Genomic DNA, 57,671 nt, shown 5'->3' on the forward strand with positions numbered 1-57,671 from the left:
TACGCCCAGAACATCGAGCGAGACGCGCGCCTGGTCCCGGGCGCCGAGGTGATCCTGCACTGGAACCCGGAGCACACCTTCGGTCTCGACGCGGCCCAGGACATCGACGCGGGCATCGAGACGGTGGAGGAGGGCGCGTGACCGGCCCCGCTGCGCAGACGGTGCCGCCCCAGGCGCCCGCCCCCGCCGAACCCCCGGTGCACAAGCCGTCGACGCGCAAGCGACTGGTCCCGTACTGGCTGCTGCTCCCCGGCATACTGTGGCTGCTGGTCTTCTTCGTGCTGCCGATGGTCTACCAGGCCTCCACCTCGGTCCAGACCGGCTCCCTCGAAGAGGGCTTCAAGGTCACCTGGCACTTCCAGACCTACTGGGACGCCCTCACCGAGTACATGCCGCAGTTCCTGCGCTCCCTGCTCTACGCGGGCACCGCGACCGCGCTGTGCCTGCTGCTCGGATACCCGCTGGCCTACCTGATCGCCTTCAAGGCGGGCCGCTGGCGCAATCTGCTGCTCGTGCTGGTCATCGCCCCGTTCTTCACCAGCTTCCTGATCCGCACGCTGGCCTGGAAGACGATCCTGGCCGACGGCGGCCCGGTGGTCGCCGTCCTCAACAACATCGGCTTCCTCGACGTCACCAGCTGGCTCGGCATGACCGAGGGGGACCGGGTGCTGGCCACCCCGCTCGCGGTCGTCTGCGGTCTGACCTACAACTTCCTCCCCTTCATGATCCTGCCGCTGTACTCCTCGCTGGAGCGCATCGACACCCGCCTCCACGAGGCGGCCGGGGACCTGTACGCCAAGCCCGCCACGGTCTTCCGGAAGGTGACCTTCCCGCTCTCCATGCCGGGCGTGGTCTCCGGGACCCTGCTCACCTTCATCCCGGCGAGCGGCGACTACGTGAACGCCGAACTGCTCGGCTCCACGGACACCAGGATGATCGGCAACGTCATCCAGTCGCAGTACCTGCGGATCCTCGACTACCCGACGGCGGCCGCGCTGTCCTTCATCCTCATGGCCATCGTGCTGATCATGGTCACCATCTACATCCGCCGAGCGGGGACGGAGGACCTGGTCTGATGCGCACACCCCTCACCTGGCTCCGGCGCAATCTGGTCGTGATCGCGGGCCTCGGGACGCTCGCGTACATGATCCTGCCGAACGTCGTGGTCACCGTCTTCTCCTTCAACAACCCCACCGGGCGGTTCAACTACGCCTGGCAGGAGTTCTCGCTCGACGCGTGGAAGGACCCCTGCGGGGTCGCCGACCTGTGCGGCTCCCTCTCGCTCTCGCTCCAGATCGCCCTCTGGGCCACGCTGGGCGCGACCGCGCTGGGCACCGCCATCGCCTTCGCGCTGGTCCGCTACCGCTTCAGGGCGCGCGGCGCGGTCAACTCGCTGATCTTCCTGCCCATGGCCATGCCCGAGATCGTGATGGCGGCCTCGCTGCTCGCGCTCTTCCTCAACATGGGCATCCAACTGGGCTTCTGGACGATCCTGATCGCCCACGTCATGTTCTGCCTCAGCTTCGTCGTCGCCGCCGTCAAGGCGCGTGTCCTGTCCATGGACCCGCGGCTGGAGGAGGCCGCCCGCGACCTCTACGCGGGCCCGGTGCAGACCTTCGTACGGGTCACCCTGCCGATCGCGGCGCCGGGTATCGCGGCGGGCGCGCTGCTCTCCTTCGCGCTCTCCTTCGACGACTTCATCATCACCAACTTCAACTCGGGCAACACCGTCACCTTCCCCATGTTCGTCTGGGGATCGGCCCAGCGCGGTACGCCCGTGCAGATCAACGTCATCGGCACGGCGATGTTCGTCATCGCGGTGCTGGTGGTCCTCGTCGGCCAGATGGTCGGCAACCGCCGCAGGAAAGCACAACCGAAGTAGTTCCAAGGCACGTCATCAGTTCCGTAGGGAGTTGGAAGACATGGCCCCAGTCGCCATGCGTAGTGTTGCGAAATCCCTTTCCGAAGCGAAGCCGGTCTCGTACTGGCTGGACGACCCCGGCAAGCCGGCCCCACAGCCGGCGCTGACCACCGACGAGCGCTGCGACCTGCTGGTCATCGGCGCCGGCTACAGCGGGCTGTGGACCGCGCTGCTCGCCAAGGAGCGGGACCCGCAGCGGGACGTCGTCGTGATCGAGAGCAAGGAGGCGGGCTGGGCCGCCTCCGGCCGCAACGGCGGCTTCTGCGCCGCCTCCCTCACCCACGGGCTCGGCAACGGGCTGGCCCGCTGGCCCGGCGAGCTGGCGAAGCTGGAGGAGCTCGGCGCCCGCAACCTCGACGCCATCGAGGAGGCCGTCGCCCGCTACGGCATCGACTGCGACTTCGAGCGCACCGGCGAGATCGACGTCGCCACCGAACCGCACCAGGTCGAGGAACTGCGCGAACTCCACGAGGAGGCGCAGCGCCTCGGCCTGGGCGGCGGCTCCGAGTGGCTGGACCGCGACGCGGTGCGCGCCGAGGTCGACTCCCCGACCTTCCTCGCGGGCCTGTGGGACCGCGACGGCGTCGCGATGCTCAACCCCGCGAAGCTGGCCTGGGGCCTCAAGCAGGCCTGCCTCGACCTGGGCGTACGGATCTACGAGAACACCCGCGGCCTGAAGATGGCCTCGGCCGGGGCCGGGATGACCGTGCAGACGCCGTACGGCACGATCCTCGCGCGCCGGGTCGCGCTGGGCACCAACATCTTCCCGTCGCTGGTCAAGCGGATCCGCCCCTTCACCGTCCCGGTCTACGACTACGCGCTCATGACCGAGCCGCTGAGCGAGGAGCAGCTCGCCGCCATCGGCTGGAAGAAGCGGCAGGGGCTGGGCGACAGCGCCAACCAGTTCCACTACTTCCGGATCACCCAGGACAACCGGATCCTGTGGGGCGGCTACGACGCGATCTACCCCTACCGGGGGAAGCTCGACTCCGAATACGACCACCGCCCCGAGACCTACCTGAAACTCGCGGAGCACTTCTTCACCGCCTTCCCGCAACTGGAGGGCGTGAAGTTCAGCCACGCCTGGGGCGGCGCGATCGACACCTGCTCGCGCTTCTCCGCCTTCTTCGGCACCGCGCACTCCGGGAAGGTGGCCTACGCGGCCGGCTACACCGGGCTCGGAGTGGGCGCCACCCGCTTCGGCGCGGACGTGATGCTGGACCTCCTCGACGGGGCCGACACCGAGCGCACCCGGCTGGAGATGGTGCGGTCCAAGCCGATGCCGTTCCCGCCCGAGCCCTTCGCCTGGACCGGGATCACCCTCACCAAGTGGTCACTGGCCCGCGCGGACGCCCGCGGCGGCCACCGGAACCTGTGGCTCAGGACCCTGGACCGGTTCGGTCTCGGCTTCGACAGCTGACCCGCACGCCCCCGACGTACACCGCCGGTCACCGCGCGACCCGATTCACTGCCTTGGAGTAACGAAACCCGCGTCATAACCGCGCCCGGCCCCGCTCTCTCCAGGTGAGAACCCTCACCTACAGGGAACGGAGGCCGGGCGATGACGATCCCGGGGGCCAAGACGGCAGTGGAATGGCTGGTATCGGTGGCGCCGGACCCCGATGCCTGCCGGTGGGAGTGGGAGCGCAACCCCCTCGGGGTCGTCCTCCTGCCCGCCGGCCGGCGCTGGGACGTGCTGATCCTGCCCGGGGAGCTGGGGCAGGCCACCCTCGACGTACTGCGCCTGCTCCTCGACCGGCCCGGCCCGGTGCTCGCCGACTTCGGTGCCACGCGGCGGAGCCGCACATTGATGCCGCCGGTGGGCTTCTTCGTGCCCGCGGGCACCGCGTCCCGCTGGATCGGAACGGGCGTACGGGGAGCCGGGCGCGGCACCTGGATCGTGGTCCCGTACCCCGGCCGGGCGACGGGCGGAGTGCGCTGGCTGGTGCTCCCGGACGGGGAGGGGACCCTCACCGACCCGGCCGTGCTGGAGCTCGCGATGCACGAGGCGGCGGCGACGGTCGCGGCGTCGGTCGCGTCGTCGGTCGTGGCCTCGGCCGAGGTGCGGGAGGGCCGGAAACCTTGACAACCGCATTGGTCTGGACCATGTTGGGCGCCGCTGACCCCCTCCATCCCCCCACGTACCGGAGGCAGTTGTGCGCAGAGCCATGTCCTTCCTCGGCGTCGCCGCCCTCGCGGTGGCCGGCTTCCTCGCCGCGGGCCCGCCCGCCGCGGCGGCCGACGCCGACCTGATCCGCAACGGCGGCTTCGAGAGCGGCCTCGACGGCTGGAGCTGTTCCGCGGGCAGCGGAGCCGTCGTCACCACACCCGTGCACGGCGGCAGTTCCGCCCTCAAGGCCACCCCGGCCGGCCAGGACAACGCCCGCTGCGTCCAGAACGTCACCGTCAAGCCCGACTCCACGTACACCCTCGGCGCCTGGGTGCAGGGCGCGTACGTCTACCTCGGCGCGAGCGGGACCGGGACCACCGACGTGTCCACCTGGACGCAGACCCCGGGCGCGTGGAAGCAGCTGACGACCACCTTCCGCACCGGCCCGTCGACCACCTCCGTGACGGTCCACACCCACGGCTGGTACGGCCAGCCCGCCCACTTCACCGACGACCTCACCCTGGTCGGCCCCGACCCCGGCGGCCCCGGCCAGCCCCAACCCCGGCCTCCGGCCACCCCCGCAGGCCTGACGGCCTCCGGCGCCACCGCGAGCAGCGTGAACCTCTCCTGGGCGGCCGCCCAGGACGCCACCTCCTACAAGGTCCACCGGGACGGCGCCGCGCCGCTGACCGTCACCTCCGCCTCGGCGACGGTGACCGGCCTCGCCGCGTCCACCACGTACACCTTCCAGGTCAGTGCGGTGAACACGGCGGGCGAGTCCCCGAAGAGCGCGCCCGTCTCCGTGACCACGACGAGCGGCGGCGGGCCCGGCAACCCCGGTCTACCCGCGCACGCGCTCGTCGGCTACCTGCACGCGAGCTTCGCCAACGGCTCCGGCTACGTCCGGATGGCCGACGTGCCCGCCTCCTGGGACGTCATCAACCTCGCCTTCGGCGAACCGACCTCGGTGACCTCGGGCGACATCCGCTTCGGGCTCTGCCCCGTCGCGCAGTGCCCCGGCGTCGAATCCCCCGAGGAGTTCAAGGCGGCCATCAAGGCCAAGCAGGCCGCCGGCAAGAAGGTGCTGATATCGATAGGCGGCCAGAACGGCCAGGTCCAGCTCGCCACCACGGCCGCCCGCGACACCTTCGTCGCCTCCGTCGGCAAGATCATCGACGAGTACGGCCTCGACGGCCTGGACATCGACTTCGAGGGCCACTCCCTCTCCCTGGCCACCGGGGACACCGACTTCCGGGCCCCCACCACCGCGGGAATCGTCAACCTGATCTCGGCCGTGAAGACCCTCAAGGCCAGGTACGGCCCGGACTTCGTCCTGACCATGGCCCCGGAGACCTTCTTCGTCCAACTGGGCTACCAGTTCTACGGCTCCGGCCCCTGGGGCGGCCAGGACCCGCGGGCCGGCGCGTACCTCCCGGTCATCCACGCCCTGCGCGACGACCTCACGCTGCTCCACGTCCAGGACTACAACTCGGCCCCGATCATGGGCCTCGACGACCAGTACCACTCCATGGGCGGCGCGGACTTCCACATCGCCATGACCGACATGCTGCTCACCGGCTTCCCGGTCGCCGGCAACGCCGCCCGGGTCTTCCTGCCCCTGCGCCCGGAACAGGTCGCCATCGGCCTGCCGGCCACGACGAACGCGGGCAACGGGCACACCGCGCCCGCGGAGGTGAACAAGGCCCTGAACTGCCTGACGAAGAAGACCGACTGCGGGACCTACCGGACCCACGGCACCTGGCCCGGTCTGCGCGGCCTGATGACCTGGTCGATCAACTGGGACGGCTTCGGCGGCCGGGAGTTCAGCCGGAACTTCGACGCGTACTACGGCAGGACCGGCTGACCGCCAGCAGCAAGGGCGTACAGATCAGGAGGCTGGCCAGCACGTCCAGCGGCCAGTGGTAGCCCCGCAGGACGAGCCCGGTGGCCGTCGCCCCCGTGAGGACCAGGGCGGCGGCCATCGGCCACCACCGGCCGGCGTACGGCCGCAGGAGCAGGGCCGCTCCCACGTACGCCACGAAGGCCGTCGCGGTGTGGCCCGAGGGGTAGTAGCCGGCCGCCCAGGGTTCCAGTGGGCCCGGGCGGGCGGTCCACTCCTTCAGCGGCACGATCAGGGCCGGGATCAGGGCCATGGCCCCGGCCGCGGCCAGGGCGCCGCGACGGTTGCCGCGCCGGGCGGCGTACGCCGCGGCGAGGAGCAGGACGGGCAGGGCGACCGGGACGTTCCCGAGGTCCGAGAGGCGCTGGGTGACCCGGTCGGGAACGGTGCGGACCAGGGCGCGGCTCAGCTCGTGATCCGGCGTCAGCAGCGGTCCGGAGACCAGGACCTGCCAGGTGATCAGGGCGAAGGCCGTCAGACAGAGCGCGGCGAGGAGGATGGCCGGCCGTCCCGGAACAGGGGGGATGGTTCCGGGACGGCCGCCCGGATCGGGTTGCCGTGCGCCCCGGGGGGTTTGGGGCGAACGGCTGTCCGATCGGTGAGGAGTGTGCGCGAACGCATGCCCAATACGGCGCTGGGGAAGCCCGGTACTGGTATCGCCCCCGGTTTCCCGTGGGCGGGCTGTCTCACTCATCTGCAGAAACCGTACGGCAGCGGAAGGGGGACCGACAGCAGGAACGCGCTCCCGCCATCGGCCCCCCACAGCTTCTTCACAGCGCCCGACCGTTACCGGTGGTTAACGACCGGGCACTGCGTGCGGACGTTCTAGCCGTCCGCTCAGATGTCCGTGCCGATGGCGGCGAACGCGGCCTCGATGAGGTCCAGGCCCTCGTTCAGCAGGTCCTCGCCGATGACGATCGGCGGGAGGAAGCGGAGCACGTTGCCGTACGTGCCACAGGTGAGGACGAGCAGGCCCTCGGCGTGGCAGGCCTTGGCGAGCGCGCCGGCCGCCTCCGGGAACGGAGTCTTGGACACCGGGTCCTTGACCAGCTCGATCGCGATCATGGCGCCGCGGCCGCGGATGTCGCCAATGATGTCGTACTTCTCCTGCATGGCCGTCAGGCGGGCCTTCATGACGGACTCGATCTTCTTCGCCGCGGCGTTGAGGTCGAGCTTCTTCATGGTCTCGATGGAGCCGAGCGCGCCGGCGCAGGCCACCGGGTTGCCGCCGTAGGTGCCACCCAGGCCACCCGCGTGCGCGGAGTCCATGATCTCGGCACGGCCCGTCACGGCGGCGAGCGGCAGACCGCCCGCGATGCCCTTGGCGGTGGTGATCAGGTCGGGGACGATGCCCTCGTCCTCGCACGCGAACCACTGGCCGGTGCGGCAGAAGCCGGACTGGATCTCGTCGGCGACGAAGACGATGCCGTTCTCGTTGGCGAACTTCACGATCGCCGGCAGGAAGCCCTTGGCCGGCTCGATGAAGCCGCCCTCGCCGAGGACCGGCTCGATGATGATCGCGGCGACGTTGTCGGCGCCGATCTGCTTCGTGATCTGGTCGATCGCCTGGGCGGCGGCCTCGGGGCCGCAGTTCTCGGCGCCGGTGGGCCAGCGGTAGCCGTAGGCGACCGGGACGCGGTAGACCTCGGGGGCGAACGGGCCGAAGCCGTTCTTGTACGGCATGTTCTTCGAGGTGAGCGCCATCGTGAGGTTCGTACGGCCGTGGTAGCCGTGGTCGAAGACGACGACGGCCTGGCGCTTGGTGTACGAACGGGCGATCTTGACGGCGTTCTCGACGGCCTCGGCGCCGGAGTTGAACAGAGCCGACTTCTTGGCGTGGCCACCCGGGGTCAGCTCGGCGAGGGCCTCGCAGACCTCGACGTAGCCCTCGTACGGGGTGACCATGAAACAGGTGTGGGTGAAGTCGGCGAGCTGCGCGGAGGCGCGGCGCACGACGGCCTCGGCGGAGGCGCCGACGGAGGTCACGGCGATGCCGGAACCGAAGTCGATCAGACGGTTGCCGTCGACGTCCTCGATGATGCCGCCGCCCGCGCGGGCCGTGAAGACGGGAAGCACGGAGCCCACGCCACCGGCCACCACGCCGAGGCGGCGGGCCTGCAGCTCCTGCGACTTGGGGCCGGGGATCGCGGTGACGATCTTGCGCTCCTGCGGGACAGCGGTCATAGAGGGCTCCTGGGGGGTGTTTTCGGGCGCACTTGTGTCTTTGTCCGCAGGCTAGGCCCGGGGGAGGGGGTCCTGCATGCTCCGTTCGGTAGTGATCTCCGCGTGTCCTTGTCCGCGACGGCCATAGGAAGGACATGACGCGCATCTCGTGGATCATGACCGGGTACGGCCCCAAGGCCCGGGCCGGGCACTAGATTGAGCGCCGGAGCGCAGGCACGGGCAGGGGGCAGGGGTTTCATGGACACCGACGGCACGCAGGACGGACAGGTGACCCGTGCGGGTCACGTACCGAGACCGGCGGCCCCCCCTGCGCAGCCTCCGAAGCCCCGCCATGCCCCCGGTCAGGGGCCGACGCTCAGCGACTGGCTGCGCATCGCCCGCCCGGCGGCCGAGCCGGGTGTCTGGAGGTACGGCTACACCCCGCGCGCCGCCGTGGAAGACGCGCAGACCCCCGACCGGTCCCTGGCCAGCGGTGCATTCATCTCCTTCCTGGCCTGCGTCCTCGTCTGGTCCCTCATGCGCAACACCTACATCCCGTTCTGGGACGCTCCGCTGAACCTCTTCACACCCGACAGCTGGTACTCCGCGAACGGAGAGCCCGTCATGGGGACCGGCGGGATGAAGGCCAAGCCGATCTACGAGCTGCTCTTCGTCTCGGCGCTCCTCTACGGATTCGGCCGGCTCGGGAGCTGGCACACCGCCTGGACCCGCCTGGTCGTCGCGCGCGGCCCCTGGGTCCAGGCCCTCGCGGTCGTACCCCTCGCCTACATCACCCTCCTGCTCGTCGACAACCACCAGCTGCCGATCCGCCAACTCGTCTTCGCGTTCCTGCCGTACACCGCCGACCCGGCGGCCAACCTCGAACTCGACAACACGGCGAAGACCACGATCGACGTGGCCGTCGTCCTCTCCTTCGCCTGCCTCGGCGGCGGGGTCCGGCTGCTGCGGCGCCTGCGGCCTGCCGGGGCGACGGCCCGAGCGGCCTCGGACCGCACGGGCGCGGCCGCGACCGAGGAACCGGCCGAGGATCCCGCGCGGTGGCCGCAGTTGCGGGGCGCCGGGTTGGGGGAGGTGGCCGATCGGCTGGAGGGGGAGGCCGGGGGCGGGCGGATGAACGACGTCGACTACGCGCGGATCCGGCGCGCCTGGGATTCCGTGCGCGTCGACCCCTCGCGGCTGCGGGCCTTCGCCGACGCCGTGCGGGACAAGGGCGCCGGGGCCTGCGCGCACCCGTCCGGGGCGCGGGACCTGCCCGTGCGGGCCGCCCGGCACGATCTGCTGGCCCGGCAGGTGCTGCTCGGCACCGTCGACGACGGCGCGCGCAACCCGTACGCCCGCCGCGGCACCTCCCTCGCGCTCGACCCCGAGGTCCTCGGGACCTCGCTGCTCGCCGTCGGGCCGTCGGGATCCGGCAAGACGGGCCGCCTGGTGCGGCCCGTCGTCGAGTCTCTCGCGCTCCAGGCGCTCGCCGGCCAGGCCGCCGTCGTCGCCGTCGGCGCGGCCGGGGCGCAGCTCGGCCCGGACGCCGCCTACGACGTCGTGGTCCGCGTCGGCGACCCCGCCTCCGTCTACGACCTTGACCTCTACGGCGGCGCCACGGACCCCGACGAGGCCGCCGGCCTGCTCGCCGAGGCCTTCGTCGGAGACCTCCCGGGGATCGAGGTGCGCCGGGCCGCGACCGCCCTCGCGCAGCTCCTCGGGCCGTTCCGGGCGGCGTACGGCCGCTTCCCCGCCGTGCCCGAGCTGCGCGAACTGCTCGACCAGGTGCCGGCCGCCCTCGACGGGCTGCGGCGGGCGCTGGAGGACGGCGGGGCGCACACGATGCTCCGCGAGCTCGACGCGCGGCAACGGCAGTACGGGGCCCACGGCGACCCCGGCCCGGCCCTCGCCGACCGGGTGGCGCTGCTGGACCGGCCCGCCTTCGCCGGCTTCTTCGACACCACCGGGCAGGGACGGCCCTTCTCGCTGCGGGCCCTGGAACACCCGATCCGCGTCCGCGTGGACCTCCCCGAGCGCGGGCACGCCGACGCCTCCCGGATGCTGGCCCGGCTGCTGCTCGCCCAGTTCAGCGCCGCCGCGGCAGCCCGCACCGACCGTTCCCTCTTCGCCTTCCTCGCCCTCGACGACGCCTCGCACACCCTGACCCCGCAGACCGTGCGCGGCGTACAGCGGCTGCGCTCCGCGAACGCGGGCGTACTGCTCACGCTGCGCACGCTGGACGACGTACCGGAGGCGCTGCGCACCCCGCTGCTCGGCGCGGTCGGCTGCCGGATGGCCTTCTCCGGGGTCACCACCTGGGACGGCAAGCGCTTCGCGGAGGCCTGGGGCACCGAGTGGGTGGAGACGCGGGACGTCACCCACCGCACGGTCTTCGCCGACCAGCCGCTGACCCGGGCGATGCACGCCTTCCGCAAGCTCGTCACCGGCAAGGCGGTCACCACCGACGCGGTGACCGTGCGCCAGGTGGAGCGGGAGCGGTGGTCCGCCTCGGACCTGGCCCATGCCGTGCCGCCGGGGCACGCGGTGCTGTCGCTGACCTCGGTCCGCGGGGAACGGGCGGCTCCGCTGCTGGTCCGGCTGGCCGGAACGGCCTGACCCGCACCTGAACCCGTACGGGGTGGCAGAATCGAGGGGAGCCGTTCATACGACACGGCGAAAAGCGTCCGTGGCGGCTCTGGTGCGCTGTCCGTCACACCGTGCTCGCGTCCCGCTCCTGCGCTCTTCCGCCGCCCCCTCCCGCTAAGGCCCCTGGTAACGATGCCGCTCACCCTCGCCTCGCTCGTCCAGCACTCGGCGCTCAAGCTCAGCGTGCGGGCGGGGGAGAACCGCCTCGACACCCCGGTGCGCTGGGCCCACGTCAGTGAGCTCGCCGACCCCGTCCCCTACATGGAGGGCGGGGAGCTGCTCCTGATCACCGCGATGAAGCTGGACGCGGAGGACCCCGAGGAGATGCGCCGCTACGTACGCCGCCTCGCCGCGGCCGGGGTCGTCGGCATCGGCTTCGCGATCGGCGTCAACTACGAGGAGATCCCCGACGCGCTGGTCGAGGCCGCGCGGACCGAGGACATGCCGCTGCTGGAGGTCCCGCGCCGGACCCCGTTCCTGGCCATCAGCAAGGCCGTCTCCGCGGCCCTCGCCGCCGACCAGTACCGGGCCGTGACCGCCGGTTTCGAGGCGCAGCGGGAACTGACGCGCGCCGCGCTCTCCGCCGACGGGCCCGCCGAGCTGCTGGCGAAGCTGGCCGCGCACGTGCACGGCTGGGCCGCGCTGTACGACACCTCGGGCTCCGTGGTCGCCGCGGCACCGGACTGGGCCGCCCGGCGCGCCGCCCGGCTGACCCCCGACGTGGAGCGGCTGCGGGAGCGGCCCGCGCCCGCGAGCGCCGTGGTCGGCGGCTCCGAGGACCGCGTCGAGCTCCAGTCCCTCGGTACGGGCCGACGGGCCCGGGGCGCGCTCGCCGTCGGCACCGGGGCCCCGCTGGGCACCGCCGAGCGGTACGCCGTCCACTCCGCGGTCGCGCTGCTGACCCTCACCACCGAGCGCTCCCGCTCGCTGCACGACGCCGAGTCCCGGCTGGGGGCGGCGGTCCTGCGGATGCTGCTGGCGGGCGAGGCGGACCACGCGCGGTCCGTGGCCGGGGACCTGTACGGGGGCCTGCTGGAGGCGCCCTTCCGGCTGATCGTGGCCGAGCCGGCGCTGCCGGGGACGGCGCAGCCGGAGGGCCTGGCGCTGCTGGCCGACGCGGTGGAGTCGGCGGCGGCCCGTACGGGAGAGACGCTGCTGGTGGTCCCGGAAGCGGGGCGGCTCGTGGTCCTGGCCGCCGACGCGGGCTCGGCCGTACAGGCGTGCGCGGACCACGCGGAGGTACTGGAGGCACGGCGCGGCCTGGACACGGCCGGGCCGGAGCCGGACGAACTGGTGGTCGGCCTGTCCGCCCCCGCCACCGCCGGCACCGTGGCGGCGGCCCTGAAACAGGCCGACCAGGCACTCGCCGTGGCCCGGCGGCGCGGCCGGCCGATGGTGGAGCACGAGGACATGGCGGCGGGCTCGGTCCTGCCCCTGCTGGCCGACGACGCGGTACGGGCCTTCGCGGACGGCACCCTGCGCGCGCTGCGGGACCACGACGCGACCGGGCGCGGCGACCTGGTGGCCTCGCTCCAGGCGTGGCTCTCCCGCCACGGCCAGTGGGACGCGGCGGCCGCCGACCTCGGCGTGCACCGGCACACGCTGCGCTACCGGATGAAGCGGGTCGAGGAGATCCTCGGCCGCTCCCTCGAGGACCCGGACGTCCGCATGGAGCTGTGGCTCGCCCTCAAGGCGTCGTCGACTCCGTCGTAGCCGAGCCGAGCCGAGCCGATCCGATCCGAGCCGAGCCGAGCCGAGCCGGTCCGATCCGAGCCGAGCCGGTCCGATCCGAGCCGAGCCGGTCCGGGACGCAGCCCCGGCAACGGAGCCGCGGGCGCGACAGTGACAAACCGGCGCGACCCCGATCGCAGGTACTACACCCCGGATAAACGCCGAAACGCCGACGGAGTCCTACGGTGGAGGAGACAAGACCACCGCACACTCCGAAGGGCCGGGATTCGCATGACTTCCACCCACGCCTTCTGGCTCGCCGGCCGCCAGGCCACCGGCGAGGACAGCTTCGACGTCCACTCCCCGTGGGACGGACGCCTCGTCGGCACCGTCAGCGTGCCCACCGACGAGCAGGTCGAAGAGGCCGTGGCCGCGGCGTACGCCGTGACGGCGGAATTCTCCGCGACCCCCGCCCACGTACGGGCGGCCGCCCTGGACCACGTGTCCAAGCGGCTCGTGGAGCGCACCGAGGAGATCGCCCAGCTGATCTCCGCCGAGAACGGCAAGCCCATCAAGTGGGCCCGCGGCGAGGTCGGCCGTGCGGTGTCGGTGTTCCGCTTCGCCGCCGAAGAGGCCCGCCGCTTCAACGGCGGAGACGCCCAGCGCCTCGACACCGACGCCGGTGGCGTCGGCCGTCTCGCGCTGACCCGCCGCTTCGTCAAGGGTCCGGTCCTCGGCATCGCGCCGTTCAACTTCCCGCTGAACCTGTGCGCCCACAAGGTGGCCCCGGCCATCGCCGTCGGCGCGCCGATCATCCTCAAGCCCGCCCCGGCCACGCCCCTCTCCGGGCTGATCCTGGGTGAGCTGCTCGCCGAGACCGACCTTCCGGCCGGCTCCTGGTCGGTCCTGCCGGTCGCGAACGACAAGATGCCCGCCCTGGTCAAGGACGAGCGCCTCCCCGTCATCTCCTTCACCGGTTCCGACACCGTCGGCTACGCCATCCAGCAGTCGGTGCCCCACAAGCACTGCACCCTGGAGCTCGGCGGCAACGCCGCGGCCGTCGTCCTGGACGACTGGTCCTCCGAGGCCGACCTCGACTGGGCCGCGACCCGTATCGCGACCTTCTCGAACTACCAGGCCGGCCAGTCCTGCATCTCCGTGCAGCGCGTGATCGCCGACGCCTCCGTCTACGACCGCCTCGTCGAGAAGGTCGTCGCGAAGGTCCAGGCCCAGGTCACCGGCGACCCGTCCGACTCCGCCACCGACGTCGGCCCCCTCGTCTCCGAGGCCGCCGCCCAGCGTGTCGAGTCCTGGGTCGACGAAGCCGTGTCCGCCGGCGCCAAGCTGCTCACCGGTGGCAAGCGCACGGGTGCCTCGTACGAGCCCACCGTCATCGCGCACGTCCCGGACGGCGTCAAGCTCGCCACCGAGGAGGTCTTCGGCCCGGTCCTGACCCTGCTGAAGGTCGAGAACACCGACGAGGCCTTCGCCGCGGTCAACGACTCGAAGTTCGGCCTGCAGACCGGTGTCTTCACGCGGAACATCCAGACCGCGTTCCGCGCCCACCGCGAGCTCGAGGTCGGCGGTGTGATCGTCGGCGACGCGCCGTCCTACCGCGCCGACCAGATGCCGTACGGCGGCGTCAAGCAGTCCGGCGTGGGCCGCGAGGGCGTCCGCTACGCGATGGACGACTACACGTACGAGCGAGTCCTGGTCCTGACCGGCCTCGACATCTGATCTCGTACGGCCAAAAAGCCGACGGCCGGAGCCTACTGTGCGGGGGCTCCGGCCGTCCCCCTTTTCCCGGAGGCATGAACGGGGTACGACTCACTGGTAGCACCGGCTGGTAATCCGGTGTACCCGACTCCGGCGGCGAGGTGAGTCCCCTCATGTCCGCAACACAGCCCGCACAGCCCAAGGTGACCGAGCGCGAGGCACGGCAGGTCGCGGAAGCGGCCAGGGAACAGGACTGGCGCAAACCGAGCTTCGCCAAGGAGCTCTTCCTCGGACGGTTCCGGCTCGACCTGATCCACCCCCACCCGCTCCCCGCCGACGAGGACGTGCGGCGCGGCGAGGCCTTCCTGGCCCGGCTGCGGGAGTTCTGCGAGAGCTCCATCGACGGCGCCCGCATCGAGCGCGAGGCGAAGATCCCCGACGAGACCGTGCGCGGGCTGAAAGAGCTCGGCGCCCTCGGGATGAAGATCGACCCCAAGTACGGGGGCCTCGGCCTCACCCAGGTCTACTACAACAAGGCGCTCGCACTGGTCGGCTCGGTGAGCCCGGCCATCGGCGCCCTGCTCTCGGCCCACCAGTCGATCGGCGTCCCCCAGCCGCTGAAGATGTTCGGCACGCAGGAGCAGAAGGACGCCTACCTGCCGCGCTGCGCCACCACCGCCATCAGCGCCTTCCTGCTCACCGAGCCCGACGTGGGCTCGGACCCGGCGCGGCTGGCCACCACGGCGGTCCCGGACGGGGAGGACGCGTACGTCCTCGACGGCGTGAAGCTGTGGACCACCAACGGAGTGGTCGCGGACCTGCTCGTCGTGATGGCCCGCGTGCCCAAGAGCGAGAACCACCGCGGCGGGATCACCGCCTTCGTCGTCGAGGCCGACTCGCCGGGGATCACCGTCGAGCACCGCAACGCCTTCATGGGCCTGCGCGGCCTGGAGAACGGCGTCACCCGCTTCCACCGGGTACGGGTCCCGGCCGCCCAGCGCATCGGCGCCGAGGGAGCCGGGCTCAAGATCGCGCTGACCACCCTCAACACCGGCCGGCTGTCGCTGCCCGCCATGTGCGTCGGCGCCGGGAAATGGTGCCTGAAGATCGCCCGCGAGTGGTCCGGCGTACGCGAGCAGTGGGGGCGGCCGGTCGCCAGGCACGAGGCGGTCGGCGCCAAGATCTCCTTCATCGCCGCCACCACCTTCGCGCTCGAAGCGGTGGTCGACCTCGCCTCCCAGATGGCCGACGAGGACCGCAACGACATCCGCATCGAGGCCGCCCTCGCCAAGCTCTACGGCTCCGAGATGGCCTGCCTGATGGCCGACGAGCTGGTCCAGATCCGAGGCGGCCGCGGCTTCGAGACCGCCGAGTCCCTCGCCGCCCGCGGCGAACGCGCCGTCCCCGCCGAGCAGATGCTCCGCGACCTGCGCATCAACCGGATCTTCGAGGGCTCGACGGAGATCATGCACCTGCTGATCGCCCGCGAGGCCGTCGACGCCCACCTCTCGGTGGCGGGCGACCTCATCGACCCGGAGAAGGCGCTCGGCGACAAGGCCAGGGCGGGCGCCCGCGCCGCCGGGTTCTACGCCCGCTGGCTGCCGAAGCTGGCCACCGGCCCCGGCCAGGTCCCCGGCACCTACCGGGCCTTCCATCCCAGCGGCCACCCCGACCTCGCCACCCACCTGCGCTATGTCGAGCGCAGCGCCCGCAAACTCGCCCGCTCCACCTTCTATGCCATGTCCCGCTGGCAGGGCCGCATGGAGACCAAGCAGGGCTTCCTCGGCCGGATCGTCGACATCGGCGCCGAGCTGTTCGCGATGAGCGCGGCCTGCGTCCGCGCCGAGCACCTGCGCGCCGCCGGCGAGCACGGACGCGAGGCGTACCAGCTGGCCGACGCCTTCTGCGAGCAGTCCCGGCTCCGCGTCGAGGAGCTCTTCGGCCGGCTCTGGTCCAATACCGACGACCTCGACCGCAAGGTCGTCGCGGGCGTCCTCTCCGGCACCTACACCTGGCTGGAGGACGGGGTCCTGGACCCCTCCGGAGACGGCCCCTGGATCGCGGACGCATCCCCCGGACCCTCCACCGAGAAAAACGTCCACCGCCCCATCCGCTGACCTGCGATCATCGCCGGACGTCGGACAGGCGTACGAGGATGAGTACGGGTACCGGTACCCGTACGAGCACAGCACGAGGCGGACGAGAACGATGTCGACGGCCGAGGAAGACCGCACCAGCCGACGGCTGGCCTGGTGCGTGGCGCACCTGCTGCGCCACGCACCGGACCACGTCGTGACCGACCTGATCGGCCGGCTCGACTGGCCCACCCGCAAGTACCTCTGCCGGGACGAGTGGCTCTCCGCCTCGACCGTCACCCTCCTGCTGCGCCACGGCGGCGAGGCGGACCGGCACTTCATCGCCCGCAACCCCCGCGTCGTCGGACGGCCGCTGCCCGGCCTGCCCGGCCCCGCGCGGTACGCGGCCCGCCCCGGGCCGTCGCCCGAACTGCTGCGGGAGGTCGGCCCCGGGCCGTTCACCACCGACGAGCTGATCGCGCTGCTGCGCCGGCACGGCCGCCGGCCCCGGATCCCCCTCACCCTGCTGCGGATGCCGCACGCCCCCCTCGACACCGGGACGCTGCTGCACGAGCACGCCCGGGACCCGCTGCCGCCCAGCGTGGTCGAGGCCCTGCTGCTGGTCGGCGAACTGCCCCACGAGGTCTGCCGGGCCCTGCTCGACGCCGGCCCACAGGACGCGTCCGGGTACCGGTGGTACCGGCCCGCCGTACGGGCCGTCCGGATGGGGCTGCTCACCTGCGACGAGCTCGTCGCCCACGTCGCCCCCGCGCACCGCACCCTGCTGCTCGCCGACCTCCCCGAGGCCAGGGGCCTGCGCTGGTCCCTGCCAGAACGCACGGGGATGCGGACGGCCGTCGTCCGGGCGCTGCGCCCCCTGCGGGACGATCCCCGGCTCTGGGCGGAGCTGCTCCGCCACGCCCCCGCCTTCCGCGGCACCCTGCCCGTGCTCGTGGCCCGGATCGTGCGGGGCACCCTGCCCGAGCCCGCCGACGCACCCCACGTCCCCGGGCTCGCCGAGACGGTGCGCTCCCTGGCCCCGAAGGCCGCGGAGCCCGTCGGGGGAGTGGACCGCGAGCTGGCCCTGGCGAGCCTCGCGGTGCCCATGGAGTCCGTCCAGGAGGACATCCGGTGGGTGCGGGACTGCCTGGCCCGCGGGCTGCTCACCGGTGAGGACGTGATCCGGCACAAGGCGCCCGCCTGCTGGGCGCTGGACGAGGACCACTGGCTGGGCGACGTGAACCACCCCGACCGCCACGACTGGATCGCGCCGGTGCTCGCCGCGCGGGCCGAGGCCGACCGGCTGTTCGCCCTGGCCCTCGGCGCCGATCCGGACGCCTGGTGGCGCGTGGCCTCCACGCTCCCGGACTTCGCCGGAACGCTCCCGCATCTGCTCCTGCGGGTCACGGACGGGGACTCGGTGTCCAAGCCGACCTGACTTCCGGCAACAATGGGGGTCATGAGCGACCGTCCAGCCCCCCTCGCCGATCCGCACCTCCTCTTCGACCCCGCGGCCGGCCGCCGGGACATCGTCATCCTGGGGTCCACGGGATCCATCGGCACCCAGGCCATCGATCTCGCCCTGCGCAACCCGGACCGGTTCCGGGTCACCGCGCTGTCCGCCGCCGGCGGGCGCGTCGGGCTGCTGGCCGAGCAGGCCCGGCAGCTGCGGGTCGAGAAGGTGGCCGTCGCCCGCGAGGACGTCGTACCGGCCCTGAAAGAGGCGCTGAGCGCCCAGTACGGTCCGTCGGAGCCGCTGCCCGAGATCCTGGCCGGGCCCGACGCGGCGACCGAGCTCGCCGCCTCCCCGTGCCACACCGTCCTCAACGGCATCACCGGCTCCATCGGCCTCGCGCCGACCCTCGCCGCGCTGCGGGCGGGCCGCACCCTGGCCCTCGCGAACAAGGAGTCGCTGATCGTCGGCGGCCCCCTGGTGAAGGACCTCGCGCGGCCCGGCCAGATCATCCCGGTGGACTCCGAGCACGCGGCGCTCTTCCAGGCGCTCGCGGCCGGAACCCGCGCCGACGTGCGCAAGCTCGTGGTCACCGCCTCCGGCGGGCCCTTCCGCGGCCGCACCCGCGCCGAGCTGGCGGCCGTCACCGTGAAGGACGCGCTCGCGCACCCCACCTGGGCCATGGGCCCGGTCATCACCGTGAACAGCGCGACCCTGGTCAACAAGGGGCTGGAGGTCATCGAGGCGCACCTGCTCTACGACATCCCCTTCGACCGCATCGAGGTCGTGGTCCACCCGCAGTCGTACGTGCACTCGATGGTGGAGTTCACGGACGGCTCGACGCTCGCCCAGGCCACCCCGCCGGACATGCGCGGCCCCATCGCGATCGGCCTCGGCTGGCCCGAGCGGATCCCGGACGCGGCCCCCGCGTTCGACTGGACCAAGGCCTCCACGTGGGAGTTCTTCCCGCTGGACACGGAGGCCTTCCCCGCAGTGGGCCTGGCCCGGCACGTCGGCACCCTCGGCGGCACCGCCCCGGCCGTGTTCAACGCGGCCAACGAGGAGTGCGTAGAGGCGTTCCTGGCCGGTCGGCTGCCGTTCACAGCAATCATGGATACGGTCTCTGCCGTGGTCGATGAGCACGGGACGCCGGAGTCGGGAACTTCCCTGACCGTCCAGGACGTCCTTGAAGCGGAGGCCTGGGCCAGGGCCCGGGCGCGGGAGATGGCGGCTCGGGCCGCCGTGGAGGCGCGCGCATGACACTTCTGATGACGGTGCTCGGGATCGTGATCTTCGCGGTCGGCCTGCTGGTCTCCATCGCCTGGCACGAGCTGGGGCACCTCTCCACGGCCAAGCTGTTCGGCATTCGCGTGCCGCAGTACATGGTCGGCTTCGGGCCGACCATCTGGTCGCGGAAGAAGGGCGACACCGAGTACGGGATCAAGGCCATCCCGATGGGCGGCTACATCCGCATGATCGGGATGTTCCCGCCCGGCGAGGACGGCAAGGTCACCGCCCGCTCCACCTCGCCCTTCCGGTCGATGATCGAGGACGCGCGCTCGGCGGCGTACGAGGAGCTCCAGCCCGGGGACGAGAGCCGGCTCTTCTACACGCGCAAGCCGTGGAAGCGCGTGATCGTGATGTTCGCCGGCCCGTTCATGAACCTGGTCCTGGCCGTGGCGATCTTCCTCACCACCCTGATGACCTTCGGGCTGAACACCCAGACCACCTCGGTCGCCACCGTCTCGGACTGTGTCATCCAGCAGAGCGAGAAGCGCGACAAGTGCGCCCCCGGGGACCCGGCCGCCCCCGCCAAGGCGGCTGGCCTGAAGGCGGGCGACAAGATCGTCTCCTTCAACGGCCGCCCCGTCGACGACTGGTCCGCCCTGCAGAAGGACATCCGCGCCACCGTCGGGCCCGCCAAGATCACGGTTGAGCGGGCCGGCGAGCGCGTGGACCTCACGGCGAACCTGATCGAGAACAAGGTCGCCAAGACCGACGGCAGCGGCAAGTACGTCAAGGACCAGTACGTCACCGCGGGCTTCCTGGGCTTCGCCCCCGCCACCGGCTACGTCCCCCAGTCCTTCGGCCAGTCCGTCGAGCGCATGGGCGAGATGATGGAGGCCGGCGTCCAGTCGCTGATCGCCCTGCCGTCAAAGGTCCCGGAGCTGTGGAACGCCGCCTTCAACGGGGCCGAGCGCAAGCAGGACAGCCCGATGGGCGTCGTCGGCGCGGCGCGGGTCAGCGGTGAGATCTTCACCCTCGACATCCCCGCCCAGCACCAGCTGGTCTTCTTCCTCAACCTGCTGGCCGGCTTCAACCTCTCGCTGTTCCTGTTCAACATGCTGCCGCTGCTCCCGCTCGACGGCGGGCACATCGCCGGCGCCCTGTGGGAGTCGGTCCGGCGCAATGTGGCGCGGGTCTTCCGGCGCCCGGACCCGGGCCCGTTCGACGTGGCGAAGCTGATGCCGGTCGCGTACGTGGTCGCAGGCCTGTTCATCTGCTTCACCCTGCTGGTGATGGTGGCCGACGTGGTGAACCCGATCAAGATCACCTAGCCGTCGGGCAGCGGTACTTCAGGTCCACGGGAGCCGGGCACGCATCGTGCCCGGCTCCCCGCATTCGGGTGGCGGACCCCCTCGGATGCACGGGGCCCGCCGTGGTTGGCGTAATCTCGAAGGCTGGAGCCCGCCGAATTCGGGACCTTGATCCACACCTTGGGGTTGCACAGCAGATGACTGCCATCTCTCTCGGAATGCCGGCCGTGCCGACGAAGCTTGCCGACCGCAGGGTCAGCCGCAAGATCCAGGTCGGTTCCGTGGCCGTCGGTGGCGACGCACCCGTGTCGGTGCAGTCGATGACCACCACCCGTACCTCCGACATCGGCGCCACGCTCCAGCAGATCGCCGAGCTGACCGCCTCCGGCTGCAACATCGTCCGCGTGGCCTGCCCGACGCAGGACGACGCCGATGCGCTCGCCGTGATCGCGAAGAAGTCGCAGATCCCGGTCATCGCCGACATCCACTTCCAGCCCAAGTACGTGTTCGCCGCGATCGACGCCGGCTGCGCCGCCGTCCGCGTGAACCCGGGCAACATCAAGCAGTTCGACGACAAGGTCAAGGAGATCGCGCGGGCCGCCAAGGACGCGGGCACCCCGATCCGGATCGGCGTCAACGCGGGCTCGCTCGACGCCCGGCTGCTGAAGAAGTACGGCAAGGCCACCCCCGAGGCGCTGGTCGAGTCCGCGCTGTGGGAGGCCTCCCTCTTCGAGGAGCACGGCTTCAGCGACATCAAGATCTCGGTCAAGCACAACGACCCGGTCGTCATGGTCAACGCCTACCGCCAGCTGGCCGCCGCCTGCGACTACCCGCTGCACCTGGGCGTCACCGAGGCCGGTCCCGCCTTCCAGGGCACCATCAAGTCCGCCGTCGCCTTCGGCGCACTGCTGTCCGAGGGCATCGGCGACACCATCCGCGTCTCCCTCTCGGCCCCGCCGGTCGAGGAGATCAAGGTCGGCATCCAGATCCTGGAGTCGCTGAACCTCAAGCCGCGCCGCCTGGAGATCGTCTCCTGCCCGTCCTGCGGGCGGGCCCAGGTCGACGTCTACAAGCTGGCCGAGGAGGTCACGGCGGGCCTGGAGGGCATGGAGGTCCCGCTGCGCGTCGCGGTCATGGGCTGCGTCGTCAACGGCCCGGGCGAGGCCCGCGAGGCCGACCTCGGCGTCGCCTCCGGCAACGGCAAGGGCCAGATCTTCGTGAAGGGCGAGGTCATCAAGACCGTCCCCGAGTCGAAGATCGTGGAGACCCTCATCGAAGAGGCGATGAAGATCGCCGAGCAGATGGAGAAGGACGGCGTGATGAGCGGCGAGCCCACCGTCGCCATCGGAGTCTGAGCACCGAGAGGTGCCGCCCCGGCCCCGTTCCCGCAGCTCGCGGGCGGGGCCGGGGCTTTTTCGTGGCCTGCGGACGCGGCATCCTCAGGCGTCGCCGGGTACAGTGCGGAGATCAGCAGACTTGCATGGTGAGGCCCCAGTGTTGACGCAGACCACCACCCGGGTCCTTGAGCCCAGTGATCTCGACGCCGCGCTCGAAATCCTCGGACGCGAGCCGGTCGAGAACGCCTTCGTCACCTCCCGGGTCCAGGTCGCCGGACTCGACCCCTGGCGCCTGGGCGGCGAGATGTGGGGCTGGTACGCCCACGGCGAGCTCCGCTCGCTCTGCTACGCGGGCGCGAACCTGGTCCCCGTCTGCGCCGAGCCGGACGCCGTACGCGCCTTCGCCGACCGCGCCCGCCGCACCGGCCGCCGCTGCTCTTCCATCGTCGGCCCCGCCGAGCCCACCCGGCTGCTGTGGCAGCTCCTGGAGCCCAGCTGGGGACCGGCCCGCGACGTCCGCTCCCACCAGCCGCTCATGATCATGGAGGGTCCGTCCACCACGGTCGCGGCCGACCCCCTGGTCCGCCGGATCCGCAAGGACGAGATGGACCTGATCATGCCCGCCTGCGTGGCCATGTTCACCGAGGAGGTCGGCATCTCCCCGATGGCCGGTGACGGCGGGCTGCTCTACCAGGCCCGCGTCGCCGAGCTCGTCGCCAGCGGCCGCTCCTTCGCCCGCGTCGAGGACGGCACGGTCGTCTTCAAGGCGGAGATCGGCGCCGCCACCGCCCGTGCCTGCCAGATCCAGGGCGTGTGGGTAGCCCCCGAGTTCCGCGGCCGCGGGCACTCCGAGGCCGGGATGGCCGCTGTCGTCGCCTACGCGCTGCGGGACGTGGCCCCCGTGGTCAGCCTCTACGTGAACGACTTCAACGCGGCCGCGCGGGCGTCCTACCGACGCGTCGGCTTCCGCGAGGTCGGCGCGTTCATGAGCGTGCTCTTCTGAAGCCGGACAAGATCCCGTCGGCGGCATTCCGGCGCGCACGTACCGCGAAGTAAGGTCGCCGCATGCTCCCTTCCGGACTCCGCATCGGCCCCCTCGACCTCGCCGCCCGCGTGGACGAGGCCCTGCGCGTACAGGCCGTCGCCTTCGGCCTCAGCGAGGAGGAGGTCGGCATCCGGCGCTACATCGTCCAGCGCCACATGACCTGCCGCGGCGCCCGCGCGCTGGGGGCGTTCACCGAGGACGGGGCGCTCACCGGGTTCGTCTACGGCATGCCGAACGACCGGACGCACTGGTGGTCCACGATCGTCGAGCCCTACCTGCGGGCCGACGGGCACGAGGACTGGCTCGACGGCTCCTTCGTGATCACCGAGCTGCACGTCCACCCCGGCTTCCAAGGGCACGGCGTCGGCCGCGAGCTGATCACCCGCATCACCGACAGCGCCGACGAGACCCGCTCGATCCTCTCCGCCATCGACACCGAGAGCCCCGCCCGCGGGCTCTACCGGGCCCTCGGCTACACCGACCTCGCCCGCCAGGTCCACTTCCCGAGCGCGAGCCTCCCGTACGCCGTCATGGGCGCCCAGCTGCCGCTGAAGAGGCCCTGACCAGCCCTTGAATTGATTTCCGGGGCCGTGAGCGGCCCCTGTAGCCTCCCGCCATGTCCACTCATCACGTTCAGCGCATGTCCCGCCTCATGGCCAAGACCCTCCGCGAGGACCCGGCCGACGCCGAGACCCTCAGCCACCGGCTCCTGGTCCGCGCCGGCTACGTCCGGCGCAGCTCGGCCGGGGTATGGACGTGGCTGCCGCTCGGCAAGCGGGTCCTGGACAACGTCTCGCGCGTCGTCCGCGAGGAGATGGACGGCATCGGGGCCCAGGAGGTGCTGCTCCCGGCCCTGCTGCCGAAGGAGCCGTACGAGGTCAGCGGACGCTGGTCGGAGTACGGGGACCTGCTCTTCCGCCTCAAGGACCGCAAGGGCGCGGACTATCTGCTCGGTCCGACCCACGAGGAGATCTTCACCCTGGTGGTGAAGGACCAGTGCACCTCGTACAAGGACCTGCCGGTCATGCTGTACCAGATCCAGACCAAGTACCGGGACGAGGCGCGGCCCCGCTCGGGCGTGCTGCGCGGACGCGAGTTCCAGATGAAGGACTCGTACTCCTTCGACGTGTCCGACGAGGGCCTGGCCGAGTCCTACCGGCTCCACCGCGAGGCGTACGTCCGCATCTTCACCCGGCTCGGCCTGGACCACCGGATCGTGTCGGCGGTGTCGGGGGCGATGGGCGGCTCGGCGTCCGAGGAGTTCCTGGCCCCGGCCGAGGCCGGCGAGGACACCTTCGTGGACTGCCCGTCCTGCGACTACGCGGCGAACACGGAAGCCGTGACCTTCGCCCTGACCCCGGCGGTGGGGGAGCACCCCGCGCCGGAGGAGGTGGACACCCCGGACACCCCGACGATCGAGACCCTGGCCGCGCACCTGGGGGTGCCCGCCTCGGCGACGCTGAAGAACCTCCTGGTGAAGGTGGACAGCGAGATCGTGGCCGTGGGCGTGCCCGGCGACCGGGAGGTGGACCTCGGCAAGCTGGGCGAGCACCTGGCCCCGGCGGTGGTGGAGTTGGTGACGGCCGAGGACTTCGTGGACCGGCCCGACCTGGTACGCGGCTACGTCGGCCCGCAGGGGCTGGACAAGGTCCGCTACCTGGCCGACCCCCGTGTCGCGCCCGGCACTTCATGGGTGACCGGGGCCAACAAGGCGGACACGCACGCCCGGAACGTGGTCTGCGGGCGCGACTTCGAGGTGGACCGGTACCTCGACGTGGTGGTCGTGGAACCGGGCGACCCCTGCCCGTCCTGCGGGGCGGGCCTGCGGCTGGACCGGGCGATCGAGATCGGCCACATCTTCCAGCTGGGCCGCAAGTACGCGGACGCGTTCGGACTGGACGTGCTGGGCAAGGAGGGCAAGCCGGTGCGGGTAACGATGGGCTCGTACGGCATCGGCGTCTCCCGCGCGGTGGCGGCGCTGGCCGAGCAGACGGCGGACGAGCGCGGGCTGTGCTGGCCGGCGGAGGTGGCTCCGGCCGACGTCCACGTAGTGGCGGCGGGCAAGGCCGTGCCGCTCGCGCTGGCCGAGCAGGCGGCCTCCGCGCTGGCCTCGGCAGGGCGGCGGGTCCTGCTGGACGACCGTCCCGGTCTGTCGCCCGGTGTGAAGCTCACCGACGCGGAGCTGATCGGCGTGCCGTGGATCCTGGTGGCGGGCCGCCGTTCCGCGGAGTCCGTGGTCGAGCTCCAGGACCGCGCGTCGGGCACCCGCGAGGAACTCCCCCTGGCGGAGGCCCTGTCCCGCCTGACGTCGTAGCCGACGCCGACGCCACTGCCGGGGGCCCTGCCCCCGAACCCCCGCGCCTCAAACGCCGGCGAGGCTGAAAGACCCAGGCTCCGCCCCGGACCCCGGTCCTCAAACGCCGGACGGGCTGGATTTTCAGCCCCGCCGGCGTTTGAGGCGCGAGTCCGGGCAGCGCCCGGGACGGCTCCGCGCAGCGGCTACCCCGACGCGTCGTCGACCGTGGCCGGCCCGGGGCCTTCGGTAGCCGGGCCGACCGCGGCCGGGTCTTCGGGAGGGGCCACAGGCGGGGGCGCGTCGGGGCCCGGGCCCGTGACCGCCTCGTGCTCGGGCGTCGCCGCAGGCGAAGGGGCCGCGCGTTCCAGGAAGCGCAGCAGCTCCACCGGGAACGGCAGCACCAGCGTGGAGTTCTTCTCCGCGGCCACCGCCACCACCGTCTGCAGCAGGCGCAGTTGGAGCGCCGCCGGCTGGTCCGACATCACCGCCGCCGCCTCGGCCAGCTTGTGCGAGGCCTGCAGCTCCGCGTCCGCGTTGATCACGCGGGCCCGGCGCTCACGGTCCGCCTCCGCCTGCCGGGCCATCGACCGCTTCATCGTCTCCGGCAGGGAGACGTCCTTGATCTCGACCCGGTCGATCTGCACGCCCCAGCCCACCGCAGGGCTGTCGATCATCAGCTCCAGGCCCTGGTTGAGCATCTCCCGGTTGGACAGCAGATCGTCCAGGTCCGACTTTCCTATGATCGACCTGAGCGAGGTCTGCGCCATCTGGGAGACGGCGAAGCGGTAGTCCTCCACCGCCACGATCGCGTTGGCGGGGTCGACGACCTTGAAGTACACGACCGCGTCCACCCGCACCGTGACGTTGTCCCGGGTGATGCCCTCCTGGGCCGGCACCGGCAGCGTCACGATCTGCATGTTCACTTTCCGCAGCCGGTCCACCCCGGGCACGATCACCGTGAAGCCGGGCGTGCGGATCTCCTGGCGCAGCCGGCCGAAGCGGAAGACCAGGCCCCGCTCGTACTGCTTCACCACCCGGGCCGCGGCGCCCACGTACACCGCGATGCCCACGCCCGCGGCGATTCCCGCTGTCAGCAGTTCTTCGACCATGACGGCCCCCTGCCGGACATACCTCTCTTCCTACGGTATGCCCTACAACCAGGCAGCGAACTCCAGCAGCAGCTCCGCGTCCCGGCGCCGCCCGGCGGCCAGTGCCCGGTTCCCCGACTCCACCGCCCGGAACAGCGTCCAGCCCCGCAGCCGCTCCCGGTCCACCTCCAGGGCGTCGGCCAGCTTGTTCACCCGGCGCCGGGCGCCCCCCGCCCCCGCCGAGGAGGCCACCTGGTCCTCCAGCCGGTCCCGGACCAGCCGCGCCAGGTCGTACGCCCGCTCGCCGACCAGCGGGTCCGGGCCCACCGTCAGCCACGGCGCCCGCTCGCCCGCCAGTACCTTGCCCTGCCGGAAGTTCCCGTGCAGCAGCAGTTCCTCCGGCGGGGCCGTCAGCAGCTCCTCGCGCATCGCCAGGGCCGTGTCGGCCAGGGCCCGGACCTCCGCCGGGGCCGCCCGCAGAGCCTCCGACTGAAATGCGGTGCGCTCCGCCACCGTCTCCCACCCGTGCCCGGCCGGCGGGGCCACCCACAGCCTGCGCAGCGTCCCGCTGGCCTCCAGCAGCGCCTTCGCCTCCGGCAGAGACCGCAGCGACACCTCCGGGTGCAGCCGCTCCAGCAGCAGCGCCCCGTCGTCCTCGTGATGCCGGGTGTCCAGGACCCGTACGGCTCCAAAGCCGCCCCAGTGCGCCAGCGCGGCCAGCTCCCGGTCGGGCCGGGCGTGCGGGGGCGCCAGCTTCAGCGCGGCCGGGGTCCCGTCGGCGTACGTGACGAGGACCACCAGACTGCTGCGGCCGCCCGGGGCCTGCACCCGCTGGGCCCGTACCCCACGCCGGGAAAGCGCGGCCTCGACGAGTCGGGGCAACTGCCCCAGCCAGTCCGCGTCCTGCGCCGTTTCCGGCATCTCGCCGAGCGCCCGTACAAGCCGCTGCGGCGGTTCGAAAGCCATGCGTGCGTGGTCCCTTTCAGCTGGTGAGGGCTCGTTACGCGCGTTCCGAGAGCCCAGGGAAGGCTACGCCTGCACCGCGCCAGCGTGCCGCGCGCACGGCCGCGGCGCTCAGCGCGTCGGCCGCCTCGCGGCGCAGCGGGCCCTCCGCCGACCGCACCAGGTCCGAGTACGCGCCCGCCACCCGGTCCTCGATCTCGGCGGCCAGCCGCTCGGCGTCGGCCGCGGTGCGCACCTCGAACGGCAGGGCGTAGGCCGCCTCCGAGGGCCGGGGGGCACCGCCCAGCTCCCGTACGGTCCGGGTCATCGCGTCACGCCGCGCGAGGTGGGCGCCGTACGCCTCCCGGGCCTCGGTCGCACGGGCGCCGGTGGTGCGGGCGCCGATCACCCCGTAGCCGTACGAGGCCGCGTGCTCGGCGGCGAGCGCGGCCTGCGCGGCCTCCAGGGCCGTGCCGGGGGAGGAGGGTTCGGGCTTCACGAAGCGGCTCCCGGGGTCGAGGTCAGCAGGTAGGCGTGTACGGCGCCGCAGGCGGCCACCGAGGCCAGCATCCGGGCCAGCTCCCCCGGGGCCCCGGCCAGGTCGATGGTCCGGGCCTCGGACAGGCTCCGCTCGGCGTCCGCGAGGGCGGTCAGGGCGTCGGCGGCCTTCGGCGGCACCGGTTCGCCGCTGCCCGCGGGCGCGCCGGCCCCCGTACCGCCGGACGGAGAGGGGGAGCGCGAGGGAGACGCCGAGCCCCCCGGGGCGGGGGACAGGGCGGCCGTGTGGGCCGCGACGGCGGTGCGCAGCGGCGCGAGCCGCGCGGCCAGGGCCGGATGGGCGGCGGCCGTGGCGTCGTAACGTTCCAGCAGCCGCGCACTGTCACGAACGGCCGCCTCCCGCATCCGCCGTTCGAGTGGAATCGCGGTATCGCCGGCGGCCGAGCGCTCGTCGGAGCACCCGGTGAGCAGCGCGGCGCCGACCGCACCGGCGGCGCCGGCGAGCAGGCTCCTGCGCGAGGGTCTCAAAGGCGGAGTCCAGGGCACGGCGACGTCCTCAAAGGTGATGGCGGGGCAGGGTGTGATCACGGTACCCGGGGCCCTGTCCACAGGGCGGACGGCAACACCCTCCGACACCGGATACCCTTTGACCTGACACACGACGGAAATCACAACAGCACACGCGGCCGAGGAGTCACCCGGATGAGCACGACCCAGAGCGACAGGCTGCGCGGACTGCTGGAGCCTCTCGTCGCCGCCAAGGGCCTGGACCTCGAAGAGATCGAGATGTCGCGGGCGGGCAAGCGCCGGATGCTGCGGATCATCGTGGACTCCGACGAGGGCGTGGAACTGGACGCGTGTGCGGAGCTGAGTCGCGAGGTCTCCGACAAGCTCGACGAAACCGACGTGATGGGTGAGGACGAGTATGTCCTCGAAGTGAGCTCGCCGGGCGCGGACCGCCCGCTGACCGAGCACCGTCACTACGTACGGGCCATCGGCCGTCTCGTGAAGTTCCAGCTGGCAGAGGGCGGGGAAGTCATCGCCCGCATCCTCGATGCCGACGACGAGGGCCTGGACCTCGAAGTTCCGGGCGTGAAGGGCCGCAAGGCGACCGCCCGCCGCATTGCTTTCACCGACATCGCCAAGGCGCGTGTCGAGATCGAGTTCAACCGCAAGGACAAGAAGGAAGAGGAGGCGTAGCCGTGGACATCGACATGAGTGCCCTGCGGGGTCTGGTCCGGGAGAAGGAGATCTCCTTCGACCTGCTCGTCGAGGCGATCGAGTCGGCCCTCCTCATCGCGTACCACCGGACCGAGGGGAGCTTCCGCCGCGCTCGCGTCGTGCTGGACCGCACCAACGGTCACGTGGTCGTGTGGGCGACGGAAGACCCGAGGGACCTCGAAGAGGGGCAGGAGCCCAAGGAGTTCGACGACACCCCGTCGGACTTCGGCCGGATCGCCGCGACGACCGCCAAGCAGGTGATCCTGCAGCGTCTGCGCGACGCCGAGGACGACCTGACCTTCGGCGAGTTCGCCGGCCGTGAGGGCGACGTCATCACCGGCGTCGTCCAGCAGGGCAAGGACCCGAAGAACGTCCTCGTCGACATCGGCAAGCTGGAGGCCATCCTGCCGGTGCAGGAGCAGGTCCCCGGTGAGGAGTACACGCACGGGCTGCGCCTGAAGGCGTACGTCGTGCGCGTGGCGAAGGGTGTCCGCGGCCCGTCCGTGACCCTGTCGCGCACGCACCCCAACCTGGTGAAGAAGCTCTTCGCGCTGGAGGTCCCGGAGATCGCCGACGGCAGCGTCGAGATCTCGGCGATCGCCCGTGAGGCCGGTCACCGCACCAAGATCGCCGTACGGTCCACGCGCTCCGGCCTGAACCCGAAGGGCGCCTGCATCGGCCCGATGGGCAGCCGCGTGCGCAACGTGATGGCCGAGCTGCACGGCGAGAAGATCGACATCGTCGACTGGTCGGACGACCCGGCGGAGATGGTCGCGAACGCGCTGTCACCCGCCCGGGTGAGCAAGGTCGACGTCGTCGACTGGGACTCCCGCTCCGCCCGGGTGACCGTGCCCGACTACCAGCTGTCGCTGGCCATCGGCAAGGAGGGCCAGAACGCCCGCCTCGCCGCGCGCCTCACCGGCTGGCGCATCGACATCCGTCCCGACACCGAGGCGTCCCCGGACGCGGACCGGGACCGGGACGGGGAATAAACCGGTACCGGTCGGGGCTACCCCGACGGTAGACAGGTGCACGGCCACCGCTCCGGCGGTGGTGGATCAAGACAACACAACAGCCGTTCGATTTCTCTCCCGCCACTTGTCGGGAGAGAGGTCGGTGCGGGGAGGTAGACTTAGGCGTGTCTGGCCGGACGCAAGCCCGCGCATGCCCCGAACGCACCTGTGTGGGGTGTCGGGAGCGAGCGGCCAAGAGCGATTTGCTGCGCATCGTGGCGATCGAGGACGAATGCGTCCCCGATCCACGCGGTACGCTGCCCGGCCGGGGTGCCTACGTGCACCCTGCCGTGGTCTGCCTCGACCAGGCGGTCCGCCGACGCGCGTTCCCCCGGGCCCTTCGGTCCGCCGGAGCGCTCGATACGACGGAGCTGCGCAATGCCCTGGCCGCTGCGGCCGGGGCGACACCGTAAGACGTAGAACGGCACGGATGCCCCGTGCGGTCAGGTACCTCGCGAGTTGGAAGTAGGTCGAGATTGCGATGAGCACTCGATGAGTACGCGATGAGTACGCCCATGAAGTAGCAACGGTCCGGCGTAACCCGGACCTAAAAGGAGCGAAGTGGCTAAGGTCCGGGTATACGAACTCGCTAAGGAGTTCGGAGTTGAGAGCAAGGTCGTCATGGCCAAGCTCCAGGAACTCGGTGAGTTCGTCCGTTCGGCGTCCTCGACGATCGAGGCGCCGGTTGTACGCAAGTTGACTGACGCACTGCAGGGCCCCGGCGGCAACGCCGGCAAGTCCGCTGCGAAGCCGGGTGCGCCCCGCAAGGCTGCCCCCGCCAAGCCCGGGGCCCCGACCCCGGGTGCCGCTGCACGTCCCGCTGCGCCGAAGCCCGGCGCACCGGCCCCCAAGCCGGTCGTCGCGGAGGCTCCGGCCGCCGCAGCGCCCGCCCCGGTGACTCCGGCCGCCTCCGGCCCGCGTCCCGGCCCGAAGGCCCCGGCCGCCCCGAAGCCCGCTCCGGCGGCTCCCGTGGCGACCGAGTTCTCCGCGCCCCCGGCGGCTCCGGCCGCCCCGGCGCGCACCGAGCGTCCCGCCGCCGCGGCTCCCGGTCCCCGTCCGGCGCAGCAGCGTCCGGCCCAGGGCCAGGGTGCCCGTCCCGGCGCCCCGCGTCCGGCCGGCACCGCCCCGCAGGCGCAGCGCCCCGCCGGTGCCCCCGGCGCCCAGGCCCCGCGTCCGCAGGGTGCCCGTCCGGCGGGTCCCCGCCCGGGCAACAACCCGTTCACCTCTGGTGGCTCCACCGGCATGGCGCGCCCGCAGGCGCCCCGTCCGGCCGGCGCTCCCCGTCCCGGTGCCCCCGGCGCCGGCGGCGGCCAGGGTGCTCCCCGCCCGCAGGGTGGTCCCGGTGGCGCTCCGCGCCCGCAGGGTCCCGGTGCGGGTCGTCCGACCCCGGGCGGCATGCCCCGTCCGCAGGGCGGCGCGCGCCCCGGTGCCGGTGGCCCTGGTGGTGCTCCCGGTGGTAACCGTCCGAACCCGGGCATGATGCCGCAGCGTCCCGCTGCCGGTGGTCCCGGTCCCCGTCCCGGTGGCGGCCCCGGTGGCCGTGGTCCCGGCGCGGGCGGTGCGCGTCCCGGTGGCGGCGCCGGTCGTCCCGCGGGCGGCGGCTTCGCCGGTCGTCCGGCCGGTCCGGGCTCGCGTCCCGGCGGCGGTGGCGGCTTCGGCGGCCCGCGTCCCGGTGGCGGCGGCTTCGGCGGCGGTCCGGCCGGTGCCGGTGGCGGCGGTCGTCCCGGCTTCGGTGGTCGTCCCGGTGGTCCCGGTGCCCGTGGTGGCACGCAGGGTGCCTTCGGCCGTCCCGGTGGTCCGGCCCGTCGTGGTCGCAAGTCCAAGCGTCAGAGGCGCCAGGAGTACGAGGCCATGCAGGCCCCGTCCGTCGGCGGCGTGATGCTGCCGCGCGGTGGCGGCGAGACCGTGCGCCTGTCGCGCGGTGCCTCCCTCACCGACTTCGCGGAGAAGATCAACGCCAACCCGGCGTCGCTCGTCGCCGTGATGATGAACCTCGGCGAGATGGTCACTGCCACGCAGTCCGTCTCCGACGAGACGCTCGAGATGCTGGCCGGCGAGATGAACTACGTCGTTCAGATCGTCAGCCCGGAGGAAGAGGACCGCGAGCTCCTCGAGGGCTTCGACATCGAGTTCGGCGAGGACGAGGGCGGCGAGGAATACCTCATGCCGCGTCCGCCGGTCGTGACCGTCATGGGTCACGTCGACCACGGTAAGACCCGACTGCTCGACGCCATCCGCAAGACGAACGTCGTTGCGGGCGAGGCCGGCGGCATCACGCAGCACATCGGTGCGTACCAGGTCTCCACCGAGGTCAACGACGAAGAGCGTCGCATCACCTTCATCGACACCCCGGGTCACGAGGCGTTCACCGCCATGCGTGCCCGTGGTGCGAAGTCGACCGACATCGCGATCCTCGTGGTCGCGGCCAACGACGGCGTCATGCCGCAGACGATCGAGGCGCTCAACCACGCCAAGGCCGCCGGCGTCCCGATCGTCGTCGCGGTCAACAAGATCGACGTCGAAGGTGCCGACCCGGTCAAGGTGCGCGGTCAGCTCACCGAGTTCGGTCTGGTCGCCGAGGAGTACGGCGGCGACACGATGTTCGTCGACATCTCCGCCAAGCAGGGTCTGCACATCGACTCCCTGCTCGAGGCCGTCGTCCTCACCGCCGACGCCTCGCTCGACCTCCGCGCCAACCCGGAGCAGGACGCTCAGGGTATTGCGATCGAGTCCCACCTCGACCGCGGCCGCGGTGCCGTCGCCACCGTCCTCGTCCAGCGCGGTACCCTCCGCGTCGGCGACACGATGGTCGTGGGCGACGCCTACGGCCGAGTGCGCGCCATGCTCGACGACAAGGGCAACAACGTCGAGGAAGCGGGTCCGTCGACCCCCGTCCTGGTCCTGGGTCTCACCAACGTCCCCGGCGCCGGCGACAACTTCCTCGTCGTCGACGAGGACCGTACGGCCCGTCAGATCGCCGAGAAGCGTGCTGCGCGTGAGCGCAACGCCAACTTCGCCAAGCGCGTCCGTCGCGTGTCCCTCGAGGACCTCGACTCCGTGCTCAAGGCCGGTCTGGTCCAGGAACTCAACCTCATCATCAAGGGCGACGCGTCCGGTGCGGTCGAGGCTCTCGAGTCCTCGCTGCTCCAGCTCGACGTCGGTGAAGAGGTCGACATCCGGGTCCTGCACCGCGGTGTGGGTGCGGTCACCGAGTCCGACATCTCGCTGGCGATGGGCTCCGACGCCATCGTCATCGGTTACAACGTCCGTGCGGCCGGCCGTGCCGCGCAGATGGCGGACCGCGAGGGCGTCGACGTTCGCTACTACTCGGTGATCTACCAGGCCATCGAGGAGATCGAGGCGGCCCTGAAGGGTCTCCTCAAGCCGGAGTACGAAGAGGTCGAGCTCGGTACGGCGGAGGTCCGCGAGATCTTCCGCTCGTCCAAGCTGGGCAACATCGCCGGTGTCCTCATCCGGTCGGGCGAGGTCAAGCGCAACACCAAGGCGCGGCTCCTGCGCGATGGCAAGGTCATCGCCGAGAGCCTCACCATCTCCGGTCTGCGCCGCTTCAAGGACGACGTCACCGAGATTCGCGAAGGCTTCGAGGGCGGTATCAACCTCGGCAGCTACAACGACATCAAGATCGACGACGTCATCGCGACGTACGAGATGCGCGAGAAGCCCCGCGCGTAAGCGCGAGGCGGTTCGCACCGTGTCGTAACTCGTAACACCGGGGCCGGTCGGCGGAATATCCGTCGATCGGCCCCGGCCGTTGCGTGTACGGTTCTGGTGACCCGGCCGCGCGAGCGCCGGGTGATCCTGCCTGGCGACGGCCCGGCAGGCCACCGAACCCGCACCGGCGGGATATCCGGAACTGCATGTACGTGGGGACTCTGTCCTTCGACCTGCTCCTCGGCGACGTCCACTCGCTGAAGGAGAAACGCTCCGTCGTCCGGCCCATCGTCGCCGAGCTCCAACGAAAGTTCTCCGTGAGCGCGGCTGAAGTGGGCGACCAGGACCTGCACCGCAGGGCCCGTATAGGGGTCGCCCTGGTGAGTGGGGACGCGGGGTTCCTCTCGGACGTACTGGACCGCTGCGAGCGGCTGGTCGCGGCACGTCCGGAAGTGGAGCTGCTGTCCGTACGACGGCGCTTCCACGGTGATGAAGACTGATTGCTTGTCTGCAAGAAAGAAGGAGACGGACCAGTGGCCGACAATGCGCGGGCGAAGAAGCTGGCGGACCTCATCCGGGAGGTGGTGGCCGAGAAGCTGCAGCGCGGTGTCAAGGACCCCCGCCTCGGTACGCACGTGACCATCACGGACACCCGGGTCACCGGCGATCTGCGGGAGGCCACGGTCTTCTACACGGTCTACGGCGATGACGAGGACCGGGCCAGCGCGGCAGCGGGCCTGGAGAGCGCCAAGGGCGTACTGCGCTCCGCGGTCGGCCGGGCGGCGGGCACCAAGTTCACGCCCACCCTGACCTTCGTCGCGGACGCCCTCCCGGAGAACGCCAAGACCATCGAGGACCTCCTCGAAAAGGCGCGCACCTCCGACGCCCAGGTGCGCGAGGTCTCCTCCGGCGCCCAGTACGCCGGCGACGCCGACCCGTACAAGAAGCCCGGTGAGGACGACGACGAGGACGCAGCCGCGGAATGAGCACCAACGCAGGGAAGACTCCGGACGGCCTTGTCATCGTCGACAAGCCGTCCGGCTTCACTTCGCACGACGTGGTCGCCAAGATGCGCGGGATCGCCAAGACCCGCCGCGTCGGCCACGCCGGCACGCTCGACCCGATGGCGACGGGCGTGCTGGTCCTGGGCGTCGAGAAGGCCACCAAGCTCCTCGGCCACCTCGCGCTCACGGAGAAGGAGTACCTCGGCACGATCCGACTGGGCCAGAACACCCTGACGGACGACGCCGAAGGCGAGATCACCTCTTCCACGGACGCCACCGGGGTCACCCGGGAAGCCGTGGACGCGGGCATCGCCAAGCTGTCCGGCGAGATCATGCAGGTCCCGTCCAAGGTCAGCGCCATCAAGATCAAGGGCGTGCGCTCCTACAAGCGCGCACGTGACGGCGAGGACTTCGAGATCCCGGCCCGGCCGGTCACCGTCTCCTCGTTCCAGGTGTACGACATGCGGGAGGCGCAGGCCGAGGACGGCACCAAGGTCGTCGACCTCGTCGTCTCCGTCGTCTGCTCCAGCGGTACGTACATCCGCGCCCTCGCCCGTGACCTGGGCGCCGACCTCGGCGTCGGCGGGCACCTCACCGCGCTGCGGCGCACCCGGGTGGGCCCGTACAAGCTCGACCGGGCGCGGACCCTGGACCAGCTCCAGGAGGAGCTGACCGTCATGCCGATCGGCGAGGCGGCCGCGGCGGCCTTCCCGCGCTGGGACCTGGACGCCCGGCGGGCCTCGCTGCTCGCCAACGGCGTGCGGATCGACATGCCGGAGGAGTACGAGGCCGGCCGCACGGTCGCGGTCTTCGGGCCGCAGGGCCAGCTGCTCGGGCTCGTCGAGAGCAAGGGCGGCAAGGCGAAGTCCCTCGCCGTCTTCGTCTGAGGTCCGGCTCCCTTGTTGACGTGGAGCGGTGAGCGCACATGGACTGCCGCTCACCGCTCCACGACCCCCCTCGGGTAGGTCTCTATCCATCCGGACCCCCTTATTCACCCGTCCGAGCAGGCGCTCGGAGTGAATGGAGGGAGCGTAAGGGGGCGCTTTCGCCTCGCGTGCTTTTCGTGCTGATCTTCACCTGCATACCGTCGTGAACACGGGTGTTGCGGGGGAGTGCTGCGGGGAGTGGTGGTGCGGCCATGGCGGAGCTCGTCAAAATCTGCGATCAGGCCGGGCGGGCGCGCGGCAGCGGATTCGTCGCCGACGACCGCGGGACGGTGGTCACCAGCCACGAGGCCGTCGACGGGCTGACCCGGGTCGTGCTGCACGGGCCGGGACCGGCCGGGCGGACCTGGCTGGCCGAGGCGGCGGACGTGACCGTGCTGCCGGGGCTGGCGCTGGCGCTCGTACGGACCGACGGGCTCGGGGTGCGGCCGCTGCCGGTGGCCGCGCGCGAGGTGATCGATCCCGGGACCTACGTACGGCTGCCCGCGCGGGGATGGCGGCAGGCGCGGGTGCTGGGGGGCGCGGAGGTCACGTACCCGGCGACGGACCGGTTCCACGCGGTGCCCGAAGGGGTGGCCGTGGAGCTGGCGATCGGGACGGACGGGCGGGACGCGCTGCAACTGGGCGGGGAGGCCTGCGGGGGACCGGTCCTCGACGCCGGGACCGGAGCGGTGCTCGCGGTACTGGGCACTGCCCTGCGGGCGGAGCACCGCTCCGGAGGCTTCGCGGTGGCGCTGCGCGCGGCGGCCGGGGCCGACCCGAGCGGCCCCCTGGCCGCGCTGCTGGAACGCAATGCCGCGACCGTGCCCGGCCACGGGGCGGACCTGAACCTGGCCGGGGCGCTGGAACTGACCGCGACCACCCTGGGCGCGGCCTTGCCTCCCGACGAGACCGAGCCCGCCCCCGTAGAGCGGCCGGCCATCGCCGCCGAACTGGAGGCCTTCACTTCAGGGGACAGCCTCGTCCTCGGCCTCGCCGGAAACCCGGGCACGGGCCGCACCACGGCCCTGGCCGCCCTGGCCGCCCGCCGGTCCCGCGGCTCCCGCCCGGCCCCGACCCTCTGGCTGCGCGGCGCGGACCTGCGCGGCCCGGACACCTCCCTGGCGGATGCGGTGACGCGCGCGCTGACGACGGCGGCCCGCATCATCGCGGCCCCGGCCGCAGGCTCCGCCGGAGACGGGGGTGTACCGGGACAGGGCATCGAACACCACCCCGCCCGGCCGTATGCGGGCGAGCCCACCCCGCCCGCCCGCTCCCCCGATTCCGCCGTTCCCGCTGGGGACGGGGGTGTGCCGGGACAGGGCGTCGAACACCACCCCGCCCGCCCTTGTGCGGGCACGTCCACGTCGGCCCCACCCGCCCCGCCCGCCGGTTCCGACGGGGACGGGGGTGTGCCGGGGCGATCCCCGCAGGGCGTCGAACACAACACCGCCGCACTCCCCGACCCCTCGCCACGTTCGGCGCCCGAGGAGACGCCCCGGCGCGCCCCCGGCCCCGGCGGAACCGGCCGAGTCCCGCCCGGCCGGCCGGAGGCTCCCGCCCCGGACTGTCCGGCGGCACCGGGGGTGCGGTTGGGTGCGGCTCCGCCGGGGCCGGGAGCTCTGCCCCCGGACCCCCACGCCTCGAACGCCGGCGAGGCGGCCGGACATGGCTCGCACGGGATCGCCGAGCGAGTGGCCCGAGCGGCCGCAGGCGCCGGGCGGGCGTTGCTCGTGGTGCTCGACGCCCCGGAGGAGATGCCGCCCGAGCTCGCGCACCGGCTCGGCCCCTGGAGCGCGGCCACCGCCGGGTGGCTGGCGGCGAACGGAGCCCGCCTGGTCGTCGCCGCCCGGCCCGAGTACTGGGAGCGGGCCGGCGCCCTCTATCCGCCCGAGGTGCTGCACACCCCGGCCACCCCCGCCCGGCGGCTGCCGCCCGCACTCGCGCTCGGAGACCTCGCACCCGCCGAGGCCGAGACCGCCCGGGCCCGTCTCGGGATCCCCGCCGACGCCGTCCGGGAGGCCGACGCACGGCACCCGCTCACCCTGCGCCTGCTCGCCGGGATCCGGGCCGCCGAAGTCACCGCCGGCCGCCCCGGCCGGGACGAGGTCTTCGCCGCCCACCTGGACCTGGTGGCCCTGCGGGTCGCCGTCCGGATCGCCGCCGCGGCCGGCCGGGTGCACGGCCCCGGAGTCAGGCGGCTCGCCGCGCGCGTGGCCGGCAGCGTGCACGAAGCCGCCCGGCGCTGTCTGGGGCCCGGGCAGGGGCAGTTGGACCGGGCCTCCTTCGAGGAGCTGTTCCCCTGGCGCACCGGCTGGGCCTCCGCCGTGCTCACCGAAGGGCTGCTGGTGCCCGCCGGCCCCGGCTACCGCTTCGCCCACGAGGAGCTGTCCGACTGGATCCAGGCCGGCCACCTGGACGTCCCGACGGCCCTCGCCTCCCTCGTCCACCGTCCCGCCGGGCCCGGCCTGCCCGTGCCCCGGCACCGGATCGGGCCCGTGCTGGAGGCCCTGCGCAGGCTCTCCCCGGACCGCCTCCACACCGAGCTCACCGCGCTGGTCCATGCCCTGAACCGCTTCGCCGAGGAGCCGGCCGACCCCGACCGGGTGTGGTGGGCCGCCCGGCTACTGCGCGAGACCCTGCTGCGGGCCCCCGACGCCCGCCCCCACCTCCCCGTCCTGCACGCCCTCGCCGAGCACGTGGCCCGGGCCGGCCCGGGGGAGTTCGGCGGCTGGTTCTGGAACCGGCTGCGGCTGCCCGCGCCCGACCGCCTCGACCTGCTGCGCCGCCTGCTGCCCGCCGACCCCGCCGAGGCGGTCCCCGGCGACCGCTACCTCGACGTCGCGGCCCGCCGCCTCGCCCGGGACCCCCAGCGCGCGCAGCCGCTGATCTGCGCCTGGTTCACCGACGGGCGCCGGCTGCGCGGCCGCCCCGGGGCCACCGTCGCCACCGCCGCGCAGGCCCTGCTGCACACCCACCGCCGCCTCGCCGTCGACGACCTCACCGAGGCGCTCGTCACCGCCGCGCACCCGTGCGCCGACGAGCTGCTCGCCGTGCTCGCCGAGGACGAGCCCTCCGCGATGTGCCGGGCCGTGGACCGCTGGGCGCACGACGAACGCCCCGGGCGGCGGGTCGCGGCCGCCGCCTACGGGCTCGCCACCGCCCCGCACGTGCGCACCCCCGCCGACCGCGACCTGCTGCGCTACGCCGCCCAGGCGCTGCTGGCCCGCCCCGCCGACGCCACCCTGCACGGCAGCGCCCTGGCGATCCTGCTCCGCGACCCGCAGGTGCGCGGCCGCTACCTGCCGGATGCCCTCGCCTGCTTCCGCGACCCCGAGCACGGATCACGGCTGCCCGCGGCGGCGCTGGTCGCGGCCCTGCCCGTACTGCCGGACCCGGACGCGGTGTTCGCCGCCCTGCGGGCGCGGGCCGACGGGGAGGTGGTGCGCGCCCTGGCCGCGCTGACCACGCCGGGGCTGGCCCGGCGCGCGGGTGACCTCGTACGGGAGCACCTCGCGCGGTGTCCCGCCGACGCTCCGCACGCCGCCGTCTTCGTGGACCGGCGGCTCGAACAGGGCCCGGCCGCGGGTCCGGTGCTGCGCCCGCTGGTCCTGGACCTGCTCCGGACCGCCCCGGCCGGGGTCAGGGCCGCGCTGGCCGCCGTACTGGCCGCGCCGGGCGCGGAGCCCTCGCATGCGCTGCGGGGCGAGCTGGCCGACGTACTGCTGCGCGTGGAGGCCGATCCGCAGGTGCTCGACGCCTTCCTCGGGGCCCTCGCGGCGGGAACCGCCGGGCGCCCGCAGGACCGTACGCGGGAGCTGCTGCGGCGCACCGGGCGACAGCTCCTTCGAGCCCCGGGCGGGCCGGCCGTGTTCGAGCGGCGGACGGTGGAGCTGGCCCGGACGGAACCGGCCTTCGGGGCGCTGGTGGCCCACTGGCTGGCGGAGGCGGGCACGGAGGCCGCGGCCCTGCTGGGGCCGAGCGCCCGGCGGACGGTGGAGACCCTCAGCAGGGCGGCCCCGGACGTGACCTGACGATCCCGGACGCCGATGCGGGGCCCCGGGCACCGGCATGGCAGTCTTAGACCTGCAATCGGCAATCAGTTCAAGGACTAAACGGGTTCGGGCGAGGAGCGGTCACAGTGCAGCGCTGGCGTGGCTTGGAGGACATCCCCCAGGACTGGGGACGCAGCGTCGTCACCATCGGCTCCTACGACGGTGTGCACCGGGGTCATCAGCTGATCATCGGACGGGCGGTGGCGAAGGCGCGCGAGCTCGGCGTCCCGTCCGTCGTGGTCACCTTCGACCCGCACCCGAGCGAGGTCGTCCGCCCCGGCAGTCACCCGCCGATCCTGGCCCCGTACGACCGGCGCGCCGAACTGATGGCCGGACTGGGCGTGGACGCGCTGCTGATCCTGCCGTTCACGGCGGAGTTCTCGCAGCTGTCCCCGGCCGACTTCATCGTGAAGGTGCTCGTCGACAAGCTGCACGCGCGGTCCGTCATCGAGGGCCCGAACTTCCGCTTCGGCCACCGGGCCGCCGGGAACGTCGACTTCCTGCGCGAGCTGGGCGGCACGTACGACTACGAGGTCCATGTCGTGGACCTGGTCGAGCGGGGCGAAGCGGGCGGCGGAGTGCCGTTCTCCTCGACGCTCGCGCGCAGACTGGTCTCCGAGGGCGACATGGAGGGCGCGGCCGAGATCCTGGGGCGCCCGCACCGGGTCGAGGGCGTGGTGGTGCGCGGTGCGCAGCGCGGGCGCGAGCTCGGCTACCCGACGGCGAACGTGGAGACGGCGCCGCACACCGCGATCCCGGCGGACGGGGTGTACGCGGGCTGGCTGACGGCCGACGGTGAGCGGATGCCCGCGGCGATCTCGGTGGGGACGAACGTGCAGTTCGACGCCACCGAGCGGACCGTGGAGGCATACGCGATCGACCGGATCGGGCTGGACCTGTACGGGATGCACGTGGCCGTCGACTTCCTCGCGTACGTGCGGGGGATGGCGAAGTTCGAGTCGCTGGACGGGCTGCTGGAGGCCATCGCGGACGACGTGAAGCGGGCGCGGGTGCTGACGGACGCGTACGACGCGCACCGCTGACGGACGTACGGGAAAGGGCCCGTACCACCTCGGGATCACACGGTGATCCGGGGCGGTACGGGCCCTTTCCGTTGCGCTGGGCCTGCGGGCCTGCTGTCAGCCGAGGCGCGGGTCGCGCGGGGGCTGCTGGGGCTGCGGCGGCTGCTGCTGCGGGGCCTGGGGCTGCTGCCAGGGCTGGCCGGGCTGCGGGTACGGCTGGCCGTAGGGCTGCGGCGGCTGCTGGTACGGGGGCTGGCCCTGGGGCTGGCCGTACGGCTGGGGCTGCTGCTGCGGCGGTTGCTGGTGCTGCGGCTGGTGCTGCGGCTGGTGGGGCTGCTGAGGAGCCTGGGGCTGTTGCGGCGCGCCCCAGTGGCCCTGCGGGGCCTGCTGCTGGGCCCGCAGGAAGTCCTCGGCCACCAGCGCGGAGAGGTTGAAGTACGCCTCGCGCGTCTTGGGCCGCATCATGTCGAGGTCGACCTCGGCGCCGGCCGCGAGGTGCTCGTCGAACGGCACGACGACGACACCGCGGCAGCGGGTCTCGAAGTGTTGCACGATGTCCTCGATCTTGATCATCTTGCTGGTCTCGCGGACCCCCGAGATGACGGTGAGGGAGCGGGAGACCAGGTCGGCGTACCCGTGCGCGGAGAGCCAGTCGAGAGTGGTGCTGGCGCTGCTGGCACCGTCCACGGACGGGGTCGAGATGATGATCAGCTGATCGGCCAGGTCCAGGACGCCGCGCATGGCGGAGTAGAGGAGGCCGGTGCCCGAGTCGGTGAGGATGATCGGGTACTGGCGGCCCAGCGTCTCGATGACGCGGCGGTAGTCCTCGTCGTTGAAGGTCGTGGAGACGGCCGGGTCCACGTCGTTGGCGATGATCTCCAGACCGGAGGGCGCCTGGGACGTGAACCGGCGGATGTCCATGTACGAGTGCAGGTACGGGATCGCCTGGACCAGGTCCCGGATGGTGGCACCGGTCTCGCGGCGGACGCGTCGGCCGAGGGTACCGGCGTCGGGGTTGGCGTCGATGGCCAGGATCTTGTCCATGCGCTCGGTGGCCAGGGTGGCACCGAGGGCGGTGGTCGTCGTGGTCTTGCCGACGCCGCCCTTGAGGGAGATGACGGCGATGCGGTAGCAGGACATGACCGGGGTGCGGATCAGCTCCAGCTTGCGCTGGCGCTCCGCTTCGGCCGCCTTGCCGCCGAAGCGGAACAGGCCGCCCCCGGCGTTGTTGTTCTTGGGCTTCTGCTTGTTGCGCAGGAGGCGGTCGGAGGACAGCTCGACGGCGGCGGTGTAGCCGAGCGGCGCGCCGCCGGTGGTCTGGCCGGCCGAGTAACGCGGGTCGTGCGGCTGCGGCGGCTGGGGGTGCTGCGGCGGCTGCTGCTGCGCGGGACCGACGGACCACTGCCCGGAGGAGCGGGGGTCGTACTGCTGTTGCTGCGGCGGCTGTTGCTGCTGCTGCGCCTGCTGGTGCTGCGGCGGGAACGGGTAGGCGTCCTGAGCCGCGAACGCGGGCGGCAGCGGGGGCAGTTCTTCGGAGGGCCCCCCGAACGGGTTCTCCCCGCCGGCCCGCGGTACGTCCGCAGGGCTGACCGGTGCCGATGCCTGCTCGGCGGGGGGCAGCAGGGGGGTCCCGTCGGCAGGGGTGTCCTGCGGACCGGCCCAGTGCTCGGGCGAGGCCTCCGGCGCCGGGACGGCCGCCTCGGCGACGGGCTCGGGGGCCGGCGCCGGGGCCAGGTCCGCGAACGGCGCGAACGGGGTGGGCGGGGCGTCGGCCACGGGCGCGTCGTCGACCGGGGCGGGAGCCGCGTACGACGGTGCATCCTCGGCCGGAGCCGGGAACGGCGTTACCGGGGCCGGGGCTTCGAGTGCGGGCATCGGCGGGGCGGCCTCGACGGGGGCCGGAGCCGGAGCCGGAGCCGGAGTCGGAGTCGGAGTCGGAGCCGGAGTCGGAGCCGGGAACGGCGCGACCGGGGCCGGGGCTTCGAGCGCGGGCATCGGCGGAGCGGCCTCGATCGGAGCCGGAGCCGGAGCCGGAGCCGGAGCCGGAGCCGGAGCCGGAGCGGGCGCCGGAGTCGGTGCCACGAACGCCGGAACGGGAGCCGGGGGCTCGACCGGAGCCGGGACCGGCTCCGCCACGGGCGCCGGGGCCGGGGCCGGGGCCGAGTACGGAAGCGGCATCGGCGCCGGGTCCGGCGTGCTCGCCTCGGCCGGGGCCGGTGCAGGAGTCGGGAAGGGGACCGGCGCGCCCTCGCCCTCGGACGGGGTCCGCGGCGCCGGCGGAGCGATCCGCATCGTCGAGGGCGAGTCCAAGTCCGTCGGGCGGTGGGGCTCGAAGCCGCTGCCCTCGGGGAGCCCGGGTACCTGCGCGGCCGGGGCCGTGCCCTGCGTGTACCAGGCAGGCGGGGTGTAGTCGATGGTGAACTCGCCCGTCAGCTCGGGCTCCGCGTCGGACTGATCGTCCGTCGGGACGTCCCACGTCCCGCCGCGCCTCTCGTTCCGATCGCCGCTCACTGGTCCTCCTGGTCTGTCGAACACTGGTCCGGCGCCCACCTCGCCGCGCCCGGCCCCAGCCTAATCGCGCCCTGACATCGCTGTCCGCCCCCCCTCAGGGGCCGCGATCAGTCGATGCGGCGCGCCGGGCCCAGCAGGCCCGATTCCGCTTCCGTCCCCTGGGTCATCACGAACTGCCGGTCCCGCGGCGTGCACCACAGCGTCACCCCGTCGCCCAGCGTCGGCAGGGAGTCCACCGCCTGCCGCGGCAGCCGCATCAGCCGGCCGATCTGCCCCGCCTCGTCCGGGGACACCCGCTGCACGCCCACCAGCGAGGACTGCTGGAGCAGCCGCGGCGCCGTCGGGCTCAGGTACGGCAGCAGGGTCAGCACTGACTGCCACGGCCCGGCCACCACGCGCCCGCGCGGCGGCCGCATCCCGCAGTCGCGGATCACCAGCACCGGGCTGCCCGCCGACGCGCCCTGCGGCGGGATCCGGCCCACCTCGTGCAGGGTCACGCACTGCTGCCCGCCGCCCGCGGCCTGGGCCAGCCCGGCCCACACCTGTCCGCGCCCGGTCTCCACCGCCACGCGGGCGCCGGTGGCCGCCGCGCGCAGCGCCAGCACCTGGGCCGTCCACAGACCGCCGATCAGCGTCACCTCGTACGGCGTCGGCCGGTTGATGCCGAGCACCGCCGGCCGTCCTTCGGCGTCCACGCCGATGACGACCCCGTCGTCACCGACGGGCAGCGCCAGCGAGTCCAGGTCCGCCGCGGGCACCACGTGCTGCTCGCGCTGCGGGCCGACCAGCCCGAAACCGCCCCTCATCGAGCCCCTCCCAGCGGCAGCGAAGCCAGCAGCCCCGGTACCTGTTCACGGTCGAGCCGGACCAGCCCGGTCTTCACGCCCCGGGCCGTCCTCTCCAACTCCCGGCGCGCCGCGACCAGTTCCTCGTCGCTGCGCCCCGTCACCCGTACGTGTCCGGTCAGGGTCACGCCCTGTCGCTCGGCCGGGGCCATCGTCAGGCTGAAGTTCGTCGCGAGCGCGGGCAGCGAGGTCAGCAGGGCCACGAACTGCGGCAGGGCCGCCGCTCCGGCGCCGCCCAGCTGCGGCCAGCGGCCGATCCAGTACGTCGTGTGCCGGCGGTCGTCGCAGCGCCAGGTCCGCGAGGTCTCCTCGGTACGCCGTCCCGTGCTGGCCGACCGCCCCGCCTGGGTGATCGCCATCGGGTTCGCGCACGAGGACGTGGCCAGGGCCGCCGTCAGCTCCTGCTCGGTCAGCACGGTGGCCTTGAAACCGGCACCGGCCAGCCGGCTCGCCAACTGGTCCGCCGCGCGCACCACGCACCGCTGGGCCCCCGCCAGCCCGCCACCGCGCGCGGTGACCGCCTCGGGGCACAGCTCCGGGTCGAGCTTCAGCGCGATCCAGGTCAGCCGCACCGCCGGGGAACCGGTCCGGGCCTGCAGCGGCGCGTAGTTGCGGGCGGCCATCGACTGGGCCGGAAGGTGCGGGGCGGGCGCCGGCTGGGTGTGCTGCACCAGCTGCGCGGACTCCAGCCGGATGCCGTCCACTTCGAGGATGTCCCGTACGAGGCCCAGCGGCAGCGGCCGCGCCGCCCGGTCGGGCCGCAGCGCGGTGGCGTCCGTGTCCACCTGGACGACCGCGGTCAGGAAGGTCCCGTCGCCGATCATCCCGACGGGCCGCCGGTCGCGGTCGCTGAAGGTGAGCGTCCGCAGCGCCGGATCGGCCTCGACCAGCGGGGCCAGCCCCGGCTCCGTGCCAGCGGGCACGGTGAGGGACGCGGCCCGCCTCCGGCGCGAACGCAGCGCGAGCGCGCTGCCGATCCACTCCGGCAGGGAGCGCTGGTGGCGGCGTACGACCGCGAGCAGCACCAGCACGAGCGCCAGCACACCGGTGGGGACGAGCAGCAGCGGTTCGACCACCCAGGCCACCAACAGGGCGGCCGCCGCGACTTGGAGCAGAACGAGCTGTTGCAGTCGGAATGGACCGAAGCGGCCAGGGCTCGACTTCGGATGCGGCGTCACCCCGCCGCGTGCGGGTGCGGGCGCGCCAGTCTGCTGCTCCGTCGCGGTGGCCATCACTCGCGCACTTCCCCTTTCTCCCCCAACTACCGCTGGGAGGTGCCCCCAGGGCCGGACGCCGGGATTCCCGGCGCTGCGCGGCACCCGCCGCGTGACCCCGGAATCTCCGCAATCCACCCCAACAAGCCCTGATGCCCCTGATGACCCCTGAATACTGCGGTCCGGAAGGCGCTGAGCGGCGACCTCACCCTACCCGGCCCCTGCATACCGTCCGTCAAGAGGCATAGTAGGTGCCCGGTCCGACAAACGAGGCCCTGGGACCGTACTCACCGGCCGGGCCGTGCGGGGAGAAGCAGACGGTCATGGCATCACGACGTGATGAGCTCAACGCGTACACCTTTGCGAAGCGGCGCACGGTGGCCGCGTTCCTCCAGCCATCCGCCACGGGAACCGAGGAGGGCGCGCCGCGCCCGCTGCGCGCGGTCCTTCCGGGGCTGATCGTCGGTGCGCTCGTGCTCGCCGGATTCGGCGCCTGGGGCATGTTCAAGCCGACGGCGCCCAAGGGCTGGGCGGACGCCGGCACCAAGGTGATCGTCGGCAAGGACTCGACGACCCGGTACGTGGTCCTGACCACCAAGGTCAACGGCAAGGACCAGACCCGGCTGCACCCGGTGCTGAACCTCGCCTCCGCCCGACTCCTGCTGGATCCCCAGAAGTTCAAGGTGATCCAGGTCGACGACAAGGTCCTCGACGCCGGCAAGCCGCCGCGCGGCCCCATCATCGGCATCCCGTACGCCCCCGACCGGCTCCCCTCCAAGGACGAGGCCGGCAAGGCCAAGCGCTGGGCCGTCTGCCAGCAGCCGGGCGGCAACGGCAGCGGCGTGCAGAGCGCCACCTTCGTCCTGGCCGACCGCGAGGCGCCCCTGACGGACGACGCCCGCAGGCTCACCGACACCCAGTCGCTGTACGTGCAGAGCACCGGCGCGGGCAAGGAGCGCTACCTGATCGACGCGGCGGGCACGAAGTACAAGTTCCCGGAGGGCACGCCGGCCGCCGCGACGATGACCAACGCCCTCGTCGGCACCGGCGCCACCCCGCAGCAGGTCACCCCGGAATGGCTCGGGACCCTCAACTCCGGCGAGGACCTGGCCTTCCCGCAGCTCCCCGGCAAGGCCGCCGACAACGCCAACGTCAAGGGCCTGATCACCGCGGACAACAAGGTCGGCATGGTCCTCAAGGCGCAGACCGGCTCCGGGGCGCAGCACTACGTGGTCCTGCCCGGGAAGGTCGCCCCGGTCTCCGACTTCGTCGCCTGGCTGCTGATCTCGGCGCCCGCGACGGACGGTCTCAACATGCACGGCAAGGCCCGCGAGATCGACCTCCAGTCGATCAACCCGGAGGCCACCCCGTTCGCCGGCGAGGTCAAGTGGCCCCAGAAGAAGACCGAGCGGGTCAATCAGACGGCGCCCGCCGGCGGCGCGCAGGCGACCGGCCCCAACAGCCGCGACACCGTCTGCAACGTCCTGCGCTCGGTCGACGGCCAGGGCGCCCAGACGCTGAGCACGTGGGCCGGCACCGGCTTCCCCATCGACATCACGGCCAGCGGCACGAGCGCGTACGTCACCCCGGGCTCGGGTCTGCTCTACACCCAGGTCCAGGGCAAGCAGACCACGGCCGGCGGCTCCCTGTTCCTGGTCACCGACACCGGTCTGCGGTACGCCGTCCAGGCCAACGGCGACAGCGACGCCGAGCAGTCGAAGATCGGCGCGCCCGACCAGCAGGGGAAGGGGGCCTCGGACGGCCGCCCCGAGCCCAGCCAGGCGCAGGTCCGGCTCGGCTACGGAAGCGTCACCCCGGCCATGGTGCCCATCGCCTGGTCGGAGTTCCTCTCCAAGGGCCCGCGCCTGGACACCAACTCCGCTCGCCAGCCCCAGGGTTCGTGAGGAAGCCGCAGATGCCCCAGTACCGCACGCCCCGCAGCGCGCTCCTGACCGCCGCCTTCGCCCTGACCCTGGTCTCCGGGGCCACGGGCGCGGCCGCCGCGACCACCGGGGCCGCGCCGCAGCCCCCGTACGCCTTCGGCCTGGACGGGGCGGGGGAGTGCACCTTCCCCATGAAGAAGCAGATCGCGGACCGCCCCTGGGCCCTCCAGCGGCTCCTCCTCGACGAGCTCTGGGCGCAGACCAAGGGCAAGGACAAGAACGGCAACGCCATCCGGGTCGCGGTCATCGACACCGGCGTGGACCGGGCGAACCCGCAGCTCAGCGGAGCCCTCGACACCGGCGCCGGCAAGGACTTCGTCGACCCCAAGGGCGGCGACGGTACGGCCGACACCGTCGGTCACGGCACCAAGGTCGCCGGGCTGATCGCCGCCCGCCCCCAGGAGGGCACCGGCTTCGTCGGCCTGGCCCCGGACGCGGTGATCATCCCGATCCGGCAGAACGACGGGCAGGGCAAGGGCAACGCCCTGTCGCTGAGCCAGGCGATCGACCACGCGGTGGCCAAGGGCGCCCAGGTGATCAACATCTCCCAGGACACCGACGTACAGCTGTCCGCGGACTCCGAGCTCGGCAAGTCGGTGCAGAAGGCCATCGCCGCCAACGTCGTGGTGGTGGCCTCGGCCGGCAACGACGGCATGAGCGGCCAGAAGCGCAAGACCTACCCGGCGGCCTTCCCCGGAGTCCTCGCCGTGGGCTCCTCGGACCGCAACAACGAGCGTGCCCCGTTCTCCCAGCCCGGCGACTTCATCGGGGTGGCGGCGCCCGGCGTCGACATGGTCTCCACCGTCCCCGGCTTCGGCCAGTGCATCGACAACGGCACCAGCTTCTCCGCGCCGTACGTGGCCGGGGTCGCCGCCCTGCTGCGCGCCAAGCACGGCGACTGGTCGGTGCAGCAGATCGTCTGGCAGATCCAGAACACCGCCGAACGCTCGATCAAGGGCCGTGACGACTACGTCGGTTGGGGAGTAGTCGACCCGGTGCGCGCGCTCAGCCAGGACCAGGAGGCCCCCAAGGCCCCGGTCCCGGACCCGGGCCCGCCGCCGGCGGCCGCCCCGGAGGCGGCGCCGCTGCAGCTCACAGAGTCGGCGCAGGAGCGCGAGGAGCGGTACGGCACGTACGCTCTCGGTATCGGCGCCGTCCTCATCGCCGTCATCGCGGGTACCGCGACGGTCGTGCGGGAGGCGCGCAGCCGCCGGCGCCGTTTGCAGTGAACGGTCACAGTTCATCAACAGAAGCGGCCTACCGGTGTTGGGCCTTGGCGATGAACTGGCTAGAGTGGCACCAGGCTTCACGAGTGTGATCGGGGGATCGCGTGAAGCGGAGGGGGACTTCCGGGACGCGTGGTTCAAAACCGCACCGGGCAATGTCCACTCCGCCACGCAATCCGCCGGTTCCGCCGGCGAATTGAGAAGTGAGGAGCTTCGGATGAGCACGAACACGTTCGGACTTGCAGACAATCCGGTCAACCAGGCGAAGATCAAGATCGAGGAGACGGCCGGCGCCGTCAGCAGGCAGGCACGCGAGCTGGCCGACATCCTCGCCACCGTGAGCGCCGGCTGGACCGGTGTCGGCGCCTCGGGGTTCGTCTCCGCCCAGACGGTGGTGAACGAGGACCACGACGAGATCCGTCGCCTGCTCCGTGTCCTGTACAACGCGGTGTCCCAGACCAAGAACCTGAGCAACGCCCAGGACGACGAGGTGCGCGCGGCGTTCAAGGCGGTTCAGGCGAGTGCCGGTGGCAACAGCTCCGGCCTCAACGGCATCTGACCCACGTCGTTTTCCCGGTAACCCGCTCAGAGCGAAGGAGAAGCACATGGCTGCCGACGACGGCCACACTAAGGTCCAGTACGACAACGTCCAGCAGATGGCCAACCGCATCCGCCAGGTCTCCAAGAACATCAGGGACGACCTGGATGCGATGGAGCAGGCGGTCAAGGCCGTCACGGACACCTGGGACGGCGAGGCGCACGGCCAGTACGTCCAGCTGCAGGCCAAGTACAAGGGCAAGGCCGACCACATGAAGGCCACGCTGGAGCAGGTCGCCCAGCTCATCGAGCGCGGCAAGGACGACTACCGCGCCACCGACAAGAAGGCGTCGGCCCTGTTCACCGAGGCTTTCTGAGCCTGGTCGGCAGACGCACGTCCGTACACGCCGAAGGGGCGCGCCCGCACCGGGCGCGCCCCTTCGGCGTGTTCAGCCTGACGTGCTGCCGTCCCGTCAGGGACGGTGCCGGTCGAGGTCGAACTCGCCGTCCCTGGCGCCGAGTACGAAGGCCTCCCACTCGGCGGCCGTGTAGCGCAGCACCGTGTCCCGGTCCAGCGAGGACCGCATGGCCACCGCCCCCTCGGGAAGCCGGGCGATCTCGACCCGCTCCTCGTCCGGGCTGGTCCCGGGCGGCCCTTCCCACTCCACGCCGCTGATGTCGAGCGCGTACAGCTCGTCCTTCTCCTGCTGAGTGCCCATGGGCGGCCCTTCCCTCGGTGGAGCGTCTTCACCGCCGATTATCGGTGCTGCGCCGCCGGCCGGGAGAGGTTTCCACCCGATCCTTCCCGGTGGCCGACCCCTGACAGGTCGGCCACCGGAAGGCGATCATGCGGCGCCCGATTACATGCTGCCCGGCATCCGGCCGAGCTGCACCAGCGACGTCCCCCGCCTGCGCGAGGCGAAGTAGGCCCGGCCCGGCGGCATCGGACGCGGCCGCACGTTGCCGACCAGGTCGCCCTCGGACGGGTCGCCCGACAGGACGATGCCCTGCGCGCCCAGCTCCTTGATCCGCTGCATGAACGGCTCGTACAGCGAGCGCGAGGCACCCGCCGAGTTGCGCGCGATGATGAAGCGGACACCCGTGTCCCGCGCGAACGGCAGGAACTCCACCAGCGCCGCCAGCGGATTGCCCTGACTGGTGGCCACCAGGTCGAAGTCGTCGATCACGATGAACACGTCCGGGCCCGTCCACCAGCTGCGGTCGCGCAGCTGCTGCGGAGTGACGTCGTTCGGCGGCTGCCGACGCGAGAACACCCCGCCCAGCGCCTCCATGTGCATCTGCAGGGAGCTCGCCATCGGCGCGTACTCCAGCAGGTGCTCCTCGGGCAGCGCCCCGAGCAGGCTCCGCCGGTAGTCGCCCACGACCAGGCGCGCCTGGTCGGGCGTGTAGCGCTGCGAGATCTGCTTGGTGATGAGCCGCAGCAGATTCGTCTTGCCCGACTCGCTCTCGCCGAAGACGAGGAGGAAGGGGTCCGTCTCGAAGTCGATGAACACCGGCTCCAGATCGGTCTCGTCGATGCCGATCGCGATCCCGCGGCCGGGCTGCTCCCCGCCCTTGGGCAGCTGGTCGGAGTGGAGCAGCCGCGGCAGCAGCCGTACTCCGGGAGCCGCCTGCCCCGCCCAGTTCTGCTTGACCGCCTCCACGAAGGCCGCCGTGGCCTCCGACAGGTCCCCGGCGTCGTGCGAGCCGTCGATCCGCGGCAGCGCGCCCAGGAAGTGCAGCTTCTCCGCCACCTGGCCGCGGCCCGGCATCCCCGGGGGGACGTTCGCCGCGACCTTGCGGTCGAACTCGGAGTCCATGGTGTCGCCGAGCCGCAGCTCCAGCCGGCTGAGCATCTGGTCCTTGAGCGCGGCCCGTACCTCCATGTACCGCGCCGCGGTGATCACCACGTGGATGCCGTAGCCCAGACCGCGGGACGCGATGTCCGTGACGATCTGCTCCAGGCCCTCGTACTCGCCCTTGAAGTTGCCCCAGCCGTCGACGATCAGGAACACGTCGCCCCACGGCTCACCGGGCAGGTCGCCCGCCGCCCGGCGCCGCCGGTAGGTGCCGATCGAGTCGATGTTGTTCGCGCGGAAGAACTCCTCGCGGCGGTTGAGGATGCCCCCCACCTCCGCGACCGTACGCCGGACCCGCTCCGGGTCCAGGCGCGAGGCGATCCCGCCCACGTGCGGCAGCTCGGCGACCGCCGACAGGCTGCCACCACCGAAGTCCAGTCCGTAGAACTGCACTTCGCGCGGGGTGTGCGTGAGCGCGAAGGAGGAGATCAGCGTCCGCATCAGCGTCGACTTGCCCGACTGCGGACCGCCGACCACCATCATGTGGCCCGCCGCACCCGAGAAGTCCCGGTACAGCACCTCGCGCCGCTGCTCGAAGGGCTTGTCGATCAGGCCGAGCGGTACGACGAGCCCGCCGGGCCGCGTGTACCCGTCCGCGTGCAGCCCGCGCTCCGCGCTCGGCGCCAGCGCCGGCAGCAACTGGTCCAGCGGCGGCGCCTGGTCGAGCGGCGGCAGCCACACCTGGTGCGCCGGTACGCCCTGCCCCTCCAGCCGGCCCACGATCACGTCCAGCACCGTGTCCGCGAGGGCGTCGTCCTCCCGCGGCGCCTGCTGCGCCGCCAGGTACGCCGGGTCCGGGGCCGCGTACACCACCGGCACCGGGGCCGCCGTGAACAGCGCGGGCCGCCGCTCCACCGGGAACAGGCCCACCGACAGGTCCGGCCCGCCCGAGCGGTAGGTACCCGAGACGTACGCCGCCTTGAAGCGGGTCATCTCGTCCGTACCGAACTTCAGGTAGCCCGAGCCGGGCACCGACGGCAGGTGGTAGGCGTCCGGCACGCCGATCGCGGTCCGCGACTCGGCCGCCGAGAAGGTCCGCAGACCGATCCGGTACGACAGGTACGTGTCCAGGCCGCGCAGCTTGCCCTCTTCCAGGCGCTGCGAGGCCAGCAGCAGGTGCACGCCCAGCGAGCGGCCGATGCGGCCGATCTGGATGAACATGTCGATGAAGTCCGGCTTCGCCGTCAGCAGCTCGCTGAACTCGTCGATGACCAGCACCAGCGAGGCCAGCGGCTCCAGCGGGGCGCCGGCCGCGCGGGCCTTCTCGTAGTCGTGGATGTTCGCGTAGTTGCCCGCCGAACGCAGCAGCTCCTGACGGCGCTGGAGCTCACCGCGGATCGAGTCGCCCATGCGGTCCACGAGCGTGAGGTCGTCCGCCAGGTTGGTGATGACCGCCGCGACGTGCGGCATCTGCCCCATGCCGGTGAAGGTCGCACCGCCCTTGAAGTCGGCGAGTACGAAGTTCAGCGTCTCCGAGGTGTGCGTGACCGCCAGGCCCAGCACCAGCGTGCGCAGCAGCTCCGACTTGCCGGAACCGGTCGCACCCACGCACAGACCGTGCGGGCCCATGCCCTCCTGCGCGGCCTCCTTGAGGTCCAGCATGACGGGGCCGCCGTCCTCGCCGACGCCGATCGGCACGCGCAGCCGCTCACCGGCCGACCTCGGCCGCCAGGTCCGCGCCACGTCGATCGAGGCCGCGTCGCCCAGGTTCAGCAGGTCCGTGAAGTCCAGGTTGGCGAGCAGCGGCTCGTCGTCGTCCCCGCCGCCCGTGCGCAGCGGCGCCAGCTGCCGGGCCAGGGCCTCCGCAGCGGGCAGCGACAGCGTGTCCGGGACGCCCTCGTACGCGACGCCCCCACCCGACTCCAGGCGCAGCCGGCCCGGCCGCACCACGACCGACAGCCCGCCGCGCGGCTCGTCCAGCTCGCCGCCGATCACCTCGACGATGGTGACGCCCTGCAGGCCCTCGGCCGCGGCGAACACCGAATCCGGCGGCACCATCCCGCCGTCGAGCACGATCACCAGGTGCGGCTGGTCCAGGACCGGGGACACCTCCCGGCTGAACCGCGGCCGGCCCTCCATCCGGGGCGCCAGCAGCGTCTCCAGCTCGGCGAGGTCATCGCCGAACAGCCGTTTCGTACCGGCCCCGTCGACCTGACCGGGCACCTGGGTGTGCGGCAGCCACTTCGTCCAGTCCCACGAGGGCACCGCGCCCGGCGCCGCGACCACGGCCACCAGCAGGTCCTCGGGGGAGTGCAGCGTCGCCAGCTGCGCGACCAGCGACCGCGCGGTGCTGCGCGCGGAGTCCGGCTCCCCGGACACCGTCACGTGGTAGAAGGCGCGGATCGACACCGCCACCGGCAGCCCGTCGAGCGAGGAGTGCACCTTCAGGAAACGCTGCATCGCGCCCGCGGTCAGCGGCTCCAGCTCGTCCACGGGCGCCGTCTCCGGCGCCACCAGGGTGGTCGCCAGGCGCTGCGAACCCAGCCCGAGCCGGGCCTGTCCGAAGTCCTGGTCGCCGACCCGCCGCTCCCACAGCCGCGAGCCCTCCGCCACCACCGACCACAACTGCTCGGGCGCCGGGTGCAGATACAGCTGCGCGTCGCGCTGCGCCCGCGCGGTCCGGCGTACCTGACGACGGGTCTGCGCAAGGTATTTGAGGTAGTCCCGGCGCACATCGGCCATTTGCCCCTGCGTACCGCGGCGGTGGCGCATCAACTGGGCGACGACCATGCCCACCGTCGACACCAGCATCAGGCTGCCCATGATGCGCATGAAGGGCGCCGCACCCGGCATGAAGAAGAAGACGACGGAAGAGCCCATGCCGAGCATCGGCAGGAGCTGCATCAGCATGCCCTCCTGCTGCCCGCGCGGGAGTTCCGGCGGAGCCTCCAGTCTCAGCTCGTCCGAGGGGACCTCGGGCGGCAGTGACCGCGGCGGGCGTTTGACGACGATCTGGCTCACCGGAGCATCAATCCCTCGAAAACGGACGGGACGTCATAACCGGCGCCCCCAAGTCCCGGGCGCGAAGGGGGTCTCCCCCACGCGACGGTGATCCTACTTGCCGACAGTCGGCCATACGCCCGGTAGGGTGGCCGCCGCAGCATGCGCATCCGCGAATCGTCCGCCGGTGCGGGCATCAACCAGGGGGGTCACACAGGTGAGTACGGCCGGCACGACGGGTTTCTGCAGGGTCACCGTCGTGGCACCTGACAGCCGGATCGACGTCGCCCTCCCCGAGGACATCGCCGTCGCCGACGTCTACCCCGAGCTGCTGCGCCTCACCGGCCAGACCCAGCCCGTGGGCGCCCCGACCGGCTTCCACCTCGTACGCCGCTCCGGCACCGTCCTCGACGGCGCGCGCACCCTCGCCGCCCAGCAGGTCCTCGACGGCGAGGTGTTGAGCCTGCGCCCCTTCGCCGAGTCCCTGCCGCCGGCCGTGTTCGACGACGTGTCCGACGCCGTCGCCTCCGCCGTCGTCCGCGACCGGCACCGCTGGAGCGACGACATGCTGCGCGGCGCGGGCCTGGCCGGCGCCGCGGTGCTGCTCGTCATGCTGGGCTTCGTCCTCTGGTACGCCGACCCGATCCGCCACGACATGCACGGCCTGCCCGGCATCATCGCCGGCGCCGCGGGCGTCCTGCTCACCGCCGTGGCCGGGGTGCGCGCCCGGGTCTACCGCGACCGCCTCTCCGCCGTGGCCCTGGGCCTCGGCGCCCTCCCGCACCTGCTGATCGCCGGCTCCGGGATCATCGCGCCCGCCGCCGGCGAGGGCCCGGGCCGGCTCCAGTTCCTGCTCGGCTGCGTGTGCGTCCTCGTCGCCTCCGTCGCCCTGGTCGCGCTCACTCCCAGTGGCGACGCCCCCTTCGTCGCGGCCACCTTCGTCGCCGCCACCGGCACCCTCGCCACCTTCGCGGCCATCGCCACCGGGGCTTCCGCGACCCACACGGCCGCCGCCTGCGCCCCCGTGGCCATCGGCCTCGTCGCCTTCCTCCCCGGCCTCTCCGCCCGCTTCGCCCGGCTGCCCATCGGCTACGCCGCCCCGCAGAGCGCCACCGAGGATTACGAGACTCCGGACCGCTACGAGACCGAGCCGTACGGTGAGCAGTCCGGCTCCGACCAGCCCGAGCAGGGCACCCCGCTCGACGCCGAGGCGATCGCCGCCCAGGCCCGCCGCGGCCACGAGATGCTGCTCGGTCTGGTGGGCGGCTGCGCCGCCGTCGCCGTCGGATCCGCCGCCGTGCTCGGGTTCTCCGACAACACCTGGGGCCGCCTGCTGGCCCTCGCCACCGGCCTCGCCATGCTGCTGCGCGCCCGCCTCTTCCGCTACACCTCGCAGGTCGTGTGCGCCCTGACCGCCGGTCTCCTCGCCGTCGCGCTGCTGATCCTGGGCATGGCCCTGCACCCGCCGACCGCCCTGCTCGAAGCCCTGGTCCTGGAGCAGGACCGCAGCGGGCTGGACCTCCGCACGATCTGGCTGACCGCCGCCGTCGCCGCCGGCGCGGCCCTCCTCGCGGGAATTGCGCTTGTCATCCCCCGCAAGGGTCTGTCACCCTTCTGGGGAAGGCTGCTCGACCTCACCGAGGCGGCGGTCCTGCTCAGCCTGGTCCCTCTGACCCTGGCCGTGCTGGACGTTTACTCCCGGGCCCGCGCTCTCACCAGCTGAGACGCCGCGTCCCGGCAGCCTGGTACGCTGTGTGACGGCCGTTTGTGTACGCGCCCCCGGAACTCTCTGGAGGCTGCGCTCAGCGGACCCCGCCTCCCGAGTTACGGAAGCTCCCCAGAGACTCAGACCTGGGGCACTCGGTGGCAACGAAGACCTAATACGAGGAGTACGCGTGCCGCTCGACGCCGCTACGAAGAAGCAGATCATCACCGAGTTCGGTGCCAAGGAGGGCGACACCGGCTCCCCCGAGGTCCAGGTTGCGATGCTCTCCCGCCGCATCTCGGACCTGACCGAGCACCTCAAGACGCACAAGCACGACCACCACTCCCGTCGTGGTCTGCTGATCCTGGTCGGCCAGCGTCGCCGCCTGCTGCAGTACCTGGCCAAGAAGGACATCCAGCGCTTCCGTACGCTGGTCGAGCGCCTCGGCATCCGCCGCGGTGCGGCCGGCGCCAAGTAAAGCGCTGTGGAGGGAGCGGTTCCCACATCCGGGGGCCGCTCCCTTTGCTGTACGTGCGGACCGGACCGGACCCTTTGTAGTCTGGAACGGACGCACGTGCGCGTCTGAGGAAGACGCGCACAACTGAAGAGGAGGAGCGCCCTCCCACGCCGCCGGTCCTCGGTAGTGGCACCCGGAATGCCCTCAGGGGGCAACGAACCGGATGCTTCGATCGAAGACCGGCCCGCACGCCAGGAGCGCTTCTCCGCAACCGTCCACCGCCACACGGGCGGCGGACGGAGACGACGAAAATGGAGAAAACGCTAGTGGAGAACGAGACCCACTACGCCGAGGCCGTCATTGACAACGGTTCCTTCGGCACCCGCACCATCCGCTTCGAGACGGGCCGTCTGGCCCGCCAGGCCGCCGGCTCCGCCGTTGCCTACCTGGACGACGACACGATGGTGCTGTCCGCCACCACCGCGTCGAAGAAGCCCAAGGACCAGCTCGACTTCTTCCCCCTGACGGTGGACGTCGAGGAGCGGCAGTACGCGGCCGGCAAGATCCCCGGCTCCTTCTTCCGCCGCGAGGGCCGCCCCTCCGAGGACGCGATCCTCACCTGCCGCCTGATCGACCGCCCGCTGCGCCCGTCCTTCAAGAAGGGCCTGCGCAACGAGATCCAGGTCGTCGCCACGATCATGGCGCTCAACCCCGACCACCTGTACGACGTCGTCGCGATCAACGCCGCGTCCGCGTCCACCCAGCTGGCCGGCCTGCCCTTCTCCGGCCCGATCGGCGGCGTCCGCGTCGCGCTGATCCGCGGCCAGTGGGTGGCCTTCCCGACGCACACCGAGCTCGAGGACGCCGTCTTCGACATGGTCGTCGCGGGCCGCGTCCTGGAGGACGGCGACGTCGCGATCATGATGGTCGAGGCCGAGGCCACCGAGAAGACCATCGCCCTCGTCAAGGGCGGCGCCCAGGCGCCGACCGAGGAGATCGTGGCCTCGGGCCTCGACGCCGCGAAGCCGTTCATCAAGGTCCTCTGCAAGGCCCAGGCCGACCTGGCCGCCAAGGCCGCGAAGCCCGAGGGTGAGTTCCCGGTCTTCCTGGACTACCAGGACGACGTGTACGAGGCCCTCGCGGCCGCCGTCAAGGGTGACCTCTCCCAGGCGCTGACCATCGCGGGCAAGCAGGACCGCGAGGCCGAGCTGGACCGCGTCAAGGAGATCGCCGCCGAGAAGCTCCTCCCGGCCTTCGAAGGCCGCGAGAAGGAGATCTCCGCCGCCTACCGCAGCCTGACCAAGGCCCTGGTGCGCGAGCGCGTCATCAAGGACAAGGTCCGCATCGACGGCCGCGGGCTCACGGACATCCGTACCCTCGCCGCCGAGGTCGAGGCCATCCCGCGCGTGCACGGCTCGGCGCTGTTCGAGCGTGGCGAGACCCAGATCCTGGGCGTCACCACCCTCAACATGCTCCGCATGGAGCAGCAGCTGGACACCCTCTCCCCGGTGACCCGCAAGCGCTACATGCACAACTACAACTTCCCGCCGTACTCCGTCGGTGAGACCGGCCGCGTGGGCTCGCCCAAGCGCCGCGAGATCGGCCACGGCGCGCTCGCCGAGCGCGCGATCGTGCCGGTCCTCCCGACCCGCGAGGAGTTCCCGTACGCGATCCGCCAGGTGTCCGAGGCCCTCGGCTCCAACGGTTCGACGTCCATGGGCTCGGTCTGCGCCTCCACCATGTCGCTGCTGAACGCCGGTGTGCCCCTCAAGGCCCCCGTCGCCGGTATCGCCATGGGTCTGATCTCCCAGGAGATCGACGGCAAGACGCACTACGTCGCCCTCACCGACATCCTCGGTGCGGAGGACGCCTTCGGCGACATGGACTTCAAGGTCGCCGGCACCAAGGAGTTCGTGACCGCCCTCCAGCTGGACACCAAGCTGGACGGCATCCCGGCCTCCGTCCTGGCCGCGGCCCTCAAGCAGGCCCGCGACGCCCGCCTCCACATCCTCGACGTGATGATGGAAGCGATCGACACGCCGGACGCGATGTCCCCGTTCGCCCCGCGGATCATCACCGTCAAGATCCCGGTGGACAAGATCGGTGAGGTCATCGGCCCCAAGGGC

At 72.4% G+C, this 57,671-nt stretch carries 44 protein-coding genes (2 of these 44 cut by a window edge); 33 read left to right on the top strand and 11 right to left on the bottom strand.

Translation table 11 applies throughout. The features are described 5' to 3' along the window. The 6 genes from ACZ45T_RS24495 to ACZ45T_RS24520 all read left to right on the top strand — a co-directional run. On the top strand, positions 1-141 hold the 3' end of the coding sequence (locus ACZ45T_RS24495; RefSeq protein WP_468444686.1) for an ABC transporter ATP-binding protein. It extends 1,008 nt beyond the left edge of the window; the window shows 141 of its 1,149 coding nt (coding positions 1,009-1,149); its start codon lies off the left edge, out of view; the stop codon is at positions 139-141. Continuing rightward, positions 138-1,076 (top strand): ABC transporter permease, encoded by a 939-nt coding sequence (locus tag ACZ45T_RS24500; protein ID WP_468444688.1) that lies wholly within the window; start codon positions 138-140, stop codon positions 1,074-1,076. Before ACZ45T_RS24495 ends, ACZ45T_RS24500 begins: the two co-directional genes overlap by 4 nt. Next, positions 1,076-1,882, top strand: a complete 807-nt coding sequence (locus ACZ45T_RS24505; protein ID WP_366864854.1) for an ABC transporter permease — start codon at positions 1,076-1,078, stop codon at positions 1,880-1,882. The genes ACZ45T_RS24500 and ACZ45T_RS24505 overlap by 1 nt, the downstream gene beginning before the upstream one ends. Before the next feature lie 40 nt (positions 1,883-1,922). Then, entirely contained in the window at positions 1,923-3,341 is a 1,419-nt protein-coding gene (locus ACZ45T_RS24510; protein WP_468444691.1) for an NAD(P)/FAD-dependent oxidoreductase, read from the top strand. A 141-nt stretch (positions 3,342-3,482) separates the two neighbouring features. Continuing rightward, complete coding sequence (locus ACZ45T_RS24515; RefSeq protein ID WP_468444693.1) at positions 3,483-4,007, top strand: hypothetical protein; 525 nt, start codon at positions 3,483-3,485, stop codon at positions 4,005-4,007. Positions 4,008-4,089: 82 nt separating this feature from the next. After that, positions 4,090-5,895 (top strand): chitinase, encoded by a 1,806-nt coding sequence (locus tag ACZ45T_RS24520; RefSeq protein WP_468444786.1) that lies wholly within the window; start codon positions 4,090-4,092, stop codon positions 5,893-5,895. Here ACZ45T_RS24520 and ACZ45T_RS24525 read toward each other — a convergent pair. Together ACZ45T_RS24525 and gabT are read right to left on the bottom strand one after the other, a co-directional pair. Continuing rightward, positions 5,855-6,625, bottom strand: a complete 771-nt coding sequence (locus ACZ45T_RS24525; protein WP_468444695.1) for a phosphatase PAP2 family protein — start codon at positions 6,623-6,625, stop codon at positions 5,855-5,857. The genes ACZ45T_RS24520 and ACZ45T_RS24525 overlap by 41 nt on opposite strands. A 143-nt stretch (positions 6,626-6,768) precedes the next feature. Then, complete coding sequence (gene gabT / locus ACZ45T_RS24530) at positions 6,769-8,115, bottom strand: 4-aminobutyrate--2-oxoglutarate transaminase (protein WP_468444697.1); 1,347 nt, start codon at positions 8,113-8,115, stop codon at positions 6,769-6,771. A 237-nt stretch (positions 8,116-8,352) separates the two neighbouring features. On the opposite strand from gabT, the gene ACZ45T_RS24535 reads away from it, so the two are divergent. The 11 genes from ACZ45T_RS24535 to ACZ45T_RS24585 all read left to right on the top strand — a co-directional run bounded on the left by ACZ45T_RS24535 (position 8,353) and on the right by ACZ45T_RS24585 (position 24,888). Continuing rightward, positions 8,353-10,710 (top strand): ATP/GTP-binding protein, encoded by a 2,358-nt coding sequence (locus ACZ45T_RS24535; RefSeq protein WP_468444699.1) that lies wholly within the window; start codon positions 8,353-8,355, stop codon positions 10,708-10,710. Between the two features lie 162 nt (positions 10,711-10,872). Continuing rightward, positions 10,873-12,453, top strand: a complete 1,581-nt coding sequence (locus ACZ45T_RS24540) for a PucR family transcriptional regulator (RefSeq protein WP_468444701.1) — start codon at positions 10,873-10,875, stop codon at positions 12,451-12,453. 249 nt (positions 12,454-12,702) lie between these two features. After that, positions 12,703-14,148: an aldehyde dehydrogenase family protein gene (locus ACZ45T_RS24545; protein WP_468444703.1), complete on the top strand. Its 1,446-nt coding sequence runs from the start codon at positions 12,703-12,705 to the stop codon at positions 14,146-14,148. 152 nt (positions 14,149-14,300) lie between these two features. Further along, the gene (locus ACZ45T_RS24550; protein WP_468444705.1) at positions 14,301-16,244 is read left to right on the top strand and encodes an acyl-CoA dehydrogenase family protein; all 1,944 of its coding nucleotides are present in this window, start codon (positions 14,301-14,303) and stop codon (positions 16,242-16,244) included. A gap of 91 nt (positions 16,245-16,335) precedes the next feature. Further along, positions 16,336-17,640, top strand: a complete 1,305-nt coding sequence (locus tag ACZ45T_RS24555) for a hypothetical protein (protein ID WP_468444707.1) — start codon at positions 16,336-16,338, stop codon at positions 17,638-17,640. 21 nt (positions 17,641-17,661) lie between these two features. Continuing rightward, positions 17,662-18,915 (top strand): 1-deoxy-D-xylulose-5-phosphate reductoisomerase, encoded by a 1,254-nt coding sequence (dxr, locus tag ACZ45T_RS24560; RefSeq protein WP_468444709.1) that lies wholly within the window; start codon positions 17,662-17,664, stop codon positions 18,913-18,915. Continuing rightward, a complete protein-coding gene (locus ACZ45T_RS24565; RefSeq protein ID WP_468444711.1) occupies positions 18,912-20,213 on the top strand; it encodes a M50 family metallopeptidase in 1,302 nt (433 codons plus the stop codon). The genes dxr and ACZ45T_RS24565 overlap by 4 nt, the downstream gene beginning before the upstream one ends. A gap of 176 nt (positions 20,214-20,389) precedes the next feature. Beyond that, positions 20,390-21,547 carry a flavodoxin-dependent (E)-4-hydroxy-3-methylbut-2-enyl-diphosphate synthase gene (gene ispG / locus ACZ45T_RS24570; protein WP_327416719.1) on the top strand — a complete coding sequence of 386 codons (1,158 nt, stop codon included), beginning with the start codon at positions 20,390-20,392 and terminating at the stop codon, positions 21,545-21,547. Positions 21,548-21,686: 139 nt separating this feature from the next. Continuing rightward, on the top strand, positions 21,687-22,532 hold the full coding sequence (locus ACZ45T_RS24575) for a GNAT family N-acetyltransferase (RefSeq protein ID WP_468444714.1): 846 nt from the start codon (positions 21,687-21,689) through the stop codon (positions 22,530-22,532). Positions 22,533-22,594: 62 nt separating this feature from the next. Next, complete coding sequence (locus ACZ45T_RS24580; protein ID WP_468444716.1) at positions 22,595-23,137, top strand: GNAT family N-acetyltransferase; 543 nt, start codon at positions 22,595-22,597, stop codon at positions 23,135-23,137. 53 nt (positions 23,138-23,190) lie between these two features. Continuing rightward, positions 23,191-24,888 carry a proline--tRNA ligase gene (locus tag ACZ45T_RS24585; RefSeq protein WP_468444718.1) on the top strand — a complete coding sequence of 566 codons (1,698 nt, stop codon included), beginning with the start codon at positions 23,191-23,193 and terminating at the stop codon, positions 24,886-24,888. 185 nt (positions 24,889-25,073) lie between these two features. On the opposite strand, the gene ACZ45T_RS24590 is transcribed toward ACZ45T_RS24585, so the two are convergent. The 4 genes from ACZ45T_RS24590 to ACZ45T_RS24605 are packed head-to-tail and all read right to left on the bottom strand — an operon-like array spanning position 25,074 to position 27,944. After that, complete coding sequence (locus tag ACZ45T_RS24590) at positions 25,074-25,979, bottom strand: slipin family protein (RefSeq protein WP_468444720.1); 906 nt, start codon at positions 25,977-25,979, stop codon at positions 25,074-25,076. Positions 25,980-26,021: 42 nt separating this feature from the next. Then, positions 26,022-26,924, bottom strand: coding sequence for an aminoglycoside phosphotransferase family protein (locus ACZ45T_RS24595; RefSeq protein WP_468444721.1), 903 nt, complete (start codon positions 26,922-26,924; stop codon positions 26,022-26,024). A 34-nt stretch (positions 26,925-26,958) separates the two neighbouring features. Next, positions 26,959-27,399 (bottom strand): ferritin-like domain-containing protein, encoded by a 441-nt coding sequence (locus ACZ45T_RS24600; protein ID WP_468444723.1) that lies wholly within the window; start codon positions 27,397-27,399, stop codon positions 26,959-26,961. Beyond that, complete coding sequence (locus ACZ45T_RS24605) at positions 27,396-27,944, bottom strand: hypothetical protein (protein WP_468444725.1); 549 nt, start codon at positions 27,942-27,944, stop codon at positions 27,396-27,398. The genes ACZ45T_RS24600 and ACZ45T_RS24605 overlap by 4 nt, the downstream gene beginning before the upstream one ends. Positions 27,945-28,100: 156 nt before the next feature. Between ACZ45T_RS24605 and rimP the strand changes: the two genes are divergently transcribed. From rimP to ACZ45T_RS24650, 9 genes are all read left to right on the top strand, one after another. Continuing rightward, the gene (gene rimP / locus ACZ45T_RS24610; protein WP_360901887.1) at positions 28,101-28,598 is read left to right on the top strand and encodes a ribosome maturation factor RimP; all 498 of its coding nucleotides are present in this window, start codon (positions 28,101-28,103) and stop codon (positions 28,596-28,598) included. 2 nt (positions 28,599-28,600) lie between these two features. After that, positions 28,601-29,611 (top strand): transcription termination factor NusA, encoded by a 1,011-nt coding sequence (gene nusA, locus ACZ45T_RS24615; protein WP_468444728.1) that lies wholly within the window; start codon positions 28,601-28,603, stop codon positions 29,609-29,611. 146 nt (positions 29,612-29,757) lie between these two features. Next, positions 29,758-30,045 carry a YlxR family protein gene (locus ACZ45T_RS24620; protein WP_468444730.1) on the top strand — a complete coding sequence of 96 codons (288 nt, stop codon included), beginning with the start codon at positions 29,758-29,760 and terminating at the stop codon, positions 30,043-30,045. Positions 30,046-30,193: 148 nt separating this feature from the next. Beyond that, entirely contained in the window at positions 30,194-33,325 is a 3,132-nt protein-coding gene (gene infB, locus ACZ45T_RS24625) for a translation initiation factor IF-2 (protein ID WP_468444732.1), read from the top strand. 185 nt (positions 33,326-33,510) lie between these two features. Next, positions 33,511-33,804, top strand: coding sequence for a DUF503 domain-containing protein (locus ACZ45T_RS24630; RefSeq protein WP_030030358.1), 294 nt, complete (start codon positions 33,511-33,513; stop codon positions 33,802-33,804). Between the two features lie 33 nt (positions 33,805-33,837). Then, positions 33,838-34,290, top strand: a complete 453-nt coding sequence (gene rbfA / locus ACZ45T_RS24635; RefSeq protein WP_031148855.1) for a 30S ribosome-binding factor RbfA — start codon at positions 33,838-33,840, stop codon at positions 34,288-34,290. Continuing rightward, positions 34,287-35,195: a tRNA pseudouridine(55) synthase TruB gene (gene truB / locus ACZ45T_RS24640; RefSeq protein ID WP_468444735.1), complete on the top strand. Its 909-nt coding sequence runs from the start codon at positions 34,287-34,289 to the stop codon at positions 35,193-35,195. Before rbfA ends, truB begins: the two co-directional genes overlap by 4 nt. A gap of 251 nt (positions 35,196-35,446) precedes the next feature. Then, on the top strand, positions 35,447-39,265 hold the full coding sequence (locus ACZ45T_RS24645) for a hypothetical protein (RefSeq protein WP_468444737.1): 3,819 nt from the start codon (positions 35,447-35,449) through the stop codon (positions 39,263-39,265). 107 nt (positions 39,266-39,372) lie between these two features. Next, on the top strand, positions 39,373-40,329 hold the full coding sequence (locus ACZ45T_RS24650) for a bifunctional riboflavin kinase/FAD synthetase (RefSeq protein ID WP_468444739.1): 957 nt from the start codon (positions 39,373-39,375) through the stop codon (positions 40,327-40,329). A gap of 96 nt (positions 40,330-40,425) precedes the next feature. Here the strand turns inward: ACZ45T_RS24650 and ACZ45T_RS24655 are convergent, their stop codons facing one another. The 3 genes from ACZ45T_RS24655 to eccE all read right to left on the bottom strand — a co-directional run bounded on the left by ACZ45T_RS24655 (position 40,426) and on the right by eccE (position 44,896). Next, positions 40,426-42,819 carry an SCO5717 family growth-regulating ATPase gene (locus ACZ45T_RS24655; protein WP_468444741.1) on the bottom strand — a complete coding sequence of 798 codons (2,394 nt, stop codon included), beginning with the start codon at positions 42,817-42,819 and terminating at the stop codon, positions 40,426-40,428. Between the two features lie 107 nt (positions 42,820-42,926). Continuing rightward, positions 42,927-43,625: a hypothetical protein gene (locus ACZ45T_RS24660; RefSeq protein WP_468444743.1), complete on the bottom strand. Its 699-nt coding sequence runs from the start codon at positions 43,623-43,625 to the stop codon at positions 42,927-42,929. Next, positions 43,622-44,896, bottom strand: coding sequence for a type VII secretion protein EccE (gene eccE / locus ACZ45T_RS24665; protein WP_468444745.1), 1,275 nt, complete (start codon positions 44,894-44,896; stop codon positions 43,622-43,624). The genes ACZ45T_RS24660 and eccE overlap by 4 nt, the downstream gene beginning before the upstream one ends. A 305-nt stretch (positions 44,897-45,201) precedes the next feature. On the opposite strand from eccE, the gene eccB reads away from it, so the two are divergent. From eccB to ACZ45T_RS24685, 4 genes are all read left to right on the top strand, one after another. Next, positions 45,202-46,782 carry a type VII secretion protein EccB gene (gene eccB, locus ACZ45T_RS24670; protein WP_468444747.1) on the top strand — a complete coding sequence of 527 codons (1,581 nt, stop codon included), beginning with the start codon at positions 45,202-45,204 and terminating at the stop codon, positions 46,780-46,782. Between the two features lie 11 nt (positions 46,783-46,793). After that, the gene (gene mycP / locus ACZ45T_RS24675; RefSeq protein ID WP_468444749.1) at positions 46,794-48,050 is read left to right on the top strand and encodes a type VII secretion-associated serine protease mycosin; all 1,257 of its coding nucleotides are present in this window, start codon (positions 46,794-46,796) and stop codon (positions 48,048-48,050) included. Between the two features lie 214 nt (positions 48,051-48,264). Beyond that, complete coding sequence (locus ACZ45T_RS24680; protein WP_468444751.1) at positions 48,265-48,606, top strand: hypothetical protein; 342 nt, start codon at positions 48,265-48,267, stop codon at positions 48,604-48,606. Between the two features lie 46 nt (positions 48,607-48,652). Beyond that, positions 48,653-48,961, top strand: coding sequence for a WXG100 family type VII secretion target (locus tag ACZ45T_RS24685; protein WP_468444753.1), 309 nt, complete (start codon positions 48,653-48,655; stop codon positions 48,959-48,961). Positions 48,962-49,057: 96 nt separating this feature from the next. Here ACZ45T_RS24685 and ACZ45T_RS24690 read toward each other — a convergent pair whose 3' ends face one another. Both ACZ45T_RS24690 and eccCa read right to left on the bottom strand, forming a co-directional pair. Next, complete coding sequence (locus tag ACZ45T_RS24690) at positions 49,058-49,303, bottom strand: DUF397 domain-containing protein (protein ID WP_030708695.1); 246 nt, start codon at positions 49,301-49,303, stop codon at positions 49,058-49,060. Positions 49,304-49,444: 141 nt separating this feature from the next. Beyond that, the gene (eccCa, locus tag ACZ45T_RS24695; RefSeq protein ID WP_468444755.1) at positions 49,445-53,404 is read right to left on the bottom strand and encodes a type VII secretion protein EccCa; all 3,960 of its coding nucleotides are present in this window, start codon (positions 53,402-53,404) and stop codon (positions 49,445-49,447) included. 196 nt (positions 53,405-53,600) lie between these two features. Here eccCa and eccD point away from each other — a divergent pair, with 196 nt between their 5' ends. From eccD to ACZ45T_RS24710, 3 genes are all read left to right on the top strand, one after another. Continuing rightward, entirely contained in the window at positions 53,601-55,106 is a 1,506-nt protein-coding gene (eccD, locus tag ACZ45T_RS24700) for a type VII secretion integral membrane protein EccD (RefSeq protein WP_468444757.1), read from the top strand. 172 nt (positions 55,107-55,278) lie between these two features. After that, a complete protein-coding gene (gene rpsO, locus ACZ45T_RS24705) occupies positions 55,279-55,566 on the top strand; it encodes a 30S ribosomal protein S15 (protein ID WP_030011220.1) in 288 nt (95 codons plus the stop codon). 305 nt (positions 55,567-55,871) lie between these two features. After that, positions 55,872-57,671: the 5' portion of a polyribonucleotide nucleotidyltransferase gene (locus ACZ45T_RS24710; protein WP_468444788.1), read on the top strand. The gene runs 423 nt beyond the window's last position; 1,800 of the gene's 2,223 nt are visible here — the first part of the coding sequence; its start codon is at positions 55,872-55,874; the stop codon falls past the right edge of the window.

Source organism: Streptomyces sp. NPDC030995, from assembly GCF_055571215.1.

What these genes read in the sequence shown, in the direction of transcription:
- ACZ45T_RS24505 (WP_366864854.1), top strand. Translation starts at nt 1,076, where the DNA reads ATGCGCACACCCCTCACCTGGCTCCGGCGCAATCTGGTCGTGATCGCG.
- ACZ45T_RS24510 (WP_468444691.1), top strand. Translation starts at nt 1,923, where the DNA reads ATGGCCCCAGTCGCCATGCGTAGTGTTGCGAAATCCCTTTCCGAAGCG.
- ACZ45T_RS24515 (WP_468444693.1), top strand. Translation starts at nt 3,483, where the DNA reads ATGACGATCCCGGGGGCCAAGACGGCAGTGGAATGGCTGGTATCGGTG.
- ACZ45T_RS24520 (WP_468444786.1), top strand. Translation starts at nt 4,090, where the DNA reads ATGTCCTTCCTCGGCGTCGCCGCCCTCGCGGTGGCCGGCTTCCTCGCC.
- ACZ45T_RS24525 (WP_468444695.1), bottom strand. Translation starts at nt 6,625, where the DNA reads ATGAGTGAGACAGCCCGCCCACGGGAAACCGGGGGCGATACCAGTACC.
- gabT (WP_468444697.1), bottom strand. Translation starts at nt 8,115, where the DNA reads ATGACCGCTGTCCCGCAGGAGCGCAAGATCGTCACCGCGATCCCCGGC.
- ACZ45T_RS24535 (WP_468444699.1), top strand. Translation starts at nt 8,353, where the DNA reads ATGGACACCGACGGCACGCAGGACGGACAGGTGACCCGTGCGGGTCAC.
- ACZ45T_RS24540 (WP_468444701.1), top strand. Translation starts at nt 10,873, where the DNA reads ATGCCGCTCACCCTCGCCTCGCTCGTCCAGCACTCGGCGCTCAAGCTC.
- ACZ45T_RS24545 (WP_468444703.1), top strand. Translation starts at nt 12,703, where the DNA reads ATGACTTCCACCCACGCCTTCTGGCTCGCCGGCCGCCAGGCCACCGGC.
- ACZ45T_RS24550 (WP_468444705.1), top strand. Translation starts at nt 14,301, where the DNA reads ATGTCCGCAACACAGCCCGCACAGCCCAAGGTGACCGAGCGCGAGGCA.
- ACZ45T_RS24555 (WP_468444707.1), top strand. Translation starts at nt 16,336, where the DNA reads ATGTCGACGGCCGAGGAAGACCGCACCAGCCGACGGCTGGCCTGGTGC.
- dxr (WP_468444709.1), top strand. Translation starts at nt 17,662, where the DNA reads ATGAGCGACCGTCCAGCCCCCCTCGCCGATCCGCACCTCCTCTTCGAC.
- ACZ45T_RS24565 (WP_468444711.1), top strand. Translation starts at nt 18,912, where the DNA reads ATGACACTTCTGATGACGGTGCTCGGGATCGTGATCTTCGCGGTCGGC.
- ispG (WP_327416719.1), top strand. Translation starts at nt 20,390, where the DNA reads ATGACTGCCATCTCTCTCGGAATGCCGGCCGTGCCGACGAAGCTTGCC.
- ACZ45T_RS24580 (WP_468444716.1), top strand. Translation starts at nt 22,595, where the DNA reads ATGCTCCCTTCCGGACTCCGCATCGGCCCCCTCGACCTCGCCGCCCGC.
- ACZ45T_RS24585 (WP_468444718.1), top strand. Translation starts at nt 23,191, where the DNA reads ATGTCCACTCATCACGTTCAGCGCATGTCCCGCCTCATGGCCAAGACC.
- ACZ45T_RS24590 (WP_468444720.1), bottom strand. Translation starts at nt 25,979, where the DNA reads ATGGTCGAAGAACTGCTGACAGCGGGAATCGCCGCGGGCGTGGGCATC.
- ACZ45T_RS24595 (WP_468444721.1), bottom strand. Translation starts at nt 26,924, where the DNA reads ATGGCTTTCGAACCGCCGCAGCGGCTTGTACGGGCGCTCGGCGAGATG.
- rimP (WP_360901887.1), top strand. Translation starts at nt 28,101, where the DNA reads ATGAGCACGACCCAGAGCGACAGGCTGCGCGGACTGCTGGAGCCTCTC.
- ACZ45T_RS24630 (WP_030030358.1), top strand. Translation starts at nt 33,511, where the DNA reads ATGTACGTGGGGACTCTGTCCTTCGACCTGCTCCTCGGCGACGTCCAC.
- truB (WP_468444735.1), top strand. Translation starts at nt 34,287, where the DNA reads ATGAGCACCAACGCAGGGAAGACTCCGGACGGCCTTGTCATCGTCGAC.
- ACZ45T_RS24645 (WP_468444737.1), top strand. Translation starts at nt 35,447, where the DNA reads ATGGCGGAGCTCGTCAAAATCTGCGATCAGGCCGGGCGGGCGCGCGGC.
- ACZ45T_RS24660 (WP_468444743.1), bottom strand. Translation starts at nt 43,625, where the DNA reads ATGAGGGGCGGTTTCGGGCTGGTCGGCCCGCAGCGCGAGCAGCACGTG.
- eccE (WP_468444745.1), bottom strand. Translation starts at nt 44,896, where the DNA reads ATGGCCACCGCGACGGAGCAGCAGACTGGCGCGCCCGCACCCGCACGC.
- eccB (WP_468444747.1), top strand. Translation starts at nt 45,202, where the DNA reads ATGGCATCACGACGTGATGAGCTCAACGCGTACACCTTTGCGAAGCGG.
- mycP (WP_468444749.1), top strand. Translation starts at nt 46,794, where the DNA reads ATGCCCCAGTACCGCACGCCCCGCAGCGCGCTCCTGACCGCCGCCTTC.
- ACZ45T_RS24680 (WP_468444751.1), top strand. Translation starts at nt 48,265, where the DNA reads ATGAGCACGAACACGTTCGGACTTGCAGACAATCCGGTCAACCAGGCG.
- ACZ45T_RS24685 (WP_468444753.1), top strand. Translation starts at nt 48,653, where the DNA reads ATGGCTGCCGACGACGGCCACACTAAGGTCCAGTACGACAACGTCCAG.
- ACZ45T_RS24690 (WP_030708695.1), bottom strand. Translation starts at nt 49,303, where the DNA reads ATGGGCACTCAGCAGGAGAAGGACGAGCTGTACGCGCTCGACATCAGC.